General features: G+C 63.6%; 44 protein-coding genes, 4 pseudogenes and 2 riboswitches (2 of these 50 cut by a window edge). Of the genes and pseudogenes, 25 read left to right on the forward strand and 23 right to left on the reverse strand.

What is annotated here, in order from left to right:
- Positions 1–29 carry the 5' end (the start) of a YkgJ family cysteine cluster protein gene (locus ABMD26_RS00295; protein ID WP_049859588.1) on the reverse strand. Its footprint begins 334 nt before the window's first position, so only the first 29 of its 363 coding nucleotides appear in the window; its start codon is at positions 27–29; the stop codon falls past the left edge of the window.
- Between the two features lie 215 nt (positions 30–244).
- Between ABMD26_RS00295 and ABMD26_RS00300 the strand changes: the two genes are divergently transcribed.
- The 5 genes and pseudogenes from ABMD26_RS00300 (at position 245) to ABMD26_RS00320 (ending at position 9,038) form a co-directional block, all read left to right on the forward strand.
- Positions 245–985, forward strand: a complete 741-nt coding sequence (locus ABMD26_RS00300; RefSeq protein ID WP_320521855.1) for a FadR/GntR family transcriptional regulator — start codon at positions 245–247, stop codon at positions 983–985.
- A 315-nt stretch (positions 986–1,300) separates the two neighbouring features.
- The gene (locus tag ABMD26_RS00305) at positions 1,301–2,662 is read left to right on the forward strand and encodes an MFS transporter (protein WP_090358282.1); all 1,362 of its coding nucleotides are present in this window, start codon (positions 1,301–1,303) and stop codon (positions 2,660–2,662) included.
- 87 nt (positions 2,663–2,749) lie between these two features.
- Positions 2,750–4,303 carry a galactarate dehydratase gene (gene garD, locus ABMD26_RS00310; protein ID WP_122742274.1) on the forward strand — a complete coding sequence of 518 codons (1,554 nt, stop codon included), beginning with the start codon at positions 2,750–2,752 and terminating at the stop codon, positions 4,301–4,303.
- A gap of 147 nt (positions 4,304–4,450) precedes the next feature.
- Positions 4,451–6,092, forward strand: a pseudogene (gene pgm, locus ABMD26_RS00315) (phosphoglucomutase (alpha-D-glucose-1,6-bisphosphate-dependent)).
- A 561-nt stretch (positions 6,093–6,653) separates the two neighbouring features.
- Entirely contained in the window at positions 6,654–9,038 is a 2,385-nt protein-coding gene (locus ABMD26_RS00320) for a UvrD-helicase domain-containing protein (protein ID WP_354306816.1), read from the forward strand.
- A gap of 1 nt (position 9,039) precedes the next feature.
- On the opposite strand, the pseudogene ABMD26_RS00325 reads toward ABMD26_RS00320, so the two are convergent.
- The 3 genes and pseudogenes from ABMD26_RS00325 to ABMD26_RS00335 form a co-directional block, all read right to left on the reverse strand.
- Positions 9,040–11,069 (reverse strand): annotated as a pseudogene (locus ABMD26_RS00325) (hybrid sensor histidine kinase/response regulator).
- 2 nt (positions 11,070–11,071) lie between these two features.
- Positions 11,072–12,556: an ATPase domain-containing protein gene (locus tag ABMD26_RS00330; RefSeq protein ID WP_354306818.1), complete on the reverse strand. Its 1,485-nt coding sequence runs from the start codon at positions 12,554–12,556 to the stop codon at positions 11,072–11,074.
- A gap of 126 nt (positions 12,557–12,682) precedes the next feature.
- On the reverse strand, positions 12,683–13,738 hold the full coding sequence (locus ABMD26_RS00335) for a tetratricopeptide repeat protein (protein WP_354306820.1): 1,056 nt from the start codon (positions 13,736–13,738) through the stop codon (positions 12,683–12,685).
- 164 nt (positions 13,739–13,902) lie between these two features.
- Here ABMD26_RS00335 and ABMD26_RS00340 point away from each other — a divergent pair.
- The 9 genes and pseudogenes from ABMD26_RS00340 to ABMD26_RS00380 all read left to right on the forward strand — a co-directional run bounded on the left by ABMD26_RS00340 (position 13,903) and on the right by ABMD26_RS00380 (position 26,582).
- Positions 13,903–15,566: pseudogene (locus ABMD26_RS00340) on the forward strand (MFS transporter).
- Positions 15,563–16,735 carry an HlyD family secretion protein gene (locus tag ABMD26_RS00345; RefSeq protein WP_122742267.1) on the forward strand — a complete coding sequence of 391 codons (1,173 nt, stop codon included), beginning with the start codon at positions 15,563–15,565 and terminating at the stop codon, positions 16,733–16,735. Before ABMD26_RS00340 ends, ABMD26_RS00345 begins: the two are co-directional and overlap by 4 nt.
- Positions 16,736–16,953: 218 nt before the next feature.
- Entirely contained in the window at positions 16,954–17,982 is a 1,029-nt protein-coding gene (locus ABMD26_RS00350) for an ABC transporter substrate-binding protein (RefSeq protein ID WP_354306823.1), read from the forward strand.
- A complete protein-coding gene (locus tag ABMD26_RS00355; RefSeq protein WP_354306825.1) occupies positions 17,979–19,019 on the forward strand; it encodes a FecCD family ABC transporter permease in 1,041 nt (346 codons plus the stop codon). Before ABMD26_RS00350 ends, ABMD26_RS00355 begins: the two co-directional genes overlap by 4 nt.
- Complete coding sequence (locus tag ABMD26_RS00360; protein WP_354306827.1) at positions 19,016–19,771, forward strand: ABC transporter ATP-binding protein; 756 nt, start codon at positions 19,016–19,018, stop codon at positions 19,769–19,771. The genes ABMD26_RS00355 and ABMD26_RS00360 overlap by 4 nt, the downstream gene beginning before the upstream one ends.
- Positions 19,772–19,802: 31 nt before the next feature.
- Positions 19,803–19,998: riboswitch (cobalamin riboswitch) on the forward strand.
- 89 nt (positions 19,999–20,087) lie between these two features.
- Positions 20,088–21,152 (forward strand): cobalamin biosynthesis protein CobW, encoded by a 1,065-nt coding sequence (cobW, locus tag ABMD26_RS00365; protein WP_354306829.1) that lies wholly within the window; start codon positions 20,088–20,090, stop codon positions 21,150–21,152.
- Positions 21,153–21,155: 3 nt separating this feature from the next.
- Positions 21,156–24,908: a cobaltochelatase subunit CobN gene (gene cobN / locus ABMD26_RS00370; protein WP_354306831.1), complete on the forward strand. Its 3,753-nt coding sequence runs from the start codon at positions 21,156–21,158 to the stop codon at positions 24,906–24,908.
- A 13-nt stretch (positions 24,909–24,921) separates the two neighbouring features.
- Positions 24,922–25,926, forward strand: coding sequence for a magnesium chelatase ATPase subunit I (locus tag ABMD26_RS00375; protein ID WP_354306833.1), 1,005 nt, complete (start codon positions 24,922–24,924; stop codon positions 25,924–25,926).
- Positions 25,908–26,582 carry a vWA domain-containing protein gene (locus ABMD26_RS00380; protein ID WP_502948331.1) on the forward strand — a complete coding sequence of 225 codons (675 nt, stop codon included), beginning with the start codon at positions 25,908–25,910 and terminating at the stop codon, positions 26,580–26,582. The genes ABMD26_RS00375 and ABMD26_RS00380 overlap by 19 nt, the downstream gene beginning before the upstream one ends.
- 2 nt (positions 26,583–26,584) lie before the next feature.
- Here ABMD26_RS00380 and ABMD26_RS00385 read toward each other — a convergent pair whose 3' ends face one another.
- Positions 26,585–27,277, reverse strand: a complete 693-nt coding sequence (locus ABMD26_RS00385; protein WP_192068470.1) for a DUF421 domain-containing protein — start codon at positions 27,275–27,277, stop codon at positions 26,585–26,587.
- A 228-nt stretch (positions 27,278–27,505) separates the two neighbouring features.
- On the opposite strand from ABMD26_RS00385, the gene ABMD26_RS00390 reads away from it, so the two are divergent.
- Positions 27,506–28,420: a sigma 54-interacting transcriptional regulator gene (locus ABMD26_RS00390; RefSeq protein ID WP_354306836.1), complete on the forward strand. Its 915-nt coding sequence runs from the start codon at positions 27,506–27,508 to the stop codon at positions 28,418–28,420.
- A gap of 7 nt (positions 28,421–28,427) precedes the next feature.
- On the opposite strand, the gene ABMD26_RS00395 is transcribed toward ABMD26_RS00390, so the two are convergent.
- Positions 28,428–28,955 carry an AAA family ATPase gene (locus tag ABMD26_RS00395; RefSeq protein WP_320521867.1) on the reverse strand — a complete coding sequence of 176 codons (528 nt, stop codon included), beginning with the start codon at positions 28,953–28,955 and terminating at the stop codon, positions 28,428–28,430.
- Entirely contained in the window at positions 28,952–29,515 is a 564-nt protein-coding gene (gene pnuC, locus ABMD26_RS00400) for a nicotinamide riboside transporter PnuC (RefSeq protein WP_134722368.1), read from the reverse strand. Before pnuC ends, ABMD26_RS00395 begins: the two co-directional genes overlap by 4 nt.
- A 242-nt stretch (positions 29,516–29,757) precedes the next feature.
- Between pnuC and ABMD26_RS00405 the strand changes: the two genes are divergently transcribed.
- Together ABMD26_RS00405 and ABMD26_RS00410 are read left to right on the forward strand one after the other, a co-directional pair.
- Positions 29,758–30,588, forward strand: coding sequence for an undecaprenyl-diphosphate phosphatase (locus ABMD26_RS00405; RefSeq protein WP_122742256.1), 831 nt, complete (start codon positions 29,758–29,760; stop codon positions 30,586–30,588).
- Positions 30,575–31,018, forward strand: coding sequence for a DUF1294 domain-containing protein (locus ABMD26_RS00410; protein ID WP_502948286.1), 444 nt, complete (start codon positions 30,575–30,577; stop codon positions 31,016–31,018). The genes ABMD26_RS00405 and ABMD26_RS00410 overlap by 14 nt, the downstream gene beginning before the upstream one ends.
- Positions 31,019–31,102: 84 nt before the next feature.
- On the opposite strand, the gene ABMD26_RS00415 is transcribed toward ABMD26_RS00410, so the two are convergent.
- The 3 genes from ABMD26_RS00415 to ABMD26_RS00425 form a co-directional block, all read right to left on the reverse strand.
- On the reverse strand, positions 31,103–31,612 hold the full coding sequence (locus ABMD26_RS00415; protein WP_354306839.1) for a DUF4142 domain-containing protein: 510 nt from the start codon (positions 31,610–31,612) through the stop codon (positions 31,103–31,105).
- 127 nt (positions 31,613–31,739) lie between these two features.
- Positions 31,740–31,961 (reverse strand): PLD nuclease N-terminal domain-containing protein, encoded by a 222-nt coding sequence (locus tag ABMD26_RS00420; RefSeq protein WP_354306841.1) that lies wholly within the window; start codon positions 31,959–31,961, stop codon positions 31,740–31,742.
- A gap of 91 nt (positions 31,962–32,052) precedes the next feature.
- Positions 32,053–32,826, reverse strand: a complete 774-nt coding sequence (locus ABMD26_RS00425) for an OBAP family protein (RefSeq protein WP_354306842.1) — start codon at positions 32,824–32,826, stop codon at positions 32,053–32,055.
- Positions 32,827–33,039: 213 nt separating this feature from the next.
- Between ABMD26_RS00425 and ABMD26_RS00430 the strand changes: the two genes are divergently transcribed.
- A complete protein-coding gene (locus ABMD26_RS00430; RefSeq protein WP_056842690.1) occupies positions 33,040–34,077 on the forward strand; it encodes an alpha/beta hydrolase family protein in 1,038 nt (345 codons plus the stop codon).
- Here the strand turns inward: ABMD26_RS00430 and ABMD26_RS00435 are convergent.
- Together ABMD26_RS00435 and ABMD26_RS00440 are read right to left on the reverse strand one after the other, a co-directional pair.
- A complete protein-coding gene (locus ABMD26_RS00435) occupies positions 34,071–35,258 on the reverse strand; it encodes an MFS transporter (RefSeq protein ID WP_320521870.1) in 1,188 nt (395 codons plus the stop codon). The genes ABMD26_RS00430 and ABMD26_RS00435 overlap by 7 nt on opposite strands.
- 437 nt (positions 35,259–35,695) lie before the next feature.
- Positions 35,696–36,127, reverse strand: coding sequence for a DUF1810 domain-containing protein (locus ABMD26_RS00440; RefSeq protein WP_310790982.1), 432 nt, complete (start codon positions 36,125–36,127; stop codon positions 35,696–35,698).
- Positions 36,128–36,302: 175 nt separating this feature from the next.
- On the opposite strand from ABMD26_RS00440, the gene ABMD26_RS00445 reads away from it, so the two are divergent.
- Positions 36,303–39,149: an RHS repeat-associated core domain-containing protein gene (locus tag ABMD26_RS00445; protein ID WP_354306845.1), complete on the forward strand. Its 2,847-nt coding sequence runs from the start codon at positions 36,303–36,305 to the stop codon at positions 39,147–39,149.
- Between the two features lie 228 nt (positions 39,150–39,377).
- Here ABMD26_RS00445 and metH read toward each other — a convergent pair whose 3' ends face one another.
- The gene (metH, locus tag ABMD26_RS00450; RefSeq protein ID WP_354306847.1) at positions 39,378–43,070 is read right to left on the reverse strand and encodes a methionine synthase; all 3,693 of its coding nucleotides are present in this window, start codon (positions 43,068–43,070) and stop codon (positions 39,378–39,380) included.
- 273 nt (positions 43,071–43,343) lie between these two features.
- Between metH and ABMD26_RS00455 the strand changes: the two genes are divergently transcribed.
- Both ABMD26_RS00455 and nfuA read left to right on the forward strand, forming a co-directional pair.
- Positions 43,344–44,366, forward strand: coding sequence for an acyltransferase family protein (locus ABMD26_RS00455; protein WP_056842682.1), 1,023 nt, complete (start codon positions 43,344–43,346; stop codon positions 44,364–44,366).
- Positions 44,367–44,443: 77 nt separating this feature from the next.
- On the forward strand, positions 44,444–45,028 hold the full coding sequence (gene nfuA, locus ABMD26_RS00460; protein ID WP_049859622.1) for a Fe-S biogenesis protein NfuA: 585 nt from the start codon (positions 44,444–44,446) through the stop codon (positions 45,026–45,028).
- Positions 45,029–45,082: 54 nt separating this feature from the next.
- Here the strand turns inward: nfuA and ABMD26_RS00465 are convergent, their stop codons facing one another.
- Genes ABMD26_RS00465 through ABMD26_RS00485 form a run of 5 tightly spaced genes read right to left on the reverse strand, consistent with a single transcriptional unit; the run spans position 45,083 to position 48,187 of the window.
- Positions 45,083–46,069, reverse strand: coding sequence for a GlxA family transcriptional regulator (locus ABMD26_RS00465; RefSeq protein ID WP_354306850.1), 987 nt, complete (start codon positions 46,067–46,069; stop codon positions 45,083–45,085).
- A 25-nt stretch (positions 46,070–46,094) separates the two neighbouring features.
- The gene (gene cobM / locus ABMD26_RS00470; RefSeq protein ID WP_134722358.1) at positions 46,095–46,841 is read right to left on the reverse strand and encodes a precorrin-4 C(11)-methyltransferase; all 747 of its coding nucleotides are present in this window, start codon (positions 46,839–46,841) and stop codon (positions 46,095–46,097) included.
- 34 nt (positions 46,842–46,875) lie between these two features.
- On the reverse strand, positions 46,876–47,301 hold the full coding sequence (locus tag ABMD26_RS00475; protein ID WP_134722357.1) for a cobalamin biosynthesis protein: 426 nt from the start codon (positions 47,299–47,301) through the stop codon (positions 46,876–46,878).
- A 5-nt stretch (positions 47,302–47,306) separates the two neighbouring features.
- A complete protein-coding gene (locus tag ABMD26_RS00480; RefSeq protein ID WP_134722356.1) occupies positions 47,307–47,984 on the reverse strand; it encodes a CbtA family protein in 678 nt (225 codons plus the stop codon).
- Between the two features lie 11 nt (positions 47,985–47,995).
- Complete coding sequence (locus tag ABMD26_RS00485; protein WP_090358222.1) at positions 47,996–48,187, reverse strand: CbtB domain-containing protein; 192 nt, start codon at positions 48,185–48,187, stop codon at positions 47,996–47,998.
- A gap of 129 nt (positions 48,188–48,316) precedes the next feature.
- A riboswitch (cobalamin riboswitch) is annotated at positions 48,317–48,538 on the reverse strand.
- Positions 48,539–48,627: 89 nt separating this feature from the next.
- Here ABMD26_RS00485 and ABMD26_RS00490 point away from each other — a divergent pair.
- Positions 48,628–50,451, forward strand: a complete 1,824-nt coding sequence (locus tag ABMD26_RS00490; RefSeq protein ID WP_354306853.1) for a monovalent cation:proton antiporter-2 (CPA2) family protein — start codon at positions 48,628–48,630, stop codon at positions 50,449–50,451.
- Positions 50,452–50,481: 30 nt separating this feature from the next.
- Here ABMD26_RS00490 and ABMD26_RS00495 read toward each other — a convergent pair whose 3' ends face one another.
- Positions 50,482–51,606, reverse strand: coding sequence for a mechanosensitive ion channel family protein (locus ABMD26_RS00495; protein ID WP_049859629.1), 1,125 nt, complete (start codon positions 51,604–51,606; stop codon positions 50,482–50,484).
- A gap of 77 nt (positions 51,607–51,683) precedes the next feature.
- Positions 51,684–52,706 carry a GlxA family transcriptional regulator gene (locus ABMD26_RS00500; protein WP_354306856.1) on the reverse strand — a complete coding sequence of 341 codons (1,023 nt, stop codon included), beginning with the start codon at positions 52,704–52,706 and terminating at the stop codon, positions 51,684–51,686.
- 105 nt (positions 52,707–52,811) lie between these two features.
- Here ABMD26_RS00500 and ABMD26_RS00505 point away from each other — a divergent pair, with 105 nt between their 5' ends.
- Complete coding sequence (locus ABMD26_RS00505; protein WP_354306858.1) at positions 52,812–53,354, forward strand: DUF4946 domain-containing protein; 543 nt, start codon at positions 52,812–52,814, stop codon at positions 53,352–53,354.
- A 159-nt stretch (positions 53,355–53,513) separates the two neighbouring features.
- The gene (locus ABMD26_RS00510) at positions 53,514–53,729 is read left to right on the forward strand and encodes a TOBE domain-containing protein (protein WP_043189662.1); all 216 of its coding nucleotides are present in this window, start codon (positions 53,514–53,516) and stop codon (positions 53,727–53,729) included.
- Between the two features lie 164 nt (positions 53,730–53,893).
- Here ABMD26_RS00510 and copD read toward each other — a convergent pair whose 3' ends face one another.
- Entirely contained in the window at positions 53,894–54,745 is an 852-nt protein-coding gene (copD, locus tag ABMD26_RS00515) for a copper homeostasis membrane protein CopD (RefSeq protein ID WP_354306860.1), read from the reverse strand.
- A 2-nt stretch (positions 54,746–54,747) separates the two neighbouring features.
- Positions 54,748–55,108, reverse strand: a pseudogene (gene copC / locus ABMD26_RS00520) (copper homeostasis periplasmic binding protein CopC).
- A gap of 167 nt (positions 55,109–55,275) precedes the next feature.
- On the opposite strand from copC, the gene ABMD26_RS00525 reads away from it, so the two are divergent.
- Complete coding sequence (locus ABMD26_RS00525) at positions 55,276–56,994, forward strand: thiamine pyrophosphate-dependent enzyme (protein ID WP_354306862.1); 1,719 nt, start codon at positions 55,276–55,278, stop codon at positions 56,992–56,994.
- Positions 56,995–57,248: 254 nt separating this feature from the next.
- Here the strand turns inward: ABMD26_RS00525 and aroQ are convergent, their stop codons facing one another.
- Positions 57,249–57,671 carry the 3' portion of a type II 3-dehydroquinate dehydratase gene (aroQ, locus tag ABMD26_RS00530; RefSeq protein ID WP_056842671.1) on the reverse strand. Its footprint extends 30 nt past the window's final position, so the window shows 423 of its 453 coding nt (coding positions 31–453); its start codon lies off the right edge, out of view — the gene reads right to left on this strand; it ends in the stop codon at positions 57,249–57,251.

A 57,671-nucleotide genomic window follows, 5' to 3' on the forward strand; every position in this document is an offset into this window, starting at 1 on the left:
CACTCAAGGCAGGGATTGACTCTGGACATGTTGGCTCGGGAGGGGAGGCGACAGCGTTATTGGGGACCGCGACCACGCCGCCATTCTAGTGCTGCCGCAGCCGTTGTGAAGGGGGGCCGCGAGGTATATTTCACGGGCGCTGCGCAGCCTGGGAATGCACCAAAGGGACGACGTGTTCGCGCTGTCATCACACAACACCCTGATATATGATCGGTTTTCCATTTGCCGCCACGATTGCCCCTCCATGAGCAACGACACCGTCACCGCCGACATCACCCGCCGCAGGCCGGGCAACCTGGCCCAGAGCCTGGTGGACGATGTCTGCAGGATGATCAGCCAGGGCGTGGTCAAGCCCGGTGACAAGCTGCCCACCGAGCTGGAATTGATGGCGGTGGGTGGGGTCAGCCGGGCCACGGTGCGTGAGGCGCTGTCGCGGCTGCAGGTGTCGGGCATCGTCGAAACCCGCCGCGGGATCGGCACCTTCGTGCTCAACGTGCCCGGCTCGACCGTGTCGCGTCTGGACCCTGCCACCATCGTCACTTTGCAGGACGTCATCGCCATTCTCGATGTGCGCATCAGCTTCGAGATCGAAGCGGCGGGGCTGGCGGCGTTGCGTCGCACCGATGCACAGCTGGCGAGCATCGAAGAAGCAGTCAAGCGTTTCGAGCAGGCCTGCGACACCAGCGGTTCCATCGTCGCCGACTTCCAGTTCCACTTGCAGATCGCGCAAGCGTCCAACAATCGTTACTTCGTCGACATCATCACCCACTTCGGCACCAGCATGTTTCCTCGGGCGCGCCTGGACACGGTGGCCATCGCCCGGCTGGACCGGCAGCAGAAGCACGAGCGACTGGTGCGCGAGCACGCGCATATCTTCGACGCAGTCGCCCGTGGCGACTATGACGCGGCCCGGGCGGCCATGCGCATTCACCTGGCCAACAGCCGGGCGCGGGTGGTCAAGGCTCACGAAGAGCTGTCGATTTGACCGTTTTTGCGCAGTAGTACGATGACTCCCTGCCGACATCGCTACATATCTGGAAATAATTCATCTTCGAGGTATGGATATCCGTAGCGTTGTACGATAACGTAACTGCAGTACCGGCACAGACCGGTGTCCCCTAATAATTCCAACGTCCAGGGTGCTGCAACCATGATTATCCGCGCGATGTCCTTCCGCTGTTGTCCGACTTCTTCCGTTTCTCAGACGCCCAGTACAGTCTTTAGCTGACTGCGCAAGATCTGAAACACCCGGCTACCTACCTTCTACCCGCATAAAAATAACTCGTGGGAGTACCTTCGCATGCCAGCGACGAAGAAGACGCACGTGCGCTACATGATCCTGTTTCTGTTGTTCGTGGTGACCACCCTGAACTACGCGGATCGCGCCACCATTTCCATCGCCGGTGCCAGTCTGCAGAAAGACCTGGGCATCGACGCCGTGACCCTCGGCTACATCTTTTCCGCGTTCGGCTGGGCTTACGTCCTGCTGCAGATCCCCGGTGGTTGGCTGCTCGACCGCTTCGGCTCGAAGAAGGTCTATGCCTGGAGCATTTTCACCTGGTCGCTGTTCACCGTGCTGCAGGGTTTCGTCGGCTACCTGCCGATGGCCAACGCGGTGATCGCGCTGTTCATGCTGCGCTTTCTGGTGGGTGCGGCCGAGGCGCCGTCCTTCCCCGGCAACGCGCGCATCGTAGCCGCCTGGTTCCCGACCGCCGAGCGCGGCACGGCATCGGCCATCTTCAACTCGGCGCAGTACTTCGCGACCGTGCTGTTCGCTCCGCTGATGGGCTGGATCGTTCATTCCTGGGGCTGGGAGCACGTCTTCGTGGTCATGGGCGGCCTGGGCATCCTGTTCTCGGCGGTGTGGCTCAAGTACATCCACAACCCCAAGGAACACCCAAGCATCAGCGCCGAAGAGCTGGACTTCATCGAGAAGAACGGCGGGCTGGTCGACATGGACCAGGCCAAGGGCGGCAAGTCCAAGCCCAAGTGGAACTACATTCGCCAACTGCTCACCACCCGCATGATGCTGGGCGTGTACCTGGGTCAGTTCTGCATCAACGGCATCACCTACTTCTTCCTGACCTGGTTCCCGGTGTACCTGGTTCAGGAGCGCGGCATGACCATTCTCAAGGCGGGCTTCATCGCCTCGCTGCCGGCCATCTGCGGCTTCATCGGCGGCGTGCTGGGCGGGGTGATCTCGGACAGTCTGCTGCGTCGCGGTCATTCGCTGACCTTCGCTCGCAAGACGCCGATCGTGTGCGGCTTGATGCTGTCGACCACCATGGTCATCTGCAACTATGTGCAGGCCGAATGGATGGTGGTGGCGTTCATGGCGCTGGCGTTCTTCGGCAAGGGCGTGGGCGCACTGGGCTGGGCTGTGGTGTCCGACACCTCGCCCAAGCAGATCGCCGGGATCAGCGGCGGGCTGTTCAACATGTTCGGCAACGTGGCCTCCATCACCACGCCGATCGTGATCGGCTACATCATCAGCGCCACCGGCTCGTTCAAGTACGCGCTGGTCTATGTGGGCGCCAACGCCCTGGTCGCGGTGTTCAGCTACCTGGTGATCGTCGGCCCGATCAAGCGTGTGGTATTGCGCGAAGAGAACGGCGATCCGATCGTCGACGATGCACCGCAGCTGACCGGCGCGCGTCCCTGAAGCGTCTGCAGCCAACGACAAGACCGCGGCCGGCAGTGCCGGCACGCGGCTCTCGATTCAGCCTGAGTTGATTGGAAGGGCCAAGCCATGCAATTGATCGAACATTCCGATTCTCCCCGCTACGTGCGCCTGCACGCAGACGACAACGTCGTGGTCGTGGTCAACGATCAGGGCGTGGCCGAAGGCAGTCGCTTTCCCGATGGCCTGACCGTCATCGAAGGCGTGCCGCAAAGCCACAAGGTCGCAACCGTCGACATCGCCGAAGGCGGCACGGTGGTGCGCTACGGGCAGATCATCGGCTACGCGCTGGAACCCATTCGCCAAGGCAGTTGGGTCAAGGAGAGCCAACTGGCGATGCCGTCGGCACCGCCGCTGGACAGCCTGCCGATGTCCGACGCGGTGCCGGCTGCGCTGCCACCGCTCGAAGGCTTCACGTTCCAGGGTTATCGCAACGCCGACGGTACCGTCGGTACCCGCAACATTCTCGGGATCACCACCACGGTGCAGTGCGTGACCGGCGTGCTGGACCATGCCGTGAAACGTATCCGTGAAGAGCTGTTGCCCAAGTATCCCCACGTCGATGACGTGGTAGCCCTGACCCACAGTTATGGCTGTGGCGTGGCGATCAATGCACGCGACGCCTACATTCCGATTCGCACCGTACGCAATCTGGCACGCAACCCCAACCTGGGCGGCGAGGCACTGGTGATCGGTCTGGGTTGCGAGAAATTGCAGGCCGGGCAGGTGATGCACGAGGACGATCCCTCGGTGGACCTGAGCGAGCCGTGGCTGTACCGCTTGCAGGATTCGGGTCATGGCTTCGGGGAAATGGTCGAGCAGATCATGGCCCTGGCCGAGACCCGCCTGGCCAAGCTCGATCAACGTCGCCGCGAAACCGTGCCCGCCAGCGAGCTGATTCTGGGCATGCAGTGCGGCGGCAGCGACGCCTTCTCCGGCATCACCGCCAATCCGGCGTTGGGATTCGCCTCGGACCTGTTGATTCGGGCCGGTGCCACGGTGATGTTTTCCGAAGTCACCGAAGTGCGCGATGCCATCTACATGCTGACTTCGCGGGCCGAAACCCACGAAGTGGCGAGCGAGCTGGTGCGCGAAATGGACTGGTACGACAACTACCTGGAGCGCGGCGCCGCGGACCGCAGTGCCAACACCACGCCGGGCAACAAGAAAGGCGGGTTGTCGAACATCGTCGAGAAATCCCTGGGCTCGATCGTCAAGTCCGGCAGCAGCGCGATCAACGGCGTGCTCGGCCCGGGCGAGCGGGTCAATCGCAAGGGGCTGATCTATTGTGCAACGCCCGCTAGCGATTTCGTTTGCGGCACCCTGCAACTGGCCGCGGGCATGAACCTGCATGTATTCACCACCGGCCGTGGCACGCCTTACGGCCTGGCGATGACACCCGTGGTCAAGGTATCCACCCGTACCGAATTGGCAGAGCGCTGGCCGGACCTGATCGACATCGATGCCGGACGCATCGCGACCGGGCGCGCCACCATCGAGGAGTTGGGCTGGGAGTTGTTCCACTACTACCTGGCCGTGGCGAGCGGGGAAAAGCAGACCTGGGCCGAGCGCTATCGCCTGCACAACGACATCACCTTGTTCAACCCTGCGCCGATCACCTGATCAGGCGCTGCGACGGGCAGCGGGCAATCCGCTGCCAGTCGTCCTGATAAATAAGCGTCAAAAAAGGGAATCAAATCCCTACCTCCAGTGTCGAAGTGCCACTAAACTGTCATTCTCCGTTTCGGTACCTACATTAGAGGTTTTTGCATGAAGCTCAGTCCGTTTGCGGGCAAACCTGCCCCAGCCCAGCTGCTGATCGACATCCCGCGTCTGGTCACGGCTTATTACACCGGCCAACCGGACGCGAGCGAGCCTACCCAGCGTGTGGCGTTCGGCACTTCGGGCCACCGTGGCAGCTCATTCGACTTGAGCTTCAACGAAAATCACGTTCTGGCCATCAGCCAGGCGATCTGCCTCTACCGCAGCAGCAAAGGCATCGACGGCCCGCTGTTCGTCGGCATCGACACCCACGCGCTGTCGACACCTGCCGGCGCCAGCGCGCTGGAAGTGTTCGCCGCCAATGGCGTACAGGTCATGCTGTCCAAGGACGACGAGTACACGCCGACGCCAGCCGTCTCCCACGCGATCATCTGCTACAACCGCGGGCGCAGCAGCGGCCTGGCGGATGGCGTGGTGATCACGCCGTCGCACAACCCTCCGCAAAGCGGTGGCTTCAAGTACAACCCACCCAATGGCGGGCCTGCCGACGGCGACGTGACCAAGTGGATCGAAGCCAAAGCCAACGAGTTGCTCGCCGATGGTCTGCGCGATGTGAAGCGCATGCCCCATGAGCAAGCGCTGAAAGCGGCGACCACCCATCGTCACGACTACATCCATCACTACGTGGCCGATCTCGTCAACGTGATCGACTTCGATGTGATCCGCAAAGCCGGTCTGCGTCTGGGTGTGGATCCGTTGGGCGGGGCAGGCGTGCGCTACTGGTCGGCGATTGCCGAGCACTATCAGCTGGATCTGGAGGTGGTGAACACCGAAGTCGATTCCACGTTCCGTTTCATGTGCGTGGATTGGGATGGGCAGATTCGTATGGATCCGTCATCCAGCCATGCCATGCAGGGGCTGATCGGCCTCAAGGATCGCTTCGATGTGGCGTTCGCCTGCGACCCTGACCACGACCGTCACGGTATTGTGACGCCAACCGGTGGCTTGCTGGCGCCGAACAATTACCTGGCCGTGGCCATCGACTACCTGTTCCAGAACCGTCCGCAATGGCGCAACGACGCGGCCGTGGGCAAGACCGTGGTCAGCAGTGGCTTGATCGACCGTGTCACCGCACGCCTGGGTCGTCGTTTGCATGAGGTGCCGGTGGGCTTCAAGTACTTTGCCGATGGGCTGTTCGATGGTTCGCTGGGTTTCGGTGGAGAGGAGAGCGCCGGCGCGTCATTCCTGCGCATGGATGGCAGTGTCTGGACCACCGACAAGGACGGTCTGATCCCTGCGTTGCTGGCAGCTGAAATGACCGCTCGTACCGGTCGCGATCCGAGCCAGGCCTATGACGCATTGACGCAAACCCTGGGCGAGCCGTTCTCCACCCGTGTTGAAGCGAAGGCCAACCCTCAGCAGAAGGCGGCCCTGAGCAAGTTGTCGCCCGAGCAGGTCAAGTCGACCGAGCTGGCCGGAGAGCCGATCGAGCAGATCCTCAGCCATGCGCCTGGTAACGGCCAAGCCATCGGCGGCCTGAAGGTCATCACCGCCAACGGCTGGTTCGCCGCGCGTCCATCGGGCACCGAGGACATCTACAAGATCTACGCCGAAAGCTTCATCGACCAAGGCCCACCTGCAGCGTCTGGTGGCCGAAGCGCAGGTGTTGGTGGATTCCGCCATCGGCTGATGCCCCTTGGATAAACCGCGTACGCCGCTGCCACAGAAGCACCGCGATCCCTGTAGCAGCGGCGCAAGCCGCGTCCGGCCTCAACGCGGTCCTCCAGATGCACCGCATGCGCCGCCGACGCGGCTCGCGCTGCTGCTACAGAAGCACCGCGATCCCCTGTAGCAGCGGCGCAAGCCGCGTCCGGCCTTGACGCGGTCTTCCAGATACACCGCATGCGCCGCCAACGCGGCTTGCGCCGCTGCTACAGAAGCACCGCGATCCCTGTACCAGCGGCGCAAGCCGCGTCCGGCCTTGACGCGGTCTTCCAGATGCACCGCATGCGCCGCCAACGCGGCTCGCGCCGCTGCTACAGAAGCACTGCGTGCGGCCTTGGCGTGGTCTTCCAGGTGTATCACTTCCGCCGCCGACACGGGGATCGATGGCAAACACGGCTCCTGTAGCAGCGGCGCAAGCCGCGTCGGCAGGCACCACGGAGCCCCAGGCACACCGCCTGACCCGCTCAGCGTCAGCGATAAGGATCTTTGGTATATTGCGGCTCTCGCGACATGCCCAGGAGTTTTCGTGTCATCGCAACCCACCGACAAAGACCGTCAGGCTCAGGGCCTGATTGCCCGGGGCTGGCGTTGGCTGCGTTCGCAGCAACGTGATGCCTGGTTCCATACGCCACTGATCGAATCACCTGCGCCCGAACCCTCCTGCGAACCCTCTCCCGCATCAACGTCGAAGCGGCCCGCCCGTGCGCCAAAGAAGCCCGCCACGCTACCGGCGCCACAGCCTTTGCTGTTTGCCCCCTGGCAGCTGGAACTCACTCCAGCCCTGAAGAAGACCATCAAGGCCGACGTCGCTGCGCGGCTTCCCGAACAGGCCCAACCCAGCGCCGCGCAGTGGAAGATGATCTTCAGTACCACACCGGCCACCTGCGTAGTCGCTGGCGCCGGCGCGGGCAAGTCCACGTCGCTGGTGCTCAGAGTGCTGGTCCTGCACCACTACCTGGGATTCGAACTCGACAGCCTCAGCGTCGTAACCTTCACCCGGGAGTCACGTCGAGACTTTATCAAGAAGTTGTGTGAAGTCTTTGATAAGTGGGAGATTTCATATTTATTCGAGAATCTGCGTGAAGTCGTCAGAACCTACCATTCGCTGGTTCTGCCCATGGTCCATGCGCTTCCTGGCCTGTCCGACGTTCGCGCTTTCGAGAATCTGGGCGCCGCTGGCGCAGGCGCCGAAGAAGCCAACCCCTTCCAGCTGCGTCTCAACGATACCCAGCGCCAGTTGATGAACGAGTGCTATCGCGATCTGATGACCAGCGATCCTGCATTTGCCAGTCATATCGCCAGCCTGCGCAAAGGCGCAGCCCAGTTGCGCAAGCTCGACCCGCAAGACGCAGATGTACAGAAACGCCTCAAAGCCCTGAGTCTGGCCAGTGCCCGCGATGTGGAGCTGTGCGACTTGATCGAAGATCAATGGCGCAACGCAAACGCCTGGCCTATAAAAGGGATCAAGATCGACCGTCAACCAATTGATATAAAAGGATTTACATTCCATGCCCATGGGTACATAGCCAAACTCGACACATGGGTTGTCTTGGGTTTCGATGCCAATACCGACCCCCAGTTGACCCGGCCGGGCGCCAAGATACCTGTCTGGGGTGAGTGGGCCGTAAAGCGCACCCTGTTTCAAGCTTTCTGCGATAAGTCTTTGATTTGGCTGGACAATCCAGATGATGCAAAGAAGGTCTTGGGTGCATTGAACAGCAAGGCGCTGTCCGGCCCCGGTTTCGAGTACCAGCTTCCCGGCGAGCTTTCTCCAGCGCCGCTGCTCGATTGTTTCGTGGCCGCCGCAACCTTCATCGAGAATCTCGGGTTGCAGGTAGTCGATGCCATCGACCGAATGACCTGGGACGCCGATGACCCCGAAACCGCCTTCTTTGCCGCACTACGTACCTACTGGCCAGCGCTTGAGGCGCACCTGCAGCGGCAGACCCCGCCGATCATGCTGTTCAACCGCATGTTCGCGCTGTTGGGAGAGGGCTCTGACTCCAGGGTCGGCGAGCTGCCCGATGAAGCCCTGCGCCCCATGTCCCATCTGCTGGTCGATGAATTCCAGGACATTTCCGCGCAGATCGTCGGCTGGCTTAAGGCAAGCCTTGCCGAAATCCTTCGTCGAGGTTCTTCTCTGGCTGGTGAACGAGCGGCCCAGCACAGTTCGCTGATGTGCGTCGGTGACGACTGGCAATCGATCTACGGCTGGCGAGGCAGCACGCCCAGCTACTTCATGCAGTTCAATCGCACCTTCAGTGCCCACAAGCACACGCGCATCCTGCTGATCGACAACTACCGCAGCCACCAGGTCGTGATCGACGCCGCCGAACATGTCGTCGCATCGGCGCCGGCCATACCGGGCAAGAAAGCCCAGGCGCGCACCACGTTCGCCCGCGAACCGGTGCCCGTCACCGTGCTGACTCGGGACCTTGCAGACCTTGCCCGACGCGCTGCCGAGCATCATGCGGCGGGCGATTCGATTCTGGTGCTGTATCGCCGCAACAGTGATCGCCAGGCACTGGCCGAACATATCCAGGGCCTGTTGCAGCTTGAGCAGGCGCTGCCCGTAGAGCAGCGCCGCTTGCGTCAGCTCACCTTCCACAGCGCCAAGGGGCTGCAGGCCGATGCGGTGTTTCTGCTGGGGGACTGCCAGTACGCCAGTCGCTCGCCCTACAAGAATCAGGTGTATGCCTTGGCCGGTCTGGCGCCGCCGGGGCAGGTGGACGGCTACGACAGCGCTCAGCATGAAGAAGCGCTGCGCCTGGCCTACGTCGGGATCACCCGGGCCATCCACAGCTGCTACTGGTACGTGGAAACGGCGACCAGGCCCGGCGCCCGCGCCTCCGACCGCGTCGACGCCAGCCTGCCATGCTTCAGCGATCTGCGGATCAAGCCCAAGCGCTGAATCAGGCCTGGGACATCTCCCGGACCTTGGCGGTGAGGACGTCGAAGGCGAACGGCTTGGTGATCATTTGCATGCCGTCATCGAGGAAACCGGCACGCACTTCCGCGTCCTGGGCATAGCCGGTGATGAACAGCACCTTGAGCCCAGGCCGCAGGGTACGCGCCACTTCGGCCAGTTGCCGGCCATTCATGCCGGGCAGACCGACGTCGCTGATCAGCAGGTCGATGCGCTGCCCGGACGCCAGAATCGGTTGTGCGGCACTGGCGTCGGCTGCCTCCAGGTAGCCGTAACCCAGCTCGCGCAGCACTTCGCAGACCAAGGTGCGCACCGCATTGTCGTCCTCCACGATCAACACCGTCTCGCCATTGCGCGCCATGGGTGACTCGATTACCGGCACCAGCGCGTGCGGCAGCTGCGAGGCGTAGCAACGCGGTAGATAGAGCTGCACCGTGGTGCCCTGGCCGGGTGTGCTGTCGATGGCCACGTGCCCGCGGGACTGCTTGCTGAAGCCGTAGATCATCGACAGGCCGAGCCCGGTGCCTTGGCCGATGGGTTTGGTGGTGAAAAAAGGGTCGAACGCACGGTCGACCACGGCGGGGTCCATGCCCAGCCCGGTATCGCTGACACTGAGCAGGATATAGTCGCCCGGCTCCAGATTCTGCTGGCCGGAGGTGAAGCGTTCGTCGAGATGACGATTGCCCGTTTCGACGATCACCTCGCCAGCCCCCGGCATGGCGTCGCGGGCGTTGATCACCAGGTTGAGTAGGGCGCTTTCCAGCTGATGCGGGTCGGCTTCGGCAATCCACAGTTCCGGGTCGAAGCGCAGGTGCAAGGTGATGCTCTCGTTGAGGCTGCGGTGCAGCAGCTCTTCCATCGAGCGGACCAGCTCGTTGACCTGGACCGGCTTGGAATCCAGAGACTGACGGCGGGAAAACGCCAACAGCCGGTGGGTCAGCGACGCCGCGCGGTTGGCCGAGCTGATCCCCATATCGATGAGTTTGGGCAGGTCGTCGAACTGATCGCGCTTCATGCGTCGACGCATCAGTTCCAGACTGCCGATGATGCCGGTGAGCATGTTGTTGAAGTCGTGGGCAATGCCCCCGGTCAGCTGGCCGACCGCTTCCATCTTCTGCGCCTGGCGCAGGGCTTCTTCGTTGATGCGCACCTGAGCGGTACGTTCTTCGACCTGCTGTTCCAGGTTGCCGTTGAGTTCGCGCAACTGCTGTTCGGCCGCCTTCTGCTCGGTGATATCGGTGGTTACCCCGACCAACGCCTGGATCAGGCCTTTCTCGTCAGGGATCGCCCGGGCGCGCACGTCGACCCAGTGCAGCGAACCGTCGGGCCAGCGATTGCGGAATTGCGCGGCGAAATCGGCACCCAGTTGCAAGCTGTCGATCAGCGCTTCCTGCATCATCGCTTGATCACTGGGATGAACGCACAACAGCCAATCAGAGTAATCGAAGCGAGCGCCGGCCTCGATGCCGTAATGGGCGCGGGGGTCCGGTTCGAGCAATTCAGCTGCAGCGGGTGGCAGGTCAGTTCCCAGGCGCCGAGGCGACCGGCGCTCATGGCATGTTGCAAGCGCTGTTCGCTTTCGCTCAGGTCGAGCAGACGATCCCGGGCTTCGTATTGACGGCGACGGCCACGAATGGCGGTCTTGGCCAGGCTGACCAGGGTCATGGGGTGGAACGGGCGCTCCACGAAGGTCACGTTGCCCAGGCGCGCCGCGAGGTGCATGGACTGCGCCTGATCGGCGGCGCGCTGGTGGGTCATCAGCACGATCGGCAGGTCGGACCAGGCCGGTTGCTGACTCAGATACACCAGCAGGGGCTGCATCCGGGCTTCGGACAGCGCTTCGTTGGCGATGAGGCACACACCCGCGCCCTCGCGTTGCAGGTGTGTGCAAAGCTCGTCGACATCCGCCACCGCAGCCCCCTCGATGCCCGCCTGGCCCAGGATCTGCAAGGCGACCTGGCTATCGCGTCCCAGGGGCGCCAGGACCAGCACCCGCTCCGAGGTGGGTATGGACATCTTCACTGATCGTCTGCTTCGAGCAGGGGGCGGGCTTCACCGATGTAGGTCGGTACGCCGCGCAGCACCCCTTGGAACGCGCTCAGTGGTTCGCCAACGGTCATGCCCTGACTGCTGATCTTGTATTCGCGGATGGTGTTTTCATGGCTGCCGAAGCGCTTCTTGATCACCGACACCGCACGGCGTACGTTGCCCAGCGCCTCGAAGTAGCGCAACAGGATGACCGTATCGGCCAGGTAGGTGATGTCCACCGGCGCCTTCATGTCGCCGACCAGCCCTTGCTGAGCCACGGTCATGAAGGTGGAGGCGCCCAGGCGGTTGAGGTAGAGCAGCAGTTCGTGGATGTGCAGCACCGGCGTGCTTTCGCCCATCATGGCGGCGTGGTAGCCGTTGATGCTGTCGATCACGACCGTCTTGATGGAATGCAGGTTGATGCTGGTACGCACCATGTGGGCAAACTCGCCGGGCGACTGCTCGGCGGCGTCCACCTGCTGGATGATCATCTGGCCGCGATGCTGGTAGGCCTCGAGGTCGATGCCCAGGTTCTTCATGCGCTCGAAGAGCAGGCTGAGTTCTTCGTCGAAGATGAACAGCGCGACTTTTTCGCCGCGCTCCACCGCTGCGGCGGCGAAGACCATGGAGAGCAAGGATTTACCGGTACCGGCAGGGCCGATGATCAAGGTGCTCGAACCGTTCTCGACACCGCCGCCCAGCAGCGCGTCCAGTTCGGCGATGCCCGAAGTTAGCTGGCTGCGTTCGTAGCGAGCACGGAACTCGGCCGCCACCAGACGCGGGTACACGTGAATACCGTCGGGCTGGATGGTGAAGTCGTGATAGCCACCGCGGTATTTCTGCCCACGGTATTTCATGATGCGCAGACGGCGCCGTTCGGCACCGTAGTCGGGTGCGGTTTCTTCCAGGCGAATCACGCCGTGGGCGATGCTGTGCAACGTCTTGTCCAGCGGTTCGCTGGTCATGTCGTCAAGCAGCAGCACCGTGGCATGGAAGCGGGCGAAATAGTGTTTGATGGCCAGGATCTGCCGGCGATAGCGCAGCGAACCCTGAGCCAGCAGACGCACCTCCGAGAGGCTGTCCAAAACCACTCGGGAGGGTTTTACCCGTTCCACTTCATCGAAGATCTGCCGGGTAGCTTCGCCCAGTTCCAGGTCGCTGCTGTATAGCAGGCTTTGCTGCTGTTGCAGGTCCAGCACCAATTCGGGTGGGGTCAGCTCGAACACCGTGACCCGTTCGTCCAGCTCCCAGCCATGGGAAAGGGCGCCTTCGCGCAGCTCCCTGGCGGTTTCGGACAGGGTGATATAGAGGCAGGTCTCGTTCTGTGCAACGCCATCGAGGAGAAATTGCAGCGCTACCGTCGTCTTGCCTGCGCCCGGCTGGCCTTCCAGAAGGAAGATATGGCTGCGGGTCAGACCTCCGCCCAAGATATCGTCCAGCCCGGCAATGCCGGTGGCTGCTTTGGCCGTCGTCAAAAAGGTGTCCTCGGGTAGCGGGAAGGGCTGCGTTGCGCAATGTGCTACAGCATGATACTGGACACCGTGCCGGTAGCGGGGTTCCTGTGTGGCATGACCGAAATTCGCCATTGGAACCAGGCGATTTCACAGGCCCTGTTGCAGGCTTGGATCGTCGGCGTTCTGCTGTTCCAGTTCGGCCAACAGTATCTGCACATTCTGCAACTGCCCGGTTTCTTTCCAGTACTGGATCAACAGCACCCGCGCGCGGCGGTTGGCCGGATCACGGCGCAGGATCTCTTCCAGCTGTTTCTGTGCTGCCTCGATCTGCTGCAGGTCGTGCAGGTTGGTGGCCAGCACGTAGCGGTAATCGTTGTTGTCCGGTGCCAGTTCCACCGCACGGGCGAGGGCGAGCAGGGCGTATTCGTCCTCGTCATGGGCCATCAGCCAGAGGCCCAGTTGCTGCTGCAACAGCGCCGATTGCGGATGGGCCAGCAACTGCTCGGCCAGCAAGGCGCGGGCCGAGTCGCTTTTGCCTTGTCGTTCGAGCAACTCCACTTGCACGGCAATGGCTTCAAGGTCGTCCGGCGCCAAGGTGCGGTAGCGAGTCAAGGCCTGCTCTGCCTGCTCGTAGGCCGCATCATGCAGATACAGGCGCGCCAGTTCGAGCTGAGCGGTGGCGTCGTCGGTGTGGCCTTGCAGGTCGGCGATGTAGGCGTTCACCACCTTGTCCAGGTGAGCGAAATACAGCCCCAACTCATCGACCGGCAGGCCGAGCAGGCCACGGGCGGCATGGAAGCGGATGGCCTGATCCTCGTCTTCCAGCAACGGGCCGAGCAGCACGCTGCGCTGACTTTCGGGGACGAGCCCGATTACCGCATCGATCGCGGCATGTCGTACCTGCGCCTCGTCACTGTGCAGATCGGCGCTGGCCAGTTTGAGCGCCTGCGGGCTGGGGTAGTTGTGCAGCTGGGCATACAGCGCAGCGCGGCGCTCGGGTGCAAGATCGCTGCGCGCCAGCTGCTGATAGAGCACGCGGGCCGCGCCTGGTTGACCGTTGCGGGCCTGGTTCAGGGCCTTGGTGTAGCCCTGTTGCGGTGCAACCGGCGCCGTGGTGGCGGCGGGGCGCAAGGCATACCACAGGCCTGCCAGCAGCAGCGAAAACACAATCAAGATCAGCGAAAGGCGAACGCGTTTAGACATGCAGGTATCCGAAGAGGCGCAGGCTTGGCCGGGGTATTCAGCTTGAGTCACTGCCGAGGCGCAGTCAAATCGAGAGGGCGGCGACCATTGGCAAGCCACCCATGGGTGAGGTTTACTAGCGCACCCTTTCCAACGTTCCGCTTGCCACCTGCCAAGGCCACCGCATGTCCCGCTACACGAGCCGCGACTGGCTGCCCCACGAAAAGCCGAACCTGCCGGGCTCACCCTCGACGCCCTTGCATTCGACACCCAAGCGGCTGGCGTTCGGCATCGTTGGCTTACTGGTGGCCCTGACCGGTGGCCTGGGCAACTCACTGGTGGTGGCGAACCTGCAATTTCTGCAGGGCGCACTCGGCGCCACGGCGGCGGAGATGGCCTGGCTGCCGGCCGCCTACGTGATGACCAACGTGTCGATGAACCTGCTGCTGGTCAAGTTTCGCCAGCAATTCGGGCTGCGCACCTTCACCGAACTGTTTCTGGTGCTCTATGCCCTGGTGACCTTCGGCCACCTGTTCGTCAATGATCTCGCGTCGGCCATCGCCGTGCGGGCCGCACACGGCATGGTCGGCGCGGCGCTGAGTTCGCTGGGCCTGTACTACATGATCCAGGCCTTTCCCGCCAAGTGGCGGCTCAAGGCCCTGGTGCTGGGCCTGGGTACCTCGCAACTGGCGCTGCCACTGGCTCGGGTATTCTCCGAAGACTTGCTGCAGATCGCCGAGTGGCGCGGCCTGTATCTGTTCGAGCTGGGCATGGCGCTGCTGACCCTGGGCTGCGTGTTCCTGCTCAAGCTGCCGCCGGGGGCGACCGCTTCAAGACCTTCGAACCGCTGGATTTCCTGATTTTCGCCATCTTGGCGACGGGTATTGCCTTGCTCTGCGCCGTGCTGTCGCTGGGGCGGATCGACTGGTGGCTGGAGGCGGACTGGATCGGCTGGGCGTCGGCAGGGGCGATCGTACTGATCCTCGGTGGGCTGGCCGTGGAGCACAATCGCAGCAACCCGATGCTGATGACCCGCTGGCTGGGCAGCGGCGTCGCCATCCGCCTGGCCCTGGCGGTGATTCTCACGCGCATGGTGCTGTCGGAGCAGTCCACCGGGGCGGTGGGGCTGCTGCAGGTGCTGAACATGGGCCAGGAGCAGATGCGCACCCTTTATGTGGTGATGCTCTGTGGCGCAGTGGCCGGGCTGGCCGTGAGCGCCTGGACGATCAACCCGGAGCATCTGTTCATGCCGCTGATCATCGCCCTGGCCCTGATGGCCGTGGGCTCGGCGATGGACAGCTTCTCCAGCAACCTCACGCGCCCGGCCAACATGTACCTGAGCCAGTTCCTGCTGGGTTTTGGCGGCACGTTTTTCCTGGGACCGACCATGGTGCTGGGCATGCGCCACGTGCTGACCAATCCGCGCAACCTGGTGAGCTTCTCGGTTCTCTTCGGTATCTGCAACAACCTCGGCGGATTGATCGGCGCGGCGTTGCTGGGTACGTTCCAGATCGTGCGCGAGAAATACCACTCAAGCATGATCGTCGAGCACCTGACGTTCCTGGATCCGCTGGTCCAAGCGCGCATCAGCGGCTCCGCCGCGAGCTACCTGGCGAGCATCGCCGACCCTGCGTTGCGCACGACTCTGGGCACCCGTGCCCTGGCCACCGCCGCCACCCGCGAGGCGAACGTCATGGCCTATAACGATGTCTTCATGCTGATCTGCATCATTGCCGTACTGACCATGCTGTGGATCTTCGTACGCAGCCTGTGGCTGATGAGCACTACCCGGGCGGTCACCACCGCCGCGACACCTACTGTATCCACCAGCGGCGCCAGCACTTCATGACCGAACCGACGTCCACGACCACCAACGCCATCGCCGCCACGCCCGAAGGCCAGACTCCGCCCCCCAATCCGGCAGCCACCGAACCGCGCTCGCGACGGGTGCGGGTGCTGTCCAGCCTGATCTTCGCCAGTGTGGCGCTGGTGGGCGTGGCGATCGTGCTGTATGCCTGGCAGCTGCCACCGTTCAGCAGCCACATCGAAAGCACCGAGAACGCGCTGGTGCGGGGCCAGGTGACGATCATCGGGCCGCAGCTGGCGGGCTATGTGTACGAAGTGCCCGTGCAGGACTTCCAGTTCGTCAAGGCCGGCGACCTGTTGGTGCGTCTGGACGACCGCATCTATAGGCAACGCTTGAACCAGGCGCTGGCCCAGGTGCAGGTGCAGAAAACCGCACTGGCCAACAACCTGCAACAGCGCCGCAGTGCCGAAGCCACCATCGCCCAGCGCCAGGCGGCGGTCGTCGACAGCGAAGCGCAGGCCCGCAAGGGCGCTGCGGACCTGCGCCGCAACCAGGACCTGATCAGCGATGGCTCGGTGTCGCGCCGCGAGCTGGATGTGACCCGAGCCGCCAATGCCCAGGCGCTGGCGTCGGTGGCGCAGGCCAAGGCTGCGTTGGCGATCGCTCGCGAAGACCTGCAGACGGTGATCGTCAACCGCGACTCGCTGGAAGCCAACGTGACCAACGCCGAGGCCGCCGTGGAGCTGGCCCGCATCGACCTGGACAACACCCGCATCGTAGCGCCGCGCGACGGCCAGTTGGGACAGATCGGCGTGCGTCTGGGCGCCTACGTCAACTCCGGGGCGCAATTGATGGCGCTGGTCCCCGACACGCTGTGGGTAGTGGCCAACATGAAGGAAACCCAGATGGCCAACGTGCGCATCGGTCAGCCGGTGACCTTCACCGTGGACGCGCTCAATCACCTGCGACTGCGCGGGCATGTGCAGCGCATCTCGCCAGCGACGGGTTCGGAATTCAGCCTGTTGCAGGCCGACAACGCCACCGGCAACTTCGTCAAGATCGCCCAGCGCATTCCGGTGCGCATCACCGTGGACCCGGACCAGGCCGCAGCGCAACGGCTGCGGCCCGGCATGTCGGTCGTGGTCAGCATCGACACCGGTTATGTCGTCGAGCAGGACCGCACAGATCCGCCGAGCGACGGCGCGCCCTAGGGCGGCCAAGGCGGTTGAACCCCCTGGTCGGGGCTAAACCATTTGATCTTTGCCGACGGGTCGCCTACCGTCAGCGCCGTTTGTCTTCGCCCAGTGCAGGAAGCCGGTTCGAATCCGGCGCGGTCGCGCCACTGTGATCGGCATGTTACATGTCGTCAGCCAGACCTTGCCCCTGGGATTTTCCTGAACCTGTTGGACGCGCCATCCAAGGAGTTGCCATGCGTTTTTCTGCCGTCTTTGCCCACGCCAGCGTCGCTGTCGTCGGTCTGTTCGCCGCCGGTGCCAGCCTCGCCGCCACCCACTATCCCTTGACCGTGCCCAACTGTGGAGCGCCGGTGACTGTCCAGGCGGCGCCACAGCGCGCGGTCAGCCTGGGTCAGGCGAGCACGGAGATTCTGTTGTCACTGGGCCTGGCACCACGCATGGTCGGCACCGGAGTCTGGTTCGGGCCGCTGCCCGAGCACCTGCGCGCCGACAATGCCAAGGTGCCGCGCCTGGCCGACAATGCGCCCAGCTTCGAAGCCGTGGCCAATACCGCGCCCGACATCGTGGTCGCGCAGTACACCTACCATGTCGGCCCCAACGGTGAAGTCGCCAAGCCCGAGCAACTGGCCAGTCTCGGCATCCCGTCCTACGTATCGCCCAGCGACTGCGACGGCAAGCAGGTCACCGCCACTTCCAATGCCGACGGCAGTCGCAGCCAGATGTTCTCGATGGACCTGGTGAACAAGGAAATTCGCGAGCTGGCCACCATCTTCGACGTCGAGCCTGCCGGGGAGCATTTGACCGCCCAGTTGCAAGCGCGCATCCAGGCCGCCACCGAGCGCGCCGCGCGCACCGGGCAGAAGCCCTTGTCAGTGGTGTACTGGTTCTCCAGCACGCGCCTGGAAGGGGACCCGTGGGTGGCCGGCAAGAACGGCGCGCCGGGCTACATCAATCGTCTGCTGGGTTTGCGCAACATCGTCGACAGCGACGAGGAGTGGCCTGGCGTGAGCTGGGAAAGCATCGCCGCCAGCAACCCCGACGTGATCGTCGTCGCCCGCATGCAACGTCGACTGTATCCGGCCGACGATGTCGAGAAGAAGCTGGCTTTCCTGCGCAGCGACCCGGTGACCCGTGAACTGGATGCGGTGCGCAACAACCGCATCATCGTCGTCGATGCACAGTCGCTGAATCCGTCCATGGATGTGGTGCGCGCGGTGGAAGACATCGCGGCGGGCCTCGAGCGTACACGGGCCACCCCTTGATCCAGCGCCTGGCCCGTGAAGATGGCTGGATCTGGCGCTGCCTGCTGGCCGTGCTGGCCCTCGCCACGCTGAGCGTATCGATCGCCCTGGCGGTATCGGTAGGGGAGATGGGTATCGACCTGGGCACGGTCGGCAAGGCACTGCTCAACGGCCTCGATCTGGGCGACTATGCGGTGCCGCGTATCGTCCAGGGAATCATCTGGGAGTACCGCCTGAGCCGCGCCTTGGTGGCCGCCTGTTGTGGCGCCGGTCTGGCGATTTGTGGCGCAGTGCTGCAGGCGCTGTTGCGCAACGTGCTGGCCGAACCCTATGTGCTGGGCATCTCTGCCGGCGCATCGACCGGCGCAGTGATGATCATGCTGCTGGGCCTGGGCGGCGGCGTGATCGGCATTTCCCTGGGGGCTTTTCTCGGCGCCGCGCTGGCATTCGGCCTGGTGCTGCTGCTGGCTGCGGGTGCCCGCAGCGGTCCTGCCCCGGTGATTCTCGCCGGGGTGGCCGGATCGCAGCTGTTCAATGCGCTGACCGCTTATATCGTTTCGACCTCGGCCAATGCCGAGCAGGCCCGCAGCGTGATGTTCTGGCTGCTCGGCAGCCTGGGCGGGGTGCGCTGGCCGGACGTGGGCCTGGCCGCAGCCGTGGTCGGCGCAGGCTTGTTGCTGTGCCTGTACTTCGCTCGCGCCTTGGACGCATTCGTCTTCGGTGAGGACGCTGCCGCCACCTTGGGCGTGCCCGTGGTGGCGGTGCGGCTGGTGTTGTTTGCGACCACCGCGCTGATCACCGCCACCCTGGTCAGTATCGTCGGTGCGGTGGGTTTCGTCGGCCTGGTGGTACCGCACATTGCCCGCTTTCTGGTGGGTCCGAGCCATGTTCGGCTGTTGCTCGCCTCGGTACTGATCGGCGCCAATTTCATGGTGTTGGCGGATATCGTCGCGCGCATCATCGTGCCGGGCCAGGTATTGCCCATCGGCGTGGTCACGGCCTTGGTCGGCGCCCCGGCGTTTGCCTTGATCCTTTACCGTGCGAGGCGTCGAGCATGAGCCTGCAACTGCACCACGTCAGCTGGAAGGCCGGTGGGCTGCTGATTCTCGACGACGTCAGCCTGGCCATCACGCCTGGCAGTCTGGTCGGGCTGATCGGCCCGAACGGCTCGGGCAAGTCGTCGCTGCTGCGCCTGCTGGCCGGGCTGGACCGCCCCAGCCAGGGCCACGTCAGCCTCGACGATCAGCCCCTGGCCGACCTGGCGCGGCGCACCATCGCCCGGCAAGTGGCGATGGTGGAGCAGCACGCCAGCACCGAGGTGGACATTCGCGTGGAGGAGGTCGTGCGCCTGGGTCGTACGCCCCATCGCTCGCCGTTCGCGCCGTGGCTGCGCGAAGACGATCGGGCCATTGCCCAAGCACTGGCCCAGGTCAACCTGGGCGGCCACGCGCAGCGGCGCTGGCACACCCTGTCCGGTGGCGAGCGGCAGCGGGTGCAGATCGCCCGCGCCCTGGCCCAGCAGCCCAGCGAACTGCTGCTTGACGAGCCGACCAATCACCTCGATATCCAGCATCAACTGGAACTGCTGCACCTGATCCAGGACCTGCCCCTAACCTGCGTTATGGCGATCCACGACCTGAACCTGGCAGCCATGTTCTGTGACGTGCTGGTGGTGCTCAAGGACGGGCGCCTGGTGGCCAGCGGCGCGCCGGCCCAGGTCCTGACCGAGGGCCTGATCGCCGAGGTCTACGGCGTACACGCCGAAGTCAGTCTGGCCGACGGTCGACCGCACGTGCGCTATCGGGTCTGAGCCGCGTCACTGACACATCCCGTGCCCTGTGTTAGCCTTGCGCGTTCGAGGTTCTCTGCCCGGCAGAGCTAAGACGGGAACGCGGTCCAAGCCGCGGCTGCCCCCGCAACTGTAAGTGATGAAGGCTGCGCCAAGGCCACTGCGATCGTTCGCGGGAAGGCGCTGCAGCCTCGGCCCGCAGGGCCGGCATCACGAGCCAGGAGACCTGCCTCGCCGTTCTTTCCTATTCAACCGGGCGGGGTGATCCGGTGACGAATGCCGGCGCCTGCCGTAGCGGCGCTCGTCTCGTGCCCTGCCGCGCAATCAGGGCGACCCGATGAAAACGCTGTCCAAACTACCCGTCACTATCGTCACCGGCTTCCTCGGCTCGGGCAAGACCACCTTGCTGCGGCACATGCTCGACAACGCCCAGGGTCGGCGCATTGCCGTGATCGTCAACGAATTCGGCGAGCTGGGCATCGACGGCGAGATCCTCAAGCAGTGCACCATCGGCTGCAGCGAAGAGGAGGCCAACGGCCGCGTCTACGAGCTGGCCAACGGCTGCCTGTGTTGCACGGTTCAGGAAGAATTCTTCCCGGTCATGCGCGAGCTGGTCGCTCGCCGCGCCGACCTCGACCACATTCTCATCGAAACCAGCGGGCTGGCCTTGCCCAAGCCGCTGGTCCAGGCCTTCCAGTGGCCGGAAATCCGCAGTGCCTGCACGGTCGATGCGGTCATCACCGTGGTCGACAGCCCAGCGGTGGCCGCCGGGACCTTTGCCGCATTCCCCGACCAGGTCGACGCCCAGCGCAAGCTCGATCCCAACCTGGACCACGAGTCGCCGCTGCACGAGCTGTTCGCCGACCAGTTGGCCAGCGCCGACCTGGTGATCCTCAACAAGGCCGACCTGATCGATGCCCAGGCCCTGGCCGCCGTGCGCGCCGAGGTGGCCGAAGAACTGCCGGCAGCGGTCAAGGTAGTCGAAGCCAGCAGCGGTCGCTTGCCCCTGGCGGTGCTGCTGGGCCTGGGCGCCGAGTCGGAGCAGCACATCGACGCACGCAAGACCCATCATGACCATCACGAGGGTGACGACCACGACGATCACGACCACGATGCGTTCGACTCGATCTCCATCGAACTGCCCCAGGCCGAGGAGGCCAAACTGCTGCAGGCGCTCAACGCCGCCGTGGTTCAACACGGCATCCTGCGGGTCAAGGGTTTCGCGGCGGTTCCGGGTAAACCGATGCGCCTGCTGATCCAGGGCGTGGGCACGCGTTTCGACAAGCACTTCGATCGCGCCTGGTCTGCTGACGAAGCACGCAGCACGCGCCTGGTGCTGATCGGCCAGGACCTCGACGCGCACTCGCTGCAAGCGCAACTGCGCGCGGCCCTGGAAGCCTGACCCATGCACCTGCTGAGAACCCAGCCGGGCGGCTTCGTGCCGGACGACAGCATCGCCGACCTTGGCCAGACGCCTGCCGAACTGGTGATTCTCTGCAGCGGTGATTCGCACCTGGCGCTGCTCGCCGAGGCCAGCGAGCATCTGCCGAAGGACTACCCCAGCCTGCGCCTGGCCAACCCCATGCAGGTGCAGAACCATGCCTCGGTCGACCTCTACGTCGACCAGGTGCTGCGCCACGCCAAGGTCATCCTGATTTCCCTGCACGGCGGCATCGGCTACTGGCGCTACGGCGTCGAGCAGTTGATGCAACTGGCCGAGCAGGGCGTGCAGGTCATCCTGGTACCGGGCTGCGATCGCCCCGATCCCGAACTGGCCGAGCGCTGTACGGTGCCTGCCGAGCAGGCCGACCGCTTGTGGCAGTACCTGCGCCAGGGCGGCATGGGAAACGCGCGCAACCTGTTCGGCTACCTCGGCAATACCTGGTTCGGTCGCGCCGAACCCTGCGAATCACCTCAGCCACTGCCGCGCACGGTCATCTACCATCCGGCGCAACCGACCGCCGATCTGGCCCACTGGCAGGCGCAGTGGCAAGCGCACTGGCCCGTGGTGCCGTTGCTGTTCTATCGCTCGCACCTGCAGGCGGCCAACACCGGTTTCGTCGATACCTTCTGTGCCAGGCTGCAGGCGGTCGGGCTCAACCCGTTGCCGATTGCCGTGGCCAGCCTCAAGGAAGCGGCGTGCCTTGAGCAGGTCCAGGCGTGGATGGACGAAGTGGATGCCGCGATCATCCTCAACACCACCGGCTTCGCCCAGTCCAGCCCCGAAACCCCGCACCTGCGCCCGTTTCGCCGCGACATTCCGGTGATCCAGGCCATCTGCGCCCAGGACAACCAGGCGCTGTGGCAGGCCAACGCGCAGGGCCTGGGTGCGCGCGACCTGGCCATGCACATCGCCTTGCCGGAGCTGGACGGGCGCATCATCAGTCGTGCCATCAGCTTCAAGGACCTGGCCTGGCACAACGAGCGCAGCCAGAGCGACGTGGTGTGCTACCGGGCTCATGTCGAGCGCATGGATTTCGTCGCCGAACTGGCGCGCAAGTGGGCCGCCCTGGCGCGCCTGCCCAATGCCGACAAGCGTGTCGCCCTGGTGCTGGCGAACTACCCGACCCGCGATGGGCGCATCGGTAACGGCGTTGGCCTGGATACCCCGGCGGCGGCGCTGAACATCCTGCGCGCCATGCAGCAGCAGGGTTACCCGGTCGCCGATCTGCCCGACAGCGGCACGGCCTTGATCCATGCCTTGCTCGGTGGCGTGACCAACGACCTGGAACAGCTGGACCTGCGTCCCTGTGCCCAGAGCATGGCGCTGGACGATTACCTGGCCGCGTTCGCCTTGCTGCCCGAAGCCAATCAGGCCGCCGTCCGCGAGCGCTGGGGCGAGCCGGCAGCCGATCCGATGTTCCGCAATGGCCGGATGATGATCGCCGGCCTGCGCATGGGCCTGACCTTCGTCGGCATCCAACCGGCCCGTGGCTACCAGGTGGACGTCAGCGCGGTCTATCACGACCCCGACCTGGTGCCGCCCCATGGCTACCTGGCGTTCTATTTCTGGCTGCGCCACACCTATGGCGCCGATGCGCTGATCCATGTCGGCAAGCACGGCAACCTGGAGTGGTTGCCGGGCAAGGGTGTGGGCCTCTCCGAACAGTGCTGGCCCGACGCGATACTGGGGCCGATGCCCAACATCTATCCGTTCATCGTCAACGATCCGGGCGAGGGCGCCCAGGCCAAGCGCCGCACCCAGGCGGTGATCATCGACCACCTGATGCCACCGCTGACCCGCGCCGAAACCTACGGGCCGCTGCGCGACCTGGAACTGCTGGCCGACGAGTACTACGACGCACAGATGCTCGATCCGCGCCGCGCCCAGGCCCTGGAAAAGGACATTCTGGCGTTGGTGCGCGAGACCCGCATCGACCACGAACTGCAGATGGCCGAAGGGGCCGAGCCGGCGGATTGGCTGCCACGCCTGGACACCTTCCTGTGCGATCTGAAGGAGTCGCAGATTCGTGACGGTCTGCACGTGTTTGGCGAGTCACCCCAAGGTCGTCTGCGCGCCGATACCCTGCTGGCGTTGCTGCGCATCCCTCGGGGCAACGGCCAGGGCGCTCAGGCCAGCCTGCTGCGCGCCTTGGCCAAGGCCTTCGCGCTGGGCTTCGACCCGCTCGACTGCGACCTCGGCGCCCCCTGGATCGGGCCTCTGCCCGCAGCCTTGGCCGAGCTGACCGTCGAACCGTGGCGCAGCGCCGGTGACGGTCGCGAACGACTCGAGCTGTACGCCGCACAGTTGATCGAACGCGCACTGGACGGCCCGCTTGAGCTGGGTGATGGCTTCGATGACGTGCAGCTCATTCTCGGTCACCTGCGCGACACCGTGGCGCCGCGCCTGGATGCCTGCGGGCCGGCCGAGATGCACGGGCTGCTCGCCGCCCTGGCCGGCCGCTTCGTGCCCGCCGGGCCGAGCGGGGCGCCCAGCCGTGGCCGTCTCGACGTGTTGCCCACGGGGCGCAACTTCTTTTCCGTGGACGTGCGCAACCTGCCGACCACCACCGCCTGGCGGATCGGCTTCGCCTCGGCCAACCTGATCCTGGAGCGGCACCTGCAGGACCATGGCGACCACCTGCGTCAGCTCGGCCTGTCGGTATGGGGCACGGCGACCATGCGCACCGGTGGCGACGACATCGCCCAGGCCATGGCCCTGATGGGCGTGCGCCCGGTGTGGGCCACCGGCAGCCAGCGCGTGGACGATTTCGAGATTCTGCCGCTCAGCCTACTCGACCGCCCGCGGGTGGACGTGACCCTGCGGGTGTCCGGCTTCTTTCGCGATGCCTTCGCCAACCTGCTGCGCCTGTTCGATGCCGCGGTGCAGGCAGTGGCTGCGCTGGACGAGCCCGACGACCTCAACCCCCTGGCGGCCAAGGTTCGCAGCGAACAGGCTCAGTTGCTGGCCGAGGGTGTCTCGGCGGAGCAGGCCGCCCGCGAGGCGGGCTGGCGCATCTTCGGTGCCAAGCCCGGCGCCTATGGCGCCGGTGTGCAAGGCGCCATCGACGGCCGCCTGTGGCAGACCCGCGAAGACCTCGCCGAGGCTTACCTGAACTGGGGTGCCTATGCCTATGGCGCGGATGACGAAGGCACCGCCGCACGCGCGCCGTTCGCGCGGCGCCTGGGCCAGGTCCAGGCGGTGCTGCAGAACCAGGACAACCGCGAGCACGACCTGCTCGATTCCAACGACTACTACCAGTTCCAGGGCGGCATGCTCGCCGCCGTGGAAACCCTCAGCGGACAGACGACTGCCAGTTACCACGGCGACCACAGCCAACCCGACGTGCCACGCGTGCGCACCCTGAAGGAAGAGCTGAATCGGGTGGTGCGCGCCCGTGCGGCCAATCCCAAGTGGATCGAAGGGGTCAAGCGACATGGCTACAAAGGCGCCTTCGAACTCGCCGCGACGGTCGACAACCTGTTTGCCTTCGATGCCACCACCCACCTGATCGACGACCATCAGTACGCTTTGCTCACCGACGCCTACCTGCTCGACCCGGACACCCGTGGCTTCCTGCAGGAGCACAACCCTGCGGCCCTGCGCGACATGGCCGAACGCCTGCTCGAGGCTCAGCAACGTGGCCTGTGGGCCGAGCCCGGTGACTACCGTCAGGCCGTGGAAGACCTGCTGCTGGATACCGAAGAAGATGCCTGAAGAGAACCCTGCAATGACCGACACCGTGCACTTTCCGCTGGCCGCCGTGGTGGCCGCCGATTCGCTGAAGCTGGCGCTGTGCCTGGCCGCCATCGACCCGCGCATCGGCGGCGTGCTGATCGAAGGGCCGCGGGGCATGGCCAAGAGCACGCTGGCGCGCGGCCTGGCCGACCTGCTTGCCGATGGCCAGTTGGTGACATTGCCGCTGGGTGCCAGTGAAGACCGTCTCGTGGGTACGCTGGATCTGGAAGCTGCGTTGGGTGAAGGCCGTGCACGCTTTTCGCCCGGGGTGCTGGCCAAGGCCGATGGCGGCGTGCTGTACGTCGATGAGGTCAACCTGCTCGCCGACCATCTGGTCGACCTGCTGCTGGACGTTGCCGCCAGTGGCGTCAACCGCATCGAACGTGACGGTATTTCCCATGCTCATCCCGCGCGATTCGTGCTCATCGGCACCATGAACCCGGAGGAAGGGGAGTTGCGCCCGCAGCTGCTCGACCGATTCGGTTTGAACATTGCCCTGGACGGCCAGCCCGCGCCCGCCGAACGTGGCCAGATCATCCGCCGTCGCCTGGCCTTCGACAGCGACCCTCAGGGCTTCTGTGAGCAATGGGCCCCAGCCCAGTCAGCGCTGCGGCTGCGCTGCCAGCAGGCGCGGGAACGCCTCGAATCGATCCCGCTGTGCGATCAGGCGCTGGAAGCCATCACCACCCGTTGTTTCGCCGAGGGCGTGGATGGCTTGCGTGCCGACCTGGTCTGGCTGCGCGCAGCAAGAGCCCACGCCGCCTGGCGGGGGGCTGAGCAGATTCTCGACGAGGACGTCGAAGCAGTGGCCGAGTTCGCCCTGCGCCATCGCCGCCAGGCACCGCGCCAGCCCGAGTCGAAGCCAGCGCCGCCGCCGCCCGCTGCGAGCGCCGCGCAACCTTCCGATCCGGGTCAGGGCCAGTGGGGCGACATGCCCGCCCAAGCCGTTCCGGTAGGTGAACGCCGCAGCGTAACGAGCTGGCCAAAAAAGCCCTGAGCATCCGTCCGCGCCCGGCGGATGCTCGGCCCGGCAAGGGCCACCTCGAACAAGGGCGACAGGGTGCGGCGCGCGCGGCATCGGCCGGTACGGTGGACTGGCCGGCCACGCTGCTGCAAGGACGACCACTCCAGCGCGATGACCTGCGCTGGCAGCAACGTCGCAGCGCGGCGCAGCAACTGTGGCTGGTGGTGGTCGACGCCTCTGCCTCGACGCGCCGGCATGGCGCCCTGGCCGAGGCCAAGGGCGTTCTGGCGCAGGTCTTCGACGATGCCTACCGGCAGCGCGCACGGCTGGCGTTGTTGACTGCCAGTGGCAGCGGGCCGATCTGGCAATGCCACGGCCTGAAAGCCTCGGCAGCCCTGCAACCCTGGCTCGCCGAGCTGGGCGCCGGTGGCGGCACGCCGCTGCTGGCGGCGCTGGATCAGGCCCGTGACTGGCTGGAGCAACGCGCGCGGCGTTATCCCGAGGAAGCCCAGCGCTGCCTGGTGTTCACCGACGGGCGCCTCAAGTCGCTGGACGGCGTGGCACCACTGGCCTGCCCGGCATTGCTGGTGGACATGGAGCGGGGGCCGATCCGGTTGGGTCGAGCCCGCACCCTGGCGTCGGCATTGAAGGCCGAGTATCGGCATCTGGAAGACCTGCCACGGGCCTAGTCTCAGCTGGCCCGGGGGTTGCTCAGGGCCTTGCTCCATACAGGATTGTCACAGCGAGGGCAGGGCAGTGCCTGCTGATCGCGCAGGGTTTCCAGATGACCGCAGTATTCGCAGGCATACAGGTCTTCACGGTCAACCTTGGTCAGTGACACACGATGCTCGGGCGGCAGGATCGACAGCCCCGGCTTGACGTCTTCACGCTCGTGGAAGTACAGGCTGACATCGCCATTGACCTCCAGAATGCCCAGGCGCACCTGCCCCAGGTGCTCGACGCCGCGCAGGCGCAGTTCCATCAGGAACTCGGCGTGAGTGATGTTGCCGCTCTGCAGCGCCTTGAGCTCGAACACGCCGTCGCGGATGATCAAAAACGGTTTGCCTTCCAGCCATTCGCCGAAGCGACCGCTGCGTTCGGTCAGAAAGGTGGTCAGGCGATAGAAGATGATCATCGCCACGAACACCACCAGTACTGGCAGGATGGGCACGTCCTCGTAGAAGGTCACGTCGCCTGCCGCCGAGCCCAGCGTCAGGATCACCACCAGCTCGAACAGCGAAAGCTGGCGCACCCCCCGTCGCCCGGCGATCTTGAGGAACAGGAAGACCACCACATAGGCCATCAGCGTGCGGGCGACCACCTCGCCGAGAAAGCCCATGTTGACTTCACCCAGCAGCACACGATGCCAATCGAACGCCTGCATTTCCAATCCCTTGCCTGACCAAAAGCGGCGATTGTACACCGGCGCCGCTGGCTGTCCGCGAGACGTACGGCTGACGCCCCTATCTGGCGTCAAGGGTCCGTGCTGAAGCCTTGGCGGGGGTTAAACGTCAATTTTCCGTTACCATTTTGACGTAAGTTGCAACCCGCTGTTTTTGATGTATTTTCCCGAGCACGTCCATGCAAGGAAAGGCCATGCCTGTGAATTCGAATGCCTACCCCTGCGAGCCTTGCGGACTGTTGGGGCGATAGTCAGCCCATGCGCGACCTGTACAAGCTCATCAGCAAATTCGCCGCCACCGACTCCCCGGTTCTGATCCACGGCGAGGCGGGCACCGGCAAGCAGCTGATTGCGCGTGCGCTGCACCAGCAGTCCCCGCGCAGGCAGCAGCCATTCATCGTGTTCGACTGCCAGGCTCGCACCCATCGTCCGGGCCAGACGCCGCTGTTCGCGCCCGGCTGCGGGCAGAGCAATGTGCATCCGCTGTCCGGCAGCGTGCTGCAGGCTGCCGACCGGGGAACCTTGCTGCTGCAACAGGTGCAGGACTTGCCGCTGGACGTTCAGGAGCAACTGCTGCGCTTTCTCCAGCGCAAGGCTGCAGGTGAAGTGGACGTTCGGGTGCTGGCCACCAGCGACACCGATCTGACGCTGGCCATGAGCCGGGGACAGCTGCGCGAAGACCTCTACTATCGACTCAACGTGCTGGAGATCGTCGCGGTGCCCTTGCGCGAACGCTATGGCGACCTGGCCATGCTGGCCAACCATTTCGCGCAGCGCTACAGCCGCGAGAACGGCCGACGTCATCGTCCCTTCAGTCAAGAGGCGCTTATTGCCATGGGTGAGCACGACTGGCCGGGCAACGTCCGCGAGCTGGCGAACAGGATTCGTCAGGCGCAGGCGCTGGCCCCCGGCAATCAGATCGAAGCCATCGACCTGGGGCTGGGTATCGAAACCCTGGTCACCGCGCCGATGGGCACGCTGAACGACTACAAGCACCGTGCCGAGCGTCAGGCGCTGGGCGACGTGCTGCTGCGCCACGGCGGCAACCTGAGCACGGCGGCCAGGGTGCTCGGCGTTTCACGCCCGACGCTCTACCGCCTGCTGCACAAACATCACATGCGCTGATTGCACGCTAGGGTTGATCCAGAACATGTCGAATGCTCGCCAGCACCTGCGCTTCACGCGCCAGCCAGTCACCGCTGATCACGGTGCAGGGCAGCGCGTGGGCCTGCAGCCACGCCTGGCTTTGCTGAAAAAAGGTTTGCCGTTGAGCCAGGTCAGGCTGGCAGCGCTGGCCGTCCGCGGACCATTCGACGCCTTCGGGCGAGAGCAGCAGGTGGGCATCGTAGTGGCGCTCCAGCAGCGCAGGTTCAAGCCACGCCGGGCAGTCGTCGAACAGGGTGCGGCTCCACAGCAGGTTGCTCAGCAGGTGCGTGTCGAGCAGCAACAGTGCGGGCTGGCTGTGGCGAGCGGCATCCTCCCAGGCCAGCTGACCGCGGGCGATGGTGTCGATGTCGGCATAGCAGGTGTCGCGCTGCTCCCGTTCGATGAAATGGCGCACGTATTCGCCCACCACCACGGCGCCCAGGCGCACGCGCATGCGTTCGGCCAGCCAGCTCTTGCCCGACGACTCCGGCCCGCAGAGCACAACCACTTTCATCGCGGCACCGCTTCGCTGTTGCGCCACTGGTGCCAGCCGTGAACGGCCAGCATCAGGAACAGGCCATACAGCGCGGCCGTCAGGTACAGGCCTTGGTGGACGAACAGACCGACGAAAATCGCATCCAGCACGATCCACAGTGGCCAGCACTGCACGCGCTTGTTGGCCATCCACCACTGCGCCACCAGGCTGAAACCGGTGAGCAGCGCGTCCAGCCACGGCTGGCTGGCATCGCTCCAGGTGGCCATCGCCGCGCCCAGTGCCAGGCCCGCTACCAGGCCGATGGCCAGCCCACCCAGCAGAGGTCTGGGCGCCAAGCGGGTCACCGCTGGGCCCACGGCTGTCCCATCGCCACGGGTCCACTGCCACCAGCCGTACACCTGGACGCCGGCGTACACCCCCTGCAACAGCATGTTGGAGTACAGCTTGTAGTCGTAGAACACGTACGAATAGATCAGCACCATGACCAGGCCGATCGGCCAGCACAGCCAATTCTGCTTCACGGTCAACCACACCGCGATCACGCCCAGCGTGGCGGCGAACAATTCCAAAGGCGACATGGGCAATCTCAGGCAGGTGCATGCGATGCATGCAAAGCCGGGATTGTAACCTGCGCCGCCGATACTGCGCGCGTCCTGCGCGGTTCACCCGCTGCAAAGATGAAACTTCAACTCAATCAACACTCACCGACGCCCGCGTGCGGATTTGCACAGGCTGCTCTGTTAGCATCGCGGGGCCCGACGGCAATGAGTTCTATTAAACAGACAGGACCACGCCAGGCGCGGGTCCAATTGGGGGAATGATGGATTTTTGGACCGCCATGCAGGCGCTGATTCTAGGCATCGTGGAAGGCTTGACCGAGTTCCTGCCCATTTCCAGCACCGGCCACCAGATCATCGTGGCCGACCTGATCGGTTTCGGCGGCGAACGGGCCATGGCCTTTAATATCATCATCCAGCTGGGTGCGATATTGGCGGTGGTGTGGGAGTTTCGCCGCAAGATCATGGAAGTGGTCACAGGCCTGCCAACCCAGCGCAACGCCCAGCGCTTCACCCTGAACCTGTTCATCGGCTTCCTGCCGGCGGTCGTGCTGGGAGTGATCTTCGCCGACAAGATTCATGAATACCTGTTCAACCCCATCACTGTGGCGGTCGCCCTGGTACTGGGCGGCTTCATCATGCTCTGGGCCGAGAAGCGCGAACACGCCGTGCGCGTGCACCATGTCGACGACATGCGCTGGAGCGATGCTCTCAAGGTCGGTTTCGCACAGTGTCTGGCGATGATTCCAGGGACCTCGCGCTCGGGCTCGACCATCATCGGCGGCCTGCTGTTCGGTCTGTCGCGCAAGACCGCCACCGAGTTCTCGTTCTTCCTGGCCATGCCGACCATGGTCGGTGCCGCGGTGTATTCGGGCTACAAGTTTCATCACCTGTTTCAGCCAGCCGACTTCCCGGTGTTCGCGCTGGGCTTCGTGGTGTCGTTCATCTTCGCCATGATCGCCGTGCGTGGTCTGCTCAAGTTCATCGCCACCCACAGCTACGCCGTGTTCGCCTGGTACCGCATTGCCTTCGGCCTGATCATCCTGGCGACCTGGCAGTTCGGCTGGATCGATTGGTCCAGTGCGCAAGGCTGATCCGGCGCCCGAACGGGCGTCTGCGCGACCGCGCGGTGGTCAGCAACGCCCGGTGCAATTCCTGGCGCTGAAAATCACGGTATTCGTCGTGCTGTGCCTGCTGCCCTTTCTTGGCCTGTTGCGCCTGGCGATGGCCGGGCACCCGTCGGTGCTGGCGGTCTATGCACTGATGAGCCTGTTGACGGTGGGCTTGTACTGGCACGACAAGCGCCAGGCCCAAGGGCAGGGCCAGCGCACCCCGGAAAAACTGCTGCACGGCGCCGAACTGCTGGGCGGCTGGCCAGGCGCACTCATCGCCCAGCAACTGTTCCGGCACAAGACGCGCAAGGTTTCCTATCAGTTGGTGTTCTGGCTGATCGTTGCGCTGCACCAGGCATTCTGGTTCGATCAGGTCATCTTTGCCGGGCAACACCTGGGCCTCACGTTCTGACCCTGGCTTCCAGCCTTTCCCCCATGAAAAATGCCCCCGCACAGTGTGCGGGGGCATCGGGTGTTGCGCGCGTTGGCTGAGTGCTTAGTGCGCAGCCGCACCACCGTGGGCAGCGGCCAGCTTCTTGGCCTCTACCAGGTGGGCTTTGAGCTTAGGCAGGGTCTCGGTGGCGAATGCCTTGAGTTCGGCATCTTCACCGTTCTTGATTTCGTCTTCGAAGATCTCGATGGTCGCTTCGTGCGCCTTGACCTGGTTGTTGGCATAGGCCTGGTCGAACGACTTGGCCGAGCGCAGTTCCAGAATCATCGCCTTGGCCTTGTCCAGCAACTCGGCATTGTCCGAGACGTCGATGTTCTTCTTGTCAGCCAGTGCCTTGAGCTTCTGGTTGGCGGCAGTGTGGTCCTTGACCATCATGTCGGCGAAGGTTTTCACGTCCGCAGCGGTGCCTTTTTCCAGCGCCAGCTTGCCTGCTTCGACTTCGGCAACGCCTTTGGCGGAGGCGTCCTCGACGAAATCATCGGAGGCGGCGAAGGCGCCATGGCTGGCGAGCGAGACGGAAAGGGCGAGGGCAGCGGCGTAGAATTTGGATTTCATGGTCAATTCCTTGTGTAGGGTATGAAGCGGACTGAGCGTTGCAGGCCGTGAAAGTGTGACTGCTGCCGGAACGCAGCAGTTTCATCGGATGTGCATCCATCGCTGAGTGCACGCGGCGTATGGCGATTCAGCCCTTGCTGTGCTCGTCGGACGTCGGGGCAATGGCGACGCCCCGTGGTCCGGCGAAGCCCCAGATGGCCAGCCCGACCAGCGGGAAGATGAAAATCAGTACGGTCCAGCCAATCTTCGTGCCGGAGCTCTTGGTGCTTTTCCAGATGCTGGCCAGCGCCCACAGATCGAGCAGTAACACGATGACCGCTGCGGCGGTCCAGAAAATCGACGTTTCCATGTGTAGGCTCATTGATCAATGTATGTCCTACAGGGGAGGCCCCCCGTGCTCGGCAAGTTCAACCGGATCGGTGGGTGGTGCCGTTTTCGCCTCAATGGGCGTGCCGGCTGCCGGTCGGGTCCTGGATCTGGATGACCTGTCCTTTGCTCCCTGCGTCTGCACCGGGGTCGATCTGGGGTGTGGGAATGTCGGCACGCTGCCGTTTCTTCTCCGCGCTGTCGATGCCGAAACGCTTGTCCCGCTCGCGCACCAGCGCCGGGTCGACCTGTCCATCGCCCGTGAAGCCCATCATCAGTTGCGGCACCCCCAGCGGCAGCTGCTTGTCCAGGTCGGTGTGCCAGGTGTGCCAGGTCTTGCCGTAGGTGTTCACCAGCTTGTCCATCAGGGCGTGTTCGGCAGGCGCGGGAATGCCCGGGGCGATCAGCTGGCCAGACTTCACTTCGTGAACGTGGCTGTGCCATAACGCTTTTTCCGCTTTGGGCAGTTGGGCGAAAAGCCGGGCGCTGATGATGTATTCCACGCCCATCAGCTTGGCGTCCTTGACGTTGCCGTCATAAATGACGCACTGGATCACTTCCTCGTTGAGGATGGCGCAGTAGTGATGGGCTTCCATCTGCGCGCCGGGGTGCCCGTTGTAGAAATGAAAGCCATCCAGATAGGCGTTCAACTCGTTGATGGGCGGACGTGACTGCAGCGCATTCGCGCCCGCGTCGAGGGTTTTGGTCAGGGCCGTGGTCGGGGCGCCGGGCGCGTCCACCTTGGATGCGCTGTTGTTGCCGGCGCATCCGGCCATGGCCAAGGCGACCAGGCACAGCAATGGAGTGCGCGCGGTGCGGCGTGGCGAGAAGAGCGAGCGGGTGCTCATGCTGGAGTCCTTTTCAGTGAGGAAAGTACGGCCCTGGATCGAACGATCAGGCCACACAGGGCACTTCATAGAGTGACCGGCACCGTCAGGGTTCAGCTCGGCGAGGGCCGCGCGCCCGTCTGTACAATATTTCACGGAACCGGGGTGTGACTTGGCCCATCCTATGCTGTGTCAGAACCTACCCCCGAGGTTTTGCCAAGGAAGAGCGCCGCGATGGTCCGTCGTTGTGCAGTAATCGTTTCTCTGCTGCTGTTGAGCCTGCTTTCGGTGCAGGCTCAAGCGAATCCTCACGCCCGCTGGAACGTGGGCTATCACCTGCTGACCTTCAACGACCCGCTCGACGATCAGCCGATGCACGCCTATGCCTTCTATCCGACCCAGGACCGCACACATCCGGCGCGTCTGGGCGGCTACAGCATCGATGCACAGCAGGATGCGGCAGTCGCCATCGGTCGCTTCCCGCTGTTGATGCTGTCCCACGGCAATACCGGCACGCCGCTGGCGCTGCATGACTTGATCACCGCGCTGACCCGCAAGGGCTTCGTCGTGGTAGCGGTCGTGCACCCGGGCGACAATGCCCAGGATCACAGCCGGTTGGGCAAACTCAGCAATCTCTACGGACGGCCGCTACAGATCTCCCAAGCCATTACTGCAGCGCTGGGTGATTCGATGCTGTCGCCTTTCGTGAACACCCATGCGGTCGGTGTGATCGGTTATTCGGCAGGCGGCGAAACGGCCTTGATTCTGTCCGGTGCACGGCCTGATCTGCAGCGTCTGCGCAAATACTGCGAAGAGCGACCCTACGACGCCGATGCCTGCCAGACCCGCGGGGAACTGGAAGCCGATCGGGATGACCTGACCCCCGAGGCCGACCCACGGGTGCGTGCACTGCTGTTGATGGCGCCGTTGAGCCTGATGTTTGGCCGCCAGACCCTGGCCGAAGTCCATCTGCCCACCCTGATCTACAGCGGCGACAATGACCAACTTGTGGCCATCGACAAGAATGCCGAAGCGCTGGCGCGCAAGTTGCCGGGCAACACCGACTATCGCCTACTGCCCGGCGCCGGTCACTTCGTGTTCATGGCTCCGTGCACGGACGAACAGCGTAGCGCCTCGCCGGCGCTGTGCACCGATGCCGACGGCGTGGACCGCGAAGGTATCCACCGCGACCTGATCCACGAGGCGGGCAAGTTCTTCACCCACACCCTGGGTCGACCTTCACGCGCCGGCCTGCAGACCGCCGATCACTGATCCTGTCGCGACAGCCACGCGGTCAGCCCCAGGGCGATCAGGGAGAGGCCGGCCGCCAAAGCGAAGATCGAGCCATAGCCAAATCCGGCAGCCACCGCGCCCATCACCGGCCCGGCGATCGCCAAGGCCAAATCGAAGAAGACAGCGAACGCACTCAGGCCCGCGCCCCGGCTGGTGCCGGGTACCTTGTGGATGGCCAGCACGCCCAAGGCTGGATAGACCAGCGACAATCCCAACCCGGCCAAAGCCGCGCCCGCCAGGGTGAAGATCGGTGAAGGAGCCAGCCACAGCATGGCCAGGCCGACCACTTCGGTGGCGATACAGGCCATGGCCACGGTGGAGCCACCCAGATGGTTGATGCTGTTGATGAACACCAGGCGAGCCGCGATGAAACTGATGCCAAAGGCGGTCAGGCACCACGCCGCGCCTTCCCAGCCGCGCTCCACGTAATACAGGGTGATGAACGTGGTGAGGGTGCCATAGCCGATCGAGGCCAGCATCAGGCTCATGCCATGGGGCGCGACTCGGCCGAAGGCGGACCAGAACGGCATGCGCTCACCTCGCACCACGGGTGACGCCGGTGTGTCACGGATCATCCACAAGCCCAGAGCGCTCAGGGCCATGAGCGCAACGCCCAGGCTCCAGAACCCGGCGAAGGCCACCATCAATACCCCCAGCGGGGCGCCGATGGCGATGGCGCCGTAGGAGGCGATGCCGTTCCATGAAATCACCTTGGCCATGTGTTCGGCGCCCACGCGGCTGATTCCCCAACTGCTGGTACCCACCCCAATGGCGCCCTGCGCCAGGCCGAGGACCACACGCCCGGCGATCAGCACGCCCAGGCTCCACTGCGGCACGCTGTGCAGAAACACCGAGACGAACGTCAGCGCTCCGCTGATGCCGATACCGATCAGCCCATAGACGATGGTGCGCTTGGTGCCCAGCGCGTCAGCCATGCGTCCGGCGCTGGGGCGGCTGAGCAAGGTTGCTAGGTATTGCGCGCCGATCACCACACCTGCGGCCACGGCGCTGAACCCCAGCTGGTCGTGCACGTAGCCGGGCAGCACCGCGATGGGCAGGCCGATGGAGATGAAGGCAATGAACGTGTAGAACACGATGGAGATGATTTGCAGGGTGATCGACGACGAAGAGGGCGTTGCAGGTTGGGCAGACTCGGTCATGGGCTCGTTCGCAGGCGTGCGGTTGAGGTCCCCTTGCACAGGGAACGTTGGTTAAAGCAAAGCAGGCTATCGATTATTTGCAACCCTCGAATGATCCCCGCTGTAGCAGCGGCGCAAGCCGCGTCCAGCCCCACCGCGTTACATCAGCCACACCGCATGACCCATGACGCGGCTCGCGCCGCTGCTACAAATACGGCGCAAGCCTCGTCCGGCCCCACTGCATTGCATCAGGCACACCGCGTGGCCCCTGACGCGGCTCGCGCCGCTGCTACAAATACGGCGCCATCCGCGTCCAGCCCCACCGCATTACATCAGGCACACCGCGTGGCCGGTGACGGGGCTTGCACAAATCCCTGTAGCAGCGGCGCAAGCCGCGTCCGGCCCCACCGCATTGCATCAGCCACATCGCATGACCCATGACGCGGCTCGCGCCGCTGCTACAGGGGTTGTTCCAGCAACGCGATGGTTTTCGCATCGCTCTCGCCGTCGAAAAACCGATCCAACACTTGCTGGAAGCACACCTGCTCCGGCGCCACGCTGGCAAACAAGGTCATGCACGAGCGCAACTTCATGTCATCGGGGGTGCCGAACATCGCCCTGGCGCTCTGACCGGAATGCTCCAGCACCGTGCGTGTGCATTCCAGCAGGCGCGCACCCAATAATGGATTGTTCAGATAAGCCGTCGCCTCGGCCGCACCGCTGATCGCATAGAAGCGCGCCGTCTCGCTATGACCGAGGCCAGCCAATTGGGGAAAGATGAACCACATCCAATGGCTGCGTTTGCGACCACTGCGCAGTTCTTCGAGGACATCGGGGTACACGGCGCGCTGGGCGTCGATGAAGCGGTTGAGATCGAAAGTGTCGTTCATGGCCGTTGGATCCCGCAGTACTTGAGTGCAGTTGGGGCCACTCAAGTACTGCAGAGTTCATTCTGCTGCGTACAAGAGCTCCCTACAAATGACCCTGCTCCCTCTGATTCACCGTGTCGCCGTATAAATTTCTCCGGGCCTTACCGGCCATTCATAAGCGTACGGGAGAATAAGTTTGAGTTCATCAGTTCATAGCCACACGCCTTCAGTCGTGGCGGTCGACAGTCGAGGGCTGACGCTGCGCGACATTGCCTACCACCGTCACCCTGGTGCGCCTGGTCTCACAGACAGTCGCATCACTCGATATGATCATAATTATGGAGGTTTCACGGTACTTGAAGCAGACCCGCGCCTTCACGGGGTAGGGCTGACCAATTTCACCTACGTGCGCAGCCTTGGCGGCAAGGCATTGCGCGTTCACAGCGCCGATACCGGGATTGTCCTGTCCCTGGAGGACGCTGCCGGGCGGCCCGCCGTTGCAATTTCTCACATCCAGCAAACGGAGACAGGCCGATTGGATCTGAGCCAAGCCGTCAACAGCACTTGGCAGTATGAGGATTGCGCCTTGCCTGGTCGTCCGGTGAGCGTGACGCAGCAAGTTGGAGCGGCTCTACCCCAGGTCAGCGAGCGTTTTGTCTATGCAGGCAATGCTGACGCCGAAAAGGCGATGAACCTGGCCGGCAAAGTCTTCATGCGCTACGACGGCGCCGGGTTGGAGTGTACTGACGCGTTCTCTTTGGCCGGGCCTGCGAGCTCTGTCACAAGGTGGCTGGTGAAGGAGGGCGATGATCCGAACACAGTCTCCAATTGGTTCGGCAACAGCGTCCAGGCATGGAGCCAACTGCTTACTGATGTTGGTTACACCACCAAACGAGCGATAGATCCAACCGGCGGCACGCTCGCAACGACCGATGCTTGCGGCAACGTGCAATGCGTCGAATACGACGTTGCCGGGCTTGTGACCCGCAGCTCTCTGGTATGGCAGGATCTTGCGCCTCAGGTCATCCTCGAAGAAGTGGAGTACGGCGCGACGGGGCAGAAGCAGCGCGAGAGGCACGGCAACGGCGTAGTCGTTCACTACGACTACGAGCAAGACACAGAGCGTCTGAGCCGGATCAGAACCGTGCGCCCTGCAGGCCATGCCGCCGGCGCACGAACATTGCAGGATCTGCGCTATACATACGACCGGGTGGGTAACGTTGTCAGTGTCAGCAACGAGGCACAAGAAACGCGCTATTGGCGTAACCAGAAAGTGCAACCGCTGAACACCTACACCTATGACAGTTTGTACCAGTTGGTGAATGCGTCCGGGCGCGAAATGGCCACTGGCAGGCAACCAGCCGCCCGTGGGCGAATGCCCACGGCCATGGCTTTACCCGACACCTCCACTTACACCCTCTACAGTCGAAGCTACAGCTACGATACAGCTGGCAATATGACGCAAATCCGTCACAGCTCTCCGGCAAACGATAACAATCACACCACTGCGATTACGATCAGTGACACCAGCAATCGAGGAGCAGTAAGCACATTGGCCGCAGACCCCTCAGACGTTGAGGCCCTGTTCGGCACAGGCGGACAGCAGCTTCAGCTCCGGCCCGCTCAAGCGTTGACATGGACACCGTCGGGCGAGCTGGCCCGAGTGACGCCTGCGACCACCAAACAGGACAGTCGCGACCACGAAAGCTACCTGTATGGCCACGACCGCCAACGTGTCACTAAGACCAGTCTGATCAGTCACACCGACGGGACTCATAGACGGCAAGTGGTGTACCTGCCAGGCCTGGAACAGCGCAGCTCGGCAATTGACGAGCAGGTCACTGAGCATCTGCAGGTCATTACGATGGAAGTGGCTGGTCGAACAAGCGTGCGAGGCTTGTACTGGGCATCAGGCCTACCGGAAGGGTTGAGCAATCATGTATTGCGTTATACCTACGACAATCTTATCGGCAGCAGTGGACTGGAAGTCGACGGCGGCGGCATGGTGATTGGCGACGAAGAATATTATCCGTATGGCGGAACCGCGCTATGGACAGCACGTAGCCAAACCGAGGCCAGATACAAGTCGGTCAGGTATTCGGGCAAGGAGCGCGATGCGACGGGGCTTTACTACTATGGCCATCGATACTATCAGCCATGGGCAGGTCGATGGTTGAGCGCGGACCCGGTAGGGACCGTGGATGGGTTGAATCTGTATCGTATGGTGAAAAACAACCCGGTGACGCTCAGGGATAATGACGGACGTGTTGCCACCGAAGCCAATGAGGTCGCCGGCGGCATCACGCTCGCCGATACATTCAAGCCGGGAGATATAGTATATGGGCTGGATGCGCCCCGCAAAAAAGCGGTTTCAACGTTGATAGCCGCAGGATTCAAGCAAAAGGAACCCATCAAGCCCCCCACCAAAAACCTGCTGGCAGTCCTGCGACAATCACTTCGCAAGCCCAGCATCAAGAGCAACATTCTTATCCAGAACGACATTACCAACGCCGTCTGGGACGCCACCGACCCTTTGAAATACGCGGACGACCGGACCATCGGCAAACAATTGAACGACGCCGGTCGAGCTATCCAGTTCAAGTCGTTCCTGGCGGTGCATCCCAAGTACAACGTGAAAGATCAGGAGGATGCTCGACTCCTGCAAAGCCAGCCCTTCAATGCCATGAAGCTGGGTGTTCCATTGTGGAAAAAAACGAGTAAGGCAGGGCTCGAATTCCAACTATTGGTCAGGCAGCAACCCCTGCATTTCGTAGCCGATGTCATTGGCGATGACATCGGTGCGGTGGTCTCAAAACAAGGGCATGGCGCAAGTATTACCTCCAGCGAACTGCGCTGGCTGTATCGGCATAGAAACCTGCCCGAAGTTCGTGCGAACCTTTTCTTCTACAAGGATGGCAATAAAGTCTCTCACGACTCGATATTCGGCAACGCCAACTGGGCCAATTATCGTCCCAAGAAAACGTATTCGGGGTCTGGCGGACACGCGTCACGGCACCTTGGGTCGACTGTCGGCCACCGATGAAGGCAAAAGGCGACAGGTGTGCTTGTCGGCGTATCCACCTTGGGCTTTACTGGAACCAGCGTCCAACAAAATCACAAGAGACGATGCCGATGAGCAACTCCCTGAAAACCCGCAAAAACGACAGCCATGTCGACGCCTGGGCCATAGGCTTCATGATCGTGGTGGTCATGGCGACAGCGGTGTACTGGTTCAGCCGAGGCTGACCCAGTACGGCAAGCTGAGTCTGCCTCAGTTGTCATAACCCAGATTGGGCGCCAACCAGCGCTCGCTGACGGCCAGATCCTGCTGCTTGCGCGCCGTGTAGCTCTGCACCTGGTCGCGATCGATCTTGCCCACGGCAAAGTATTGCGCCTGAGGGTGAGCGAAATACCAGCCGCTGACCGCCGCTGCCGGGAACATCGCGTAGTGCTCGGTGAGCGTCACGCCGCTCTGCCCGTTGTGATCGAGCAGGTCGAACAGCGTACCTTTCTCGGTGTGGTCCGGGCAGGCCGGGTAGCCGGGGGCAGGGCGGATGCCCTTGTACTGTTCCTTGATCAGCGCCTCGTTGTCCAAGGTCTCCTCGGGGTCATAACCCCAGTGCTTTTTGCGCACCTGCTGGTGCAGCCACTCGGCGCAGGCCTCGGCCAGCCGGTCGGCTAGTGCCTTGACCATGATCGAGTTGTAGTCGTCGCCGTTGTCCTGATAGGCCTTGGCCACCTCTTCGGCACCGATGCCTGCCGTGGTGATGAAGCCGCCCACGTAGTCCGTCACGCCGCTGTCCTTGGGTGCCACGAAGTCGGCCAGGGAGAAGTTCGGCTTGCCATCGGTCTTGATGATCTGCTGACGCAGGTGATGCAGACGCGCCAGCGGCTGGCCGTCGTCGCCGTAGACCTCGATGTCGTCATCCTCGACCTGGTTGGCCGGCCAGAAGCCGAACACCGCCCGGGCACGGATCAGCTTCTCGTCGATCAGCTTGCGCAGCATCGCCTGGGCATCCTCGAACAGGGCCGTGGCCGCTTCGCCCACCACCTCGTCGGTGAGAATGCGCGGGTACTTGCCGGCCAGGTCCCAGGCGATGAAGAACGGCGTCCAGTCGATGTACTCGGCCAAGACATTGAGGTCGATATCGTCCAGCACCCTGGCGCCGGTGAAGGTCGGCTGCACCGGGTTGTAGCTGCTCCAGTCGAAGCTGGCCTTCGCCGCGACGGCCTGGGCGTAGCTCAGACGCTCGGTGCGTGCGCTGCGGTTGGCGGTACGTTCGCGAACATCGATGTACTCCAGGCGGGTCTTCTCGACGAATGCGGGCTTGAGCTCCTTGGACAGCAACTGGGTGGCAACCCCCACCGCGCGTGAAGCGTCGGTGACATAGATGACCGCGTCGTTGCTGTACTTGGGTTCGATCTTGACGGCAGTGTGCGCCTTGGACGTGGTCGCGCCGCCGATCATCAAGGGCAGGTGGAAATCCTGGCGCTGCATTTCCCGGGCAACGTGGACCATCTCGTCCAGCGAAGGGGTGATCAGGCCGGACAGGCCGATGATGTCGCACTTCTGCTCACGGGCGACCTGAAGAATCTTGTCGGCCGGAACCATCACGCCCAGGTCGACGATGTCGTAGCCGTTGCAGCCCAGCACCACGCCGACGATGTTCTTGCCGATGTCGTGCACATCGCCTTTCACCGTCGCCATCAGGATCTTGCCCTTGGCCTCGGGCTTGTCGCCTTTTTCCAGCTCGATGAACGGAATCAGGTGGGCCACGGCCTGCTTCATCACCCGCGCCGACTTGACCACCTGGGGCAGGAACATCTTGCCCGAGCCGAACAGGTCGCCAACGATGTTCATGCCCGACATCAGCGGGCCTTCGATGACCTCGATCGGGCGTTTGAACGATTGCCGGGACTCCTCGGTGTCCTCGACGATGTGCGTGGTGATGCCCTTGACCAGCGCATGTTCCAGGCGCTGATTGACCGGCCAGCCGCGCCATTCCTCGGTTTCGGCTTCCTTGACGCTGCCGTCGCCCTTGAACTTGTCGGCGATGGCGAGCAGGGCGTCGGTGCCTTCGGGCGTACGGTTGAGGACCACATCCTCGACACGCTCGCGCAGCTCGGTGGGGATCTGGTCATAGATCTCCAACTGGCCGGCGTTGACGATACCCATGGTCAGACCGTTGCGGATGGCATGCAGCAGGAACACGGAGTGAATCGCCTCACGCACCGGGTTGTTGCCACGGAACGAGAACGACACGTTGGACACGCCGCCGCTGGTCAACGCATAAGGCAGTTCATCGCGGATGTAGGCGCAGGCATTGATGAAATCGACGGCGTAGTTGTTGTGCTCCTCGATGCCGGTGGCCACTGCGAAGATGTTCGGGTCGAAGATGATGTCTTCCGGCGGAAAGCCGACCTGATCCACCAGGATGTCGTAGGAACGCTTGCAGATCTCTTTCTTGCGCGCTTCGGTGTCGGCCTGGCCGGCCTCGTCGAAGGCCATGACCACCACCGCAGCGCCGTAGCGCTTGCACAGCTTGGCGTGGTGAATGAACGCGTCGACGCCTTCCTTCATGCTGATCGAGTTGACGATGCCCTTGCCCTGGATGCACTTGAGCCCGGCTTCGATCACTTCCCACTTGGAGGAGTCGATCATGATCGGCACCCGGGAGATGTCCGGCTCGCCCGCGATCAGGTTGAGGAAGGTGACCATGGCCTTCTGCGAGTCGAGCATGCCCTCGTCCATGTTGATGTCGATCACCTGAGCGCCGGCTTCCACCTGCTGCAGGGCGACTTCCAGGGCCTCGGTGTAGTTCTCCTCGCGGATCAATCGGGCGAAGCGCGCCGAACCGGTGATGTTGGTGCGCTCGCCGACGTTGACGAACAACGACTGGCGATCGATGGTGAACGGCTCCAGGCCCGACAGGCGGCAGGCCTTGGGGATCTCCGGAATGGCGCGCGGCGGGTAGCCGGCCACGGCGTTGGCGATGGCTTCGATATGCCCGGGCGTGGTGCCGCAGCAGCCGCCGACGATATTGAGGAAGCCGCTCTGGGCGAATTCTTCGATGATCTTCGCGGTTTCCGACGGCAGTTCGTCGTATTCACCGAAGGCATTGGGCAAGCCGGCGTTGGGGTGGGCGGACACATGCGTGCCGGCCTTGTTCGACAACTCTTCCAGGTAGGGACGCAGCTCGCTGGCGCCCAGCGCGCAGTTCAGGCCCACCGAAATGGGCTTGGCATGGCTCACCGAGTTCCAGAAGGCTTCGGTGGTCTGCCCGGACAAGGTCCGGCCCGAGGCGTCGGTGATGGTCCCGGAGATCATGATCGGCAGCTCGAAGCCCAGTTCTTCGTAGACGCCTTGCACGGCGAAGATCGCTGCCTTGGCGTTGAGCGTGTCGAAGATGGTCTCGATCAGGATCAGGTCGGCGCCGCCTTCGATCAGGCCCTTGGTGGCTTCGGTGTAGTTTTCCACCAGCTCGTCGAAGGTGACGTTGCGGTAGCCGGGGTTGTTGACGTCCGGGGATAGCGAGCAGGTGCGGCTGGTCGGGCCCAGCACGCCAGCCACGAAGCGTGGCTTGTCCGGCGTTTCCAGGGTCTTGGCATCGGCGACCTGGCGCGCCACCCGCGCACCTTCGACGTTCAACTCGTACACCAGCGATTCCATGCCGTAGTCGGCCTGGGACACCTGGGTGGCGTTGAAGGTGTTGGTTTCCAGAATGTCCGCACCGGCGTCCAGATAGGCCTTCTCGATGGCGGCGATCACGTCCGGACGGCTGAGCAGCAGCAGATCGTTGTTGCCCTTGACGTCGCTGGGCCAATCGGCGAAGCGCTCACCGCGGTAATCCTCTTCCTCGAGCTTGTAGCTCTGGATCATCGTACCCATGCCGCCGTCGAGAATCAGGATGCGCTCTTTGAGGGCTTGCTGGAGAGCGTGAAGGCGAGCACTGCGGTCGGACATGGGAACCACTCTTTCAGAAAATTCGGACACTGTGACAGGGTGCGGATAATAGCAAACCTGTGCGCTATTTGATCACGAAGGGCATGTCCATGAATTTCGCTCATGTTGAGAGTCAGCCATTTAGTCGAATCACGTGCTTCCTGCCGATTGTGAAACATCAGCGCATCAGCTCAGGCATCGACGAAATGCGCGACCTTTTCCGGATTTTTGCAGTCCCACCCCCCGGAATGCCCCGAAAAGGGGCGCGAATTCTCGTTTCAAAAGGCGGTACGCATGCTGATTTCGCTTCAAGCTCTACGGGCCCTGGCCGCCTGGATCGTGGTCTGTCATCACTTCATGCAGATCTTTTTCGACTTCCACGCCTCAGGCCCCATCGGTCAGTTCTTCACTGACCGGGGTGCGGTGGGCGTCGACATCTTCTTCGTCATCAGTGGGCTGGTGATCTACCTCTCGACCCAGGACAAGCAGATGCCCGCAGGGCGCTTCCTGCTCAACCGCATCATTCGCATCGTCCCGGCCTATTGGCTGTACACCGCGCTGATGGGGTTGATGCTGGTCAGTCTGGGTCAATGGCTGCCGCACGCCGCCATCGACCTGCCGCACTTCATCCTGTCGCTGCTGTTCATCCCCTCGGAAAACCCCGGCGGCTACGGCCTCTACCCGACGCTGAACGTAGGCTGGACGCTCAACTACGAGATGTTCTTCTATCTGTTGTTCTCCCTGGTGTTCACCGTGCCGCAGCGCTACCGGCCGTTGATCGTCGCCGCCGCCCTTGTGGCGGTCAGCGAAGTGCTCGGGCGCTATGGGGTGGTCAGCCGTTTCTATCAGAACAACATCATCTACGAGTTCCTGCTCGGCATCGGCATCGGCATGCTCTATCGCCGCGGCTGGATCGCCCAGGGCCTGTGGTTGCCGCTGGCGGTGATCATCGTGTCGGCGCTGCTGATCTATCACCTGGATTCCAGCGACCGTCTGCTGCACTGGGGCCTGCCCAGCGCCTTGATCGTGCTGGCCTGCGTGGCCATGGAACCGCACTTCCGTGGCAGCCGCATCCTCAAGGCGTTGGGCGACTGCTCCTACTCGGTTTATCTGGTGCACGTGCTGGTGCTCTACGGCGGCTGGCTGGCCAGCGTGCGCTGGCACCTGAACCCGTATTGGGTGTTTGCGTTCTGCGTGCCGACCATCGCCCTGGTGTCGTGGGCCAGTTACGTGTGGATCGAAAAGCGCCTGTATCGCCGGGTCAAGCATTGGACCGACGCACGTCTGGATTCGAATGCGATGGCGCGTATCAACTGATTCCCGACCAAAACAGTCAGGCTTTGTCAGCGTCGCCGGATTCGCGTAAACTCCTGGCAAGTCTGTGAGGAACCACTATGAGCGCTATAACGATTACCGACGCTGCGCACGATTACCTGGCCGATCTGCTGAGCAAGCAGAACACCCCCGGTATCGGCATACGCGTGTTCATCACCCAGCCAGGCACCCAGTACGCAGAGACGTGCATTGCCTACTGCAAGCCGGGTGAAGAGAAGCCGGAAGACACCGCGCTGGGCCTGAAGAGCTTCACCGCCTGGATCGACGCGGTCAGCGAAGCCTTTCTCGACGACGCCGTGGTCGACTACGCCACCGACCGCATGGGCGGGCAGCTGACCATCAAGGCACCCAACGCCAAGGTGCCGATGGTCAACGCCGACAGCCCCGTCAACGAGCGCATCAACTACTACCTGCAGACCGAGATCAATCCCGGTCTGGCCAGCCATGGCGGCCAGGTCAGCCTGATCGACGTGGTCGAGGACGGCATCGCCGTGCTGCAGTTCGGCGGCGGTTGCCAGGGTTGCGGGCAGGCTGACGTGACCCTGAAGGACGGTATCGAGCGCACCTTGCTCGAACGCATCCCCGAGCTCAAGGGCGTACGCGATGTGACCGACCACACCCAGAAAGAAAACGCCTACTACTGATCGGCGTGGTTCGAGCACCGACTCGCTGCCTCCGTGCAGCGTCGGTGCCGGGCCTTACTGGCCGAAGCGCTGTGCATACCCCTGGGGACTGACCCCGAGTACTTTCTGAAAGCTGCGGCGCAGATTCTCTGCATGCCCGTAGCCGCACAACCGCGCCACACTCTGTACTGACAACTGCCCACCCTGAATCATGGCCCTGGCCGCTTCCAGGCGCACCCGCTCGATGTGTCGCGCCGGGGTGATGTTCAATTCGGCGAAGAACACGCGATACAGCGTGCGTGGCGTCATGTTGGCCTTCTGCGCCAGCGCTTCCAGGGACAGGTCGGCGCTGAGGTTGTGCGCGATCCATTCCAGCAGCTCGGTCAGCCTCGACGTCGGCCCGTTGATGCGTGCCAGGTGCGGGCTGAACTGCGTCTGTCCGCCCGAGCGCTTGAGGAACAGCACCAGGCGGCGCGCCACAGCCAGCGCCAGTGGCCGGCCCAGATCGGCCTCGATCAAGGCCAGCGCCAGGTCGATGCCGGCCGTGACGCCGGCCGAGGTGAAGATGTGGCTGTGGCCATCCTTGTCCGACGGATCAAAGGTGTGTAGCCGATCGCCCCGAACCTGTACGTTGGCGAAGGTCTTCAACGCCTCGACATCATCCCAGTGGGTGGTGGCGATCAAACCGTCCAGCAGCCCGGCGCTGGCGAGCATCAGCGCGCCCGAACACACCGAGCCCAAACGCCGTACCTGAGGCGCCGCCGCGCGCAGCCAGGCGAGCAGGGCGGTATTGGCGCATTGCTCGGCATCGCTGCTGCCGCCGGGCAGCAATACTGTATCCAAGGTGGAGCAGTCCACTGACTGCCAGCTGGCATCGGCATGCAGTTTGAGCCCGGCCGAGGTCGCGACGGGTCCTGGGGTTTCGCCCAGCAGTTGCAGGTCATAGAAGGGCGCCAGCCCCTGGCGCGTCAGCTCGACGTTGGCCGAGGCGAACACCTGCATCGGGCCGGTCACATCCAGGCTCATCACGCCGGGGTAGACCAGGCAAGCGATCACTTTCATGGAAACGACCTCGCAGCGTGGTGATTCACGAACGGTACAGGTGAGCATGACCGGCGCGGTACAGCGCGGAGTCGGCGAAGCTATCCGTTTGCAGCACATGGCCCACGAGTATGAGCGCGCTGCGACGAAAGTCCTTGGTCGCGACCTTATCCTGGATATCGGCCAGGGTGCCCAGCACGAAATCCTGATCCGGCCAACTGGCCTTGTGGATCACCGCGACCGGGCACCCAGCGCCATAGCTGGGCAACAGTTCTGCGACGATCCTGCCCAGATTCTTCACTCCCAGATGAATGGCCAGTGTGGCGCCATGCTGGGCCAGGCTGGCCAGGCTTTCGCCCGGCGGCATGGGTGACTTGTCGCCGTAGCGAGTCAGGATCACCGTTTGCGAAACGTCGGGCAGTGTCAGTTCCACCCCCAGCAACGCCGCACAGGCCGCGGTCGCGGTAACGCCCGGAATGATCTGGTAGTCGATGCCATGCTCGCGCAGGCACCGGATCTGCTCGCCGATGGCGCCGTACAGCCCGGGATCGCCACTGTGCACCCGCGCCACGTCTTGGCCACGGCCGTGGGCCTGCTGGATGATTTCGATGATCTGTTGCAGGTGCAGCTCGGCGCTGTTGTGCACCTGATGCGCAGTGTGCCCTTCGAGCACGGCTTCGGGCACCAGCGAACCGGCGAAGATGATCACCGGGCATTGGCGGATCAGACGCTGACCCTTGACGGTGATCAGCTCCGGATCACCCGGCCCGGCGCCGATGAAGTAAACGGTCATGGGTATTCCTGACGGGCGGAGGGGTGAATGATATTCAAGTTGGGCGCTGCGTGCAGCCGCGGTGACGTTCCGTGCAGGCGATGGCCAGGGTTGCCACCGCCGAATGCCGTCGGCTGACGCGCAGCATCGAGGCGTGCTGGGCGCCATCCTCGGCCATGGCCAGCGCGGCGCTTTCCGCCACGCCCAGGCAGCCGGTGGCGGCGAACGAGCGCGCGGAATGATGGCTGAGGCGATCTTGATAAGGCGCCAGGGTCGCGGCGCCATAGGTGGCGAACGGCAAGCCGAGACGTTCGGCCAGCGCCACCAGCCCCGGTTCGTGCGCCTTCATATCAATGCTGGCGATGCCACGCACGTCAGCCCAGGGCAGGTCGTGTTCGAGCAGCGTTTGCTCCAGCAGGTCGTGCAACGCTTGCGCGCTGCACCCCACACGACAGCCGAACCCGACCCACAGCGCTGTCATCGGCTTCAGCGACCGGCTCGGCGGAACAACCAGGCGCTGATCAGCCCCAAGGCCAGCCAGAACACGGCGTTGGTCACCAGCGAAGCGATGATGAACTGCTGCTCCAGAGCCTGCGGTGCCAGGCTCGAATGATGCTCGGGCTGGGGCGCGCCGATCAGGTGCGGTACCAACACGATGGCCAGTCCCAGGGCTTTGAGCAACGTGCCACGGCCGAACACCAGCAATGCCAGACCTACCGCAGTGGAGGCCGCGGTACCGATCCACCAGGTCTGGCGCAGCACCAGGTCCGCTGCCTGGGTGCCGGGCAGTTCCGGCGGCAGCCCCAGGTTCGGCGCCAGACAGAACACCGCGAATCCGCCCAGTCCCCACAACAGCCCCTGAGCAGTGCGCCCAGGGGCGCGCAGCGTATACAACGCCACCAGCATCAGGGCGAACCCCACGGCTACCACCAGATTGCCTCCGGCGGTCGACAGCACGCGCTGCCAGCCGTCTTCCGGCTCCCAGGCCTCGGCGTGTTCGTGCCCGGCAGCGGAAACCTCGTCATGCTCGTGCTGGGCCGAGGCGGTTTCATAGGTTTCGCCCTGGAGAATCAGCGGCGAGACCCACAGGCTCTGCAGCAAGGTCAGCAGCAGGGCGGCCAACAAGCCGCTGAAACCAGCGGTACGGGCGATGTGCCTGATCATCTCGCCGCTCCTCAATGGCACGGAAAGGCGGCGCTGTGCCGGGTATCGTGAGCGGCGTTGTGCACCGCCTCGATGTGCGAGAAGCCGGCGAAGCCCACCAGGCAGCAGCCCAGCAGGAAGGTGCCGACCGCCAAGGCGATGCGCTGCGCGAGGGTGCCGGCGGACGGCAGGGCGTGTTCGGGGGTGGAGGCGGTGGTAGACATGGCGTTCCCTCATGTGGTCCCCACGGCGGTGGTCCACGGTATGTGGCACCATCGATCGGGCACGCGCACGAAGAAAGCCTGGCGCGGGCGCGCCATGCTCGCAACAGAGCCCGCCCACCGCAGGGTTGTCGATCAACGATTGTCTGGGCCGGTCTCCGGGCTTGCGAGGGGCGGCATGAAGCCCGCCTTGAAAGCATCGCCTTCCCATACCCGTGGGCACAGTGGATCTGACACTTCTCTCGCTTACCGTTGCGGGGGCAGCACCGGACTTGTGCCAATCCCTCCTGGAGGCTGGCACGCACCGGTTTCCCGTTTCACCCTGTGAAGGGCACCCAAACGATGGCGCCTAGCAAATCATGTCGCCGCCGCATCGTCAATGCGCTGCGCGCTGTAGAATGCGGCCGCGGTCCGCGCTTTCTCCCTACGAAATGGAGTTCCCCATGCCCGAAGAAGGCAACATGCTACAAGCTGCCGTGGTGTTCCTGCTGGCTGCGGTGATCGCCGTGCCACTGGCCAAGCGCCTGCAACTGGGCGCGGTGCTCGGCTACCTGTTCGCCGGTGTGGTCATAGGCCCGCAGGTGCTGGGCTGGGTGGGCGATCCACAAAGCGTCAGCCACATCTCCGAACTGGGCGTGGTGCTGTTGCTGTTCATCATTGGCCTGGAACTGTCGCCCAAACGCCTGTGGGTCATGCGCAAGGCGGTGTTCGGCGTCGGTCTGGCCCAGGTGTTGCTGACCGCGGTGGTCATTGGCGCCGTGGCATTGCTGGCCTTCGGGCAACCGCTGAACAGCGCCGTGGTCCTGGGCCTGGGGCTGGCGCTGTCATCCACGGCTTTCGGGTTGCAGAGCCTGGCCGAACGCAAGGAACTGAACAGTCCCCATGGCCGCCTGGCGTTCGCCATTCTGCTGTTCCAGGACATTGCCGCGATCCCGCTGATCGCCATGGTGCCATTGCTGGCCGGCGGTAGCGGCGATGCCGGCGAGGGCAGTACCCTGGATCACAGCCTGCGGGTACTGGGCAGCATCGCCGTGGTGGTGATCGGCGGACGCTACCTGTTGCGGCCGGTGTTTCGTATCGTCGCCCGCACCGGTCTGCAGGAGGTATCCACCGCCACGGCCTTGCTGGTGGTGATCGGTACCGCCTGGCTGATGGAGCTGGCCGGTGTTTCCATGGCCCTGGGAGCGTTTCTCGCCGGCTTGCTGCTGGCCGACTCGGAATACCGGCACGAACTGGAATCACAGATCGAACCCTTCAAGGGGCTGCTGCTGGGCCTGTTCTTCATCAGTGTCGGCATGGGCGCCAATCTGGGCCTGTTGCTCGAAAGCCCGGCATTGGTGCTGGGCCTCACAGTCCTGCTGATCGGGATCAAGCTGCCGCTGCTGATGCTGATCGGGCGTCTGGCCGGTGGTCTGGGTCGGCTCAGCGCGGTGCGCCTGGGCATCGTGCTGGCCGCCGGTGGCGAATTTGCCTTCGTGGTGTTCAAGATCGGGCGGGAGCAGGGCCTGTTCGATGCGCGCCTGTACGACACGCTGCTGCTGACCATCACCCTGTCCATGGCGCTCACGCCCTTGCTGTTGCTGCTGTGCGCACGGTTGCTGCGGACCAAGACGCCGCCAGTGGAAGTGCCCGAGGAATACCGCGAGATCGACAGCGACGCGCCCCGCGTGGTGATCGCCGGCATGGGCCGGATGGGGCAGATCGTGGCGCGTATCCTGCGAGCACAGAAGATTAGTTTCGTGGCCCTGGACACCTCGGTGGAATCCATCGAGTTCTCGCGCAGCTTTGGCCACCTGCCGGTGTTCTACGGCGACCCGCTGAGGCCCGAGATCCTGCGCGCGGCCAAGGTGGAGCAGGCCGAGTATTTCGTCATCGCAACCGACGATCCGGAAATCAACATCAAGACCGCCGAACTGGTCCACCGCCTGTACCCGCACGTGAAGATCATCGCCCGCGCGCGCAACCGCCAGCATGTGCACCGGCTGGTCGACCACGGCGCGCAGGCGGTTCGCGAAACCTATTACTCAAGCCTGGAGATCACACGGCGCACATTGGTGGGGCTGGGGCTGAGCCAATCCCAAGCCGATGCGCGGATCAACCGCTTCAAACGTCACGATGAACAGGTGCTCCAGGCCCAGCACGCGATCTACGACGATGAGGCCAAGGTCATGCAGACTGCCCAGGAAGCGCGCGCCGAGCTGGCGAGGTTGTTCGAGTCGGACCGCCAGGACGAAAAAGCGGCAGCGAAGGCTGCTCCGCGCCGCTGATGTCCAGTGCTAAGAAGCCGCCGGTGAACCTCAGACCGGCGGCTGGCGAACCACGTCGCTCGGGCCTTCTTCGTTGGCCGGGTGCAGGGTGCGCGTCGACATCTCGGCGCGCAGCTGCGGCAGGCATTCGGGGTAGCGGTTGTTGACGAAGGTGATCAGGCGCTCACGCACATAGCAGCGCGCGTCCCAGTTGCGCGAGGAATCCACCGAGCTCAACAGAATACGCAGCTGCATCGCCTTGTCGCTGGTGTCCGTGACCTGCAACACCTCGACGCGACCGTCCCACAGGTGCGGGATTTCCTCGCACAGGCGCCGGGTTTCGGCGCGCAGCGCTTCCAGCGGCACCGAATAGTCCACCCAGAGAAACACCGAGCCGATGATGCTCGACGTGCTGCGAGTCCAGTTCTGGAAGGGCTTTTCGATGAAGTATTGCAGCGGCACCACCATGCGCCGTTCATCCCAGATCTTCACCACGACGTAGGTGCCGGTAATTTCCTCGATGCGCCCCCATTCGCCCTCGACGATGACCACGTCATCGATGCGGATCGGCTGGGAAATGGCGATCTGCAGGCCGGCGATCAGGTTGCCCAGCACCGGCTTGGCGGCAAAGCCGGCGGCCAGGCCTGCGAGGCCTGCGGACGCCAATAGGCTGGTGCCGATCTGCCGCACGGCCGGGAAGGTCATCAGGATCAGGGCAATGCCGAAGATCAGCACCAGCACGTTCAGGCACTGCACCAGCACCCGCACCTGGGTCTGGATCCGCCGCGCCGCCAGGTTGTCCTCGATGTCCAGCGGATGTTTGATGGTCATGGTAGTGGCCACGGCCTTGACGCATCGCAGGCCCAGCCAGGTCAGGCAGGCGGTCACCAGCATGCCGTTGAGGTGGCGCACGGTGTTGATCATCAGCAGGTCATCCGGCGCCGAGGTCCAGACCGCCTGCAGGCTCATCAGCGGCATCAGCCACAACGTCGGCTGCTCGGCCCGCAGGATGAGCTGCCGGGCCAGGACGAATGACTTCGATACGCGGCGCAGGATGATCAGGCCGACCCAGCGGATCAGCAGAACGACGCATACCGCCAGCACCGCGGCAATCAGCGTGCTCAGCCAGGGCAGCGGCACGCGGGCGAGCAAGGAGTCGGGAAGGGCGTATTCCATGGGTCGAAGGCTCGCGTGTGGCATGAACTGAAGTCGACCGGCAGATGCCGCTACGGTTCCCCGTCACCCGCAGCCGATCAGTCTGCCAAGCGGGTTTCACGCGATGGCGAGTGGCCGAAATAGCCGCTGTAGCACTTGCTGAAATGGCTGACCGAAACGAACCCACAGGCGATCGCCACCTCCATGATCGACAGCTGTGAATGCTGCAGCAGTCGTCGTGCTTCGGTGACCCGCAGTTCCATGTAGTAGCGATGGGGGGAAGTGCCGAGCTGGTCCTGAAACAATCGGTCGATCTGGCGCCGCGAGCGGCCGACGAACTCCGCCAGCTGGTCGAGCGACAGCGGTTCCTCCAGATTGCTCTCCATCAGGTCGATGATGTTGCGCAGCGGTTGGCTGAGCTTGCCATTGGCCTGCGCGCCGCTGCGGCGAAAGCGCAGCCCTTCGAAGGCGAGGATATGCTCGACGCCGTCGGCCAGCGTGTCGCCGCGCTGGGCACGGATCAGCGCCATCATCATGCTGAAGCCGCCATTGGGGCTGGCGGCGGTGAAGCGGTCACGGTCGATGACCTGGCTGGCCGGAGTCACGGTGATCTGCGGGCTGAGTTCGGCCAGCGAGGCGCGGTTCTCCGGGTGCACCGCGCAGCGATAGCCATCGAGCAGGCCTGCCTGACCCAGGAACCAGGCACCGTTCCACAGACCGCCCAGGGCGATGCCGCGTCGAGCACAGTCGCCAAGTACGCGATTGAGCAACACGGAGGCGCGCATCGGGGTGCGAAAGCCCCCACAGATGATCAACAGGTCCAGTTCGTCATGCGCGCCGGGCATCAACGGCGCATCCGGCTGCAGCAGGATGCCCAGGTCACTGATGACCTGCCCGGGCGCCAGCCCGTAGGAACGAATGGCATAGGCGCCCGAGCTGATCAGGTTGGCCGTGACCAGGGTGTCGAGGCTGGCGGTGAAGGCCGCCAGGGAGAAATGCTCCAGCAACACGAACCCCACGCGCAGGCTGGCCTGGGTGCCGTCGCGCAGGCGCTCGTTGGCCGAAGCCAGGTACAGCAGGTTCTTGCTTTGCCCGGCGCCGCTGAAGATCCGTTGGGTCATTGACACCTGCTCCCTGAATGGCCATCGATCGCTGCGGATATTACCGTAGTGCTGCGCCCGCGGGTCTGCGAGACTGATGGCCCTTTTGCCGTGGAGGAAACTGCGATGCCTTATCTGCGACACGCCCACTGCCTGCTGTTGTGCTGGGTGATCGGCGCACCGGCCTGGGCCGACGACAGCGTGATCGTCTGGCCGGCCGACTGGGACGTGCAGATCCTGCCTGATGCGTCCGACGCTCAGGGCCAGCCCAGCGGCAGCCGCCAGCGCGCGACCAAGACGGACGCCAATGGCGACCCCTTGATGATTGTGGAAATGACCCGTGGCGCCCTGGCCCAGGACCATGCCGTGAACCTGGAAGCGGTGTTGCTGGAGATGCGCAAGGCAATCCAGATCAACTTTTCCCGCTCCGGCTACCAGAGTTTGTGCACCAAGGTGAAATCGACGACGCTGGGCAACCTGCCCGCAGCGCAGACCACCTGCAAGGTCACCCGCAACGGCACCCTGGCCATCACGCAGACCCTGGTTGCGGCGGTGCAGCCCGGCATGGCCTACGGCTTCAGCTATGCCGGCTCGGCAGTGGGTTATCCGCAGCTGGAAGCCGAAGTGATGGGGATTCGTCAGGGTCTACGCTTTGCCAAGTCCGAATAAGCGCACGAGCTGACGCCTGTAACGCACAAGGTCATCAGCGTCGCATATCTCCAAAAGACATATAAAAAGCATTATTTATTCTTTTTAAATATTCGGCCGAAGGTGCAATCTCTACTCCACGCACTGCGGTGCGACCGAATGTCTAACGAGGATGACTGCATGACCATCAAAGCGATCAACGTACGCAACCAGTTCAAAGGCACCGTGAAGGAAATCATCGAAGGCCCGGTGGTCTCGGAAATCGACGTGCAGACGCCAGCCGGCATCGTGACGTCGGTCATCACCACCCGCTCGGTGCACGAGCTGGAACTGCAGATCGGCAGCGAAGTCATCGCCTTCGTGAAATCCACCGAAGTGTCCATCGCCAAACTGTAACAATTCCCCCGCATACTGATTCGGTCCCCACGTTTGACCACGTGGTGTCTTGTCACGTTTGAAGCCGAAAGAATCTTGAGGGTCGTGCTCTTGCAGGGGAGCACGGCCCTTTTTTTATGCGCCGCAGGTTTTGTCCGCCGCAGGTCGAATACGCCGCAGGTGACTCACCCCAGCGGCGTCGGCGCCAGAGTGCCGAGCAGGGCGACAGCCGCCACCGCGCCCAGTCCGCAGGCCCATTCAAGGGTGACCGTGCGCTTGAACGATTGCACGTCCAGCGGACCACGAGCCAGTTGCCGGCGGTGCCACACAGCCAGGCCGAGCATGGCCAGCACCAACGCCAGCTTGACCGCCAGGACCGTGGCGAACCCGGACGCACCTGGCACTGGCAGGAAGGAGCCGGTCAACGCCCGGGTGTTGATCAGCCCGGTCACCAGCAACCCCGCCACCAGCACACACCCCACGCCACTGAAGCGACCCAGCACCACGCGCAGATCCTGATCACCGGGGCGTGCGAGCACGAACATCAACAGCATCAGACCGCCCAACCACGCGCCGACACACAGCAGGTGGATCAACTGGTTGATCACCAGCCAGGTGCCCGCCGAGCCTTCGAACATCGCTGCATGACCGACCGGTGCCAGCGTGGCCAGGGCCAACGCGCTCAGGGGGCGGGCTACTACCTGAAGTTTTGGATGAGGGAGGCGCAGGCACACCAGGACCGCTACGCAGGCGAACAGGTGCAGGGTCCAGACCTTGCCGAAAAAGGTTTCACCCAGGACCCGGCGCACCAGCGCCATGTCCAGCGAACCGCCCATCTCGAAGGCCACGGCGAACAGCCAGGCGACACCGCTGATCAGCGCGAGCGCTGCCAGCAGGCACACCAGGGGATCGATCAGGTTGCGCAGCCGACCCTTCTGGCCGGGCTGATCGAGCAGCAGCGGGCGGAACATGCAGGCGCCGAACACCAGCATCAGGCTGGTGAAATGCAGGAAGCGCAGAACGATCAACACACTCATGCTCAAGGACTCACGGTGAAGCGGTACTCGCCGGCGCTTTTGTGCGTGTCCACCGACACCACCTGCCAGTGCACCGTGTACTGCCCGGCCGCCAATGGCGCGGCAGGCTTGACCACCAGGGTCTTGCGATCGTCGACGGCGCTGGCCAAGGGTTGCAAGGAGACCGGTTCACCGCCTGCGGCCGTCAGCGTGACCTTGCTGAAGCCCACTTCGATGGCTTCGGAAAAGCCCAGGCTCACTTGCGCTGGCGCAGCGACGGAGGCATCGGCGGCGGGCACCGGATGGGTCAGATGGGGCATGGGCCATGGCCAGGGGGGAAACAAGCACGAGGAGGGCGGCGCTGAGCAACTTGCGGGCAGACATGGCGAGGGCCTTGAACAGTGAAAAAGGCCGCCAATAAAGCATGATCCGCACCGTTGGGCAACGCCGCCCGGTTTCGACGCGTCAAGGCATGGCGAGGCGCCAGTCGGGCTGAACTCCCCAGGCCGGCTCCAGCCTAAGCTGCATGACTCACTGACCAGGAGGCCTTCATGGCCAGCAAGAAAGTAGCCGACATCGTGATCCAGACCTTGCAGGAAGCAGGTGTGCGCAACTGCTACGGCATCGTCGGCGACACGCTGAATCACGTGACCGATGCGATTTCGCGCAGCGATATCGAATGGGTGCACGTCCGCCATGAAGAAGCCGCCGCATTCGCCGCTGGCGCCGAGTCGTTCATCAGCGGTCGCCTGACGGCCTGCGCCGGGTCGTGCGGGCCTGGCGGCTTGCACTTCATCAACGGCATCTTCGAAGCCCAGCGCAACCACGCGCCCATGGTGCTGATCGCCAGCCAGATCGTCACCAGCGAACTGGGCATGGACTTTCCCCAGGAAGTGGACTTCAAGGCCATCTATGGCAGTTGCACGGTGTTCTGCGAGCAGGTGTACACCCCGGAGCAGGCACGCCGGGTGACCACGCTCGCTGCGCAGACCGCGCTCAATGAAGGCGGAGTGGCGGTGATCATCCTGCCGTCGGACATCAGCTCCGCCGAGGTGAAGAACGATCGTCCCTTCAGCGTCCATCAGCCGCGTCCGGTGTTGCAACCCAGCCTGGATGAGTTGAACGAAATCGCCGACATGCTGGGCAAGGGCAAGAAGATCGCCATCTACGCCGGCTTTGGCTGCGAAGGCGCCCACGACGAACTGATCGAACTGGCCCAGCGCCTGAAAGCGCCCATCGCTCACACCTCACGTGCCAAGGACTTCGTCGAGTACGACAACCCCTACAACATGGGCATGACGGGCGTGTTCGGGGTCGAGTCCGGCTACCACGCGATGATGGAGTGCGACACCTTGCTGTTGCTCGGTGCCGACTTCGCCTGGGGCCAGTTCTATCCGCAGAATGCCAAGATCATTCAGGTGGATCGCAAGGGCGCCCATCTGGGGCGTCGTCATCCCATCGATCTGGGCGTGGTCGGTGACGTATTGCCCACCCTGAAGGCGCTGCTGCCCTTGCTGGCCGAGCGTACCGAGCACAGCTTTCTGGAAGACTGCCTCAAGGTGCGTCAGAAGACTCTCAAGACCCTGGCCCACGATCAGCGTCATACCGACGGGCATCTGATCCATCCGCAGTATCTGACCCATCTGCTGGACAAGCATGCCAGCGAAGATGCGCTGTTCACCGCGGACGGCGGTTCGCCCATGGTCTGGGTGCTGCGCCATATCAACACCAACGGCCAACGTCGCACGCTCACCAGCCTGCGCCATGGCACCATGGCCAATGCCATGCCACAGGCGCTGGGCCTGCAGAAGGCCTACCCGCAGCGCCAGGTCATATCATTGTCCGGCGACGGAGGCCTGGCCATGCTGCTGGGCGACTTGCTCACAGCGGTTCAGGAAAAATTGCCGATCAAGGTGGTGGTGTTCAACAACAGTTCGCTGAACTTCGTCCAGATCGAGCAGAAGGTCGAAGGCTTGCTGGACAACTTCACCGACCTGCACAACCCCGATTTCGCCAAGCTGGCCGAGGTGATGGGTTTCTACGGCGAACAGGTGTCGGACGGCGCGAGCCTGGAGCAGGCCGTGCAGCGCTTCCTGAGTCATCCCGGCCCGGCGTTGCTGGACGTCAAGGTCAACCCGGAAGAACTGGTGATGCCGCCCAAGATCGAGCTTTCGCAAGTCTCGAACATGGCCCTGTATTCAGCCAAGGCCATGCTCAGCGGGCGCGCCGATGACGTGGCGCACATGCTGGTGGACAACTTCATCAAGTAAGCGCGCTGGCAAGCAGTGCAGCCCAGGCCGTTGCGGCAGACGCAGCGGCCTTTTTGTTCTCAGGCTATTTGTTTTCCTCGTTCTCCTTATGGATCAGGTACATCACATAGCCGAACGAGCCGAGCGTAGCGGTGATGATGGTCAACATGATCACACCGTCCATAACACACCTCCAGAACATGAAATTTCGTTCAGGTAACTATGGACGTTCCGAGCAAGGTAAAACAGATCCAGAAAGCGCTGAAAAAACCGGATCAGATGGCGGGCTTGGCGTTCAGCAATTTGGCGAAGTGACTGATCGCCAGCTTGTAGCCGTGGGTGCCGAAACCGGCAATGACGCCGACCGCCACTTTCGAGACGAATGAGTGGTGACGGAACTCTTCACGGCGGTGGACGTTGGAGATATGCACTTCCAGCACCGGTACTTCGCAGGCGATCAGTGCATCGTGAATGGCGATGGAGGTGTGGGTCCACGCACCCGGGTTGATGACGATGCCGGCCACGCGCTGGCGGGCCTGGTGGATCCAGTCGATCATTTGCCCTTCGTGGTTGGTCTGTCGACATTCGATGCTCAGACCCAATTCCTGACCGCTCTGCACCGCCATGGCTTCTACATCGGCCAGGGTTTCGTGGCCGTACACGGCAGGCTCACGCAAGCCCAGCATGTTCAGGTTGGG

The organism is Pseudomonas sp. PvP001 (assembly GCF_040546375.1).
Taxonomy (GTDB): Bacteria; Pseudomonadota; Gammaproteobacteria; order Pseudomonadales; family Pseudomonadaceae; genus Aquipseudomonas; species Aquipseudomonas coleopterorum.

Coding starts and splice junctions, on each gene's coding strand:
- ABMD26_RS00525 (WP_354306862.1), top strand. CDS start 55,276: ATGGCCAGCAAGAAAGTAGCCGACATCGTGATCCAGACCTTGCAGGAA.
- ABMD26_RS00360 (WP_354306827.1), top strand. CDS start 19,016: ATGAGCCTGCAACTGCACCACGTCAGCTGGAAGGCCGGTGGGCTGCTG.
- ABMD26_RS00440 (WP_310790982.1), bottom strand. CDS start 36,127: ATGAACGACACTTTCGATCTCAACCGCTTCATCGACGCCCAGCGCGCC.
- ABMD26_RS00335 (WP_354306820.1), bottom strand. CDS start 13,738: ATGTCTAAACGCGTTCGCCTTTCGCTGATCTTGATTGTGTTTTCGCTG.
- ABMD26_RS00495 (WP_049859629.1), bottom strand. CDS start 51,606: ATGGAATACGCCCTTCCCGACTCCTTGCTCGCCCGCGTGCCGCTGCCC.
- ABMD26_RS00350 (WP_354306823.1), top strand. CDS start 16,954: ATGCGTTTTTCTGCCGTCTTTGCCCACGCCAGCGTCGCTGTCGTCGGT.
- ABMD26_RS00385 (WP_192068470.1), bottom strand. CDS start 27,277: ATGCAGGCGTTCGATTGGCATCGTGTGCTGCTGGGTGAAGTCAACATG.
- ABMD26_RS00430 (WP_056842690.1), top strand. CDS start 33,040: ATGGTCCGTCGTTGTGCAGTAATCGTTTCTCTGCTGCTGTTGAGCCTG.
- garD (WP_122742274.1), top strand. CDS start 2,750: ATGCAATTGATCGAACATTCCGATTCTCCCCGCTACGTGCGCCTGCAC.
- ABMD26_RS00465 (WP_354306850.1), bottom strand. CDS start 46,069: ATGAAAGTGATCGCTTGCCTGGTCTACCCCGGCGTGATGAGCCTGGAT.
- ABMD26_RS00390 (WP_354306836.1), top strand. CDS start 27,506: ATGCCTACCCCTGCGAGCCTTGCGGACTGTTGGGGCGATAGTCAGCCC.
- pnuC (WP_134722368.1), bottom strand. CDS start 29,515: ATGTCGCCTTTGGAATTGTTCGCCGCCACGCTGGGCGTGATCGCGGTG.
- ABMD26_RS00510 (WP_043189662.1), top strand. CDS start 53,514: ATGACCATCAAAGCGATCAACGTACGCAACCAGTTCAAAGGCACCGTG.
- nfuA (WP_049859622.1), top strand. CDS start 44,444: ATGAGCGCTATAACGATTACCGACGCTGCGCACGATTACCTGGCCGAT.
- ABMD26_RS00300 (WP_320521855.1), top strand. CDS start 245: ATGAGCAACGACACCGTCACCGCCGACATCACCCGCCGCAGGCCGGGC.
- ABMD26_RS00480 (WP_134722356.1), bottom strand. CDS start 47,984: ATGATCAGGCACATCGCCCGTACCGCTGGTTTCAGCGGCTTGTTGGCC.
- ABMD26_RS00475 (WP_134722357.1), bottom strand. CDS start 47,301: ATGACAGCGCTGTGGGTCGGGTTCGGCTGTCGTGTGGGGTGCAGCGCG.
- ABMD26_RS00505 (WP_354306858.1), top strand. CDS start 52,812: ATGCCTTATCTGCGACACGCCCACTGCCTGCTGTTGTGCTGGGTGATC.
- cobW (WP_354306829.1), top strand. CDS start 20,088: ATGAAAACGCTGTCCAAACTACCCGTCACTATCGTCACCGGCTTCCTC.
- ABMD26_RS00405 (WP_122742256.1), top strand. CDS start 29,758: ATGGATTTTTGGACCGCCATGCAGGCGCTGATTCTAGGCATCGTGGAA.
- ABMD26_RS00500 (WP_354306856.1), bottom strand. CDS start 52,706: ATGACCCAACGGATCTTCAGCGGCGCCGGGCAAAGCAAGAACCTGCTG.
- ABMD26_RS00395 (WP_320521867.1), bottom strand. CDS start 28,955: ATGAAAGTGGTTGTGCTCTGCGGGCCGGAGTCGTCGGGCAAGAGCTGG.
- ABMD26_RS00490 (WP_354306853.1), top strand. CDS start 48,628: ATGCCCGAAGAAGGCAACATGCTACAAGCTGCCGTGGTGTTCCTGCTG.
- cobM (WP_134722358.1), bottom strand. CDS start 46,841: ATGACCGTTTACTTCATCGGCGCCGGGCCGGGTGATCCGGAGCTGATC.
- cobN (WP_354306831.1), top strand. CDS start 21,156: ATGCACCTGCTGAGAACCCAGCCGGGCGGCTTCGTGCCGGACGACAGC.
- metH (WP_354306847.1), bottom strand. CDS start 43,070: ATGTCCGACCGCAGTGCTCGCCTTCACGCTCTCCAGCAAGCCCTCAAA.
- ABMD26_RS00425 (WP_354306842.1), bottom strand. CDS start 32,826: ATGAGCACCCGCTCGCTCTTCTCGCCACGCCGCACCGCGCGCACTCCA.
- ABMD26_RS00345 (WP_122742267.1), top strand. CDS start 15,563: ATGACCGAACCGACGTCCACGACCACCAACGCCATCGCCGCCACGCCC.
- ABMD26_RS00485 (WP_090358222.1), bottom strand. CDS start 48,187: ATGTCTACCACCGCCTCCACCCCCGAACACGCCCTGCCGTCCGCCGGC.
- ABMD26_RS00435 (WP_320521870.1), bottom strand. CDS start 35,258: ATGACCGAGTCTGCCCAACCTGCAACGCCCTCTTCGTCGTCGATCACC.
- ABMD26_RS00420 (WP_354306841.1), bottom strand. CDS start 31,961: ATGGAAACGTCGATTTTCTGGACCGCCGCAGCGGTCATCGTGTTACTG.
- ABMD26_RS00375 (WP_354306833.1), top strand. CDS start 24,922: ATGACCGACACCGTGCACTTTCCGCTGGCCGCCGTGGTGGCCGCCGAT.
- copD (WP_354306860.1), bottom strand. CDS start 54,745: ATGAGTGTGTTGATCGTTCTGCGCTTCCTGCATTTCACCAGCCTGATG.
- ABMD26_RS00415 (WP_354306839.1), bottom strand. CDS start 31,612: ATGAAATCCAAATTCTACGCCGCTGCCCTCGCCCTTTCCGTCTCGCTC.
- ABMD26_RS00455 (WP_056842682.1), top strand. CDS start 43,344: ATGCTGATTTCGCTTCAAGCTCTACGGGCCCTGGCCGCCTGGATCGTG.
- ABMD26_RS00305 (WP_090358282.1), top strand. CDS start 1,301: ATGCCAGCGACGAAGAAGACGCACGTGCGCTACATGATCCTGTTTCTG.